Here is a 57671-nt window from a genome sequence, read left to right as displayed (position 1 = left end):
TTAAAGACTACTTGGCTAGTGGTAAAAAAGGTTTTTGCATTCCAATAGCTAGAACTAGATCTGGTTTGGAGTATAGACTTGTTGGTGTTGAGGACAATGGGTATGCTGCTATTGTGGATACAAAACTTCATGAGAAATCGTTTGAGGTTTTGCTAAGCAAAAACATTGTTCCATGGCTTGAAAACTGCGTTTTAACAAGAAGAAATGTTTTTGTGTATAACAGTAGAATTGATTATGAAGCTAGATGCAAAGACAAAAAAGTGTTGATAGAAATTAAAAGTGCTGTTATGAGATTTCAAAATGGTTTTGCAGGTTATCCAGACGCCCCAACCCAGCGTGGAAAAAAGCATTTAGATTCATTGGCTAAGTACGTTAGTAATAACATGGGCCTTGCATACATAGTCTTTGTTGCTGCTATACCCCATGCAAAAGGCTTTAGTCTTTACTGCGATGCGGATAAAAGTATCTGCAAACATGTGCTAAATGCTTTGAGAAGTGGTGTTCAATTCAAATCAATAAACATATACCTTGATGTAGAGAAGAAGGGTATTGTCTACGGAGATCTCGACCTACCAATCGATTTAAGTTGTTGCGAAACAAACATTTAAACATGTTACATAGGCTATATTTTAAAGATTGTGAAGGGCAACATGAAAAGAGCTATAACAACAAATATTATTAGGAGCATAATGAATGCTATTGATATTAGAGCTAATATTGCTGCTATTGGAAGAAGTATAGCAAATAGAATTGCATATAGAATAGCCTTGCCAATACTCTTCTTAACAAAAAGCCCATAGACAAAACCTATTAAAAAACCTATAAATGCTAGTAGCCCAAGCACAACACTCTCCTATTTCAAAATAATAGTCTTTGCTTTAGCAATATATAAAGTTTTTGCTCTAAACCGTTTTGAGCAGTATTGAGTTAAAAAAATGGAAAATAATATGTTTTCATTACTTTCTTTGGGCAAGGACATTGTCAAGAGCTAGAAGAGCTGCTGGAGTGTCTTTAACAAGCTTTACCTTTGCCAATAACTCGCTAGCATTCTTCTCCTCCTCAACTTGCTCATCTATAAACCATTTAAGAAATGACTCAGTTGCTTTATCACCTTTTCTTCTAGCCAATTCAGCCAAGTCCCAAATCCTTTTAGTATTCTCGACTTCAGCTCTATAAAAGCCTTCAACAGCATCAACAATACTACTCCACTCAGCTCTTGGCTTTGGAATATCGAAAAGCTCCACCTTCCCACCTCTATCAGTAATATAGCTATAAATCTTCATTGCATGTTCAAGCTCCTCCCTAGCCTGAACCTTAAAGTAATGCGCAAAGCCTGTGAAGCTCAATGCATCAAAGTAGCTTGCTATTGAGAGGTACAGGTAAGCATTTTGTAGCTCCTGATTCAACTGCTTATTTAGAGCATCCAAAACCTCCTTATCTAGCAACCAACCCACCTACTCACAAGAAAAAGTAGTTGGAAGTAGTTAATAAATATATGGGTGATAACAATGAGCATGTTTCTAGTCTACAGCTACATTATATAGCAAATTATGTTTTCAAAACTCTATGAGCATTTTACATAAACAGGATTTGTAATGGCAAACATATCATCATTGTTCTCTGGAACCAGTTTGTGGGGATTTGCATATCCACCAACCTCGATTCGTATAAACTTGCCACGACTCTTTTCAGAACATATATCAAAGGCTGTTACAGCTTCTCTATGTATAAATATGTTTTCCTCTACAGGTATTGTTCTCAACACAGATTCTGAACTAATTATTCTCAGCATAGACTTTTTCGCATTCTCAATTCTAGCAACAATTTCTATAACCTCGCTTCTCTTATCACCAACACTTATTGCATCTCCAAACATATACACCTGCTCCTCACCACTTTTTCTAAAATCAATACTTATAACAGGCCTGTTTGGTTTGTATGTTATGTAAACCCAGCCTCTTTTAATGCCATCAACAATGCTCTGAGGATCTAGCTTCTTTGCGTAAACCCATGTTGTTGGCTCCCCAAGTTGAGTAACATCCCCTTCAACACCACCATGAAAATCACTTCCACCAACAGCAGTAACCCTGTGACCCTCAACCAAAATGTTGTGCCACCACCGAAGAGCTTCACTGTTTTGAATGTACCAAGGACCATTCCAAATCTCTATAGCATCAAAACCCCTAACATCCTTGTGGATAAATGGGCAGTCTGGACACAAAACCTCCATGTATCTACTAGGGTGATTTACAGAAACCAAGGCGTTGTTTCTATGCGCTTCATCTATTAGTTTTTCAAAATCCTCTTTCGATCTTATTCTAAAATCTGGGCATTTCCCAATGTTGAAAATGTTTATGTGTCCATAGAAAGTTGTTACCTCAGTACCTGGAATAACAATTGGATTTCCATCTTCCTCTACTAAACCAGCTTCATGGTTTTGACTAACAGTGTTGTGATCTGTTAAAGCAATGAAGTCAAGACCTCTGCTTCTTGCAAGTGCCAACAATTCACAAACAGTGTTTCTTCCATCGCTGTGAATAGTATGTGTGTGGAGGTCTCCTCTAAACCAGCCATTAACCTTGGAAACTTTCTGAGTATTTAGAAAATCTCTACATGGATACTTATACACAATCAACGACACAACATCAATATTCTTGGAAATAGTTTCAAGCAAATTCCATGATCTAGCAACATGAGACAAAAACTCTAGAATATCGCTAAAGCTTGTTACATCACTAAGCATTTTAAATCCTTTAATCTCCAAACTGTAGCTGCAGTCACCAGCTGATTTATCAATTCTTAGAAGAACCTTCCAAACACCTTTTACAATAGGGCCTGGAACAAAGCCTGGTGTTGCAGATGTTTTGGCTATGTATACAGAGTATCTTCTATCAGCACCCCACCCTCTAATAACACCAGCTGAATCAACAACACCAAAACCAATTCTACACGATGGTTTAAGCCTAAGAAAAATCATGTCAACATCACTTTCAACATTAAATGAAACTTCAACAAAATCAGTATAAGCCTTAACACCACTTTCTATCAAACCACTCAAAGTATATTCAAAAATCTTTTGCAGCAAACAAAACCACCAACTACATATCATGAAAAGCAAACAATTAAAAACGAGATTTTAAATGCTTGTTAAATATTATGTGATAGAACAAGATTGATTTAGAGTTGAATATAAATGTTTAATAAAAAGAATTAAATGGTTTTTATATGAGCAGATTAATTCTTATTTCTTCTTTTTATCCTCCTGCTTAGCCTCTTTCTTCCTCTTGCAAGCCATTTACACCACAAAAAAGAACCTACTCCATGTTATCTATTTAAGTTGTTTCGCTTGAGACTCATGCCACAGCATAGGTGGGGAGTTCGAAGCTTTATACGCCTTCACAACCTCTCCAACAACTATGATGTGGTCCCCTGCTGGGTATTCTGCAACAAGTTTACATTCAAGTATCAGTGGTGCACTGGGTATTAGTGGTGCAACAACTTTTTCTGCTTTCAAAGGCTTTATACCAGCTTTCTCAAACTTGTCAACTTCTCGCCCACTTAAATTACCAAAAATATTCATGGCAGCATTCTCAAGCTCTTTAGAAACTAGGTTTACTGCAAAAGCCTTGAACTCTTTAATAAGCGAATAGGTGTATCTCTTCGGAGACATTGCAACAGCTATTAGTGGAGGATCCCACGAGACTCTAGACACCCAAGCAGCTGTCATACCACCTCTTCTACCAGGCTTTTCAGGATCACCCGCAGTAACAATAACAAGTGGGTGTGGAACCAGGTCAAGAGCTTCAAAAACATCTATAGACTTCATAGCGCTTCACATTTTGCTAGATGAAAATGGTGTGAGAATAAAAGGTTTTATTAACTACAACTGCTAATCATTGAAAAATACAATTTGTGTAAACCAATGGTTAATTTAAAAATGTTTTTGATTTAGTAGATAATAGTATTTTTGTCTATGACTTACTAACCTTCTTTCCTTTTGAAACCTCATCATATATTGTTAGAATACCTGAGATAAGTAGGTATAAACCTATTAACAATGCAACGAGATAAGGCATTACAATAATTAATATGCCAAATATGACCATCAATATTCCTATAACAATTCTTGGTGCACTAATTCCAAGATACTTCTTCAACATTTTCTCAACAGTTTCCTCAGCCATCACAATTACACCACATATTACATTATATGTTTATGTGGTGTAATAAGTCTTTCTGATCTCCTTCCATTATAGAGGATAAGGGTTTCTAAACCACTTATTGGTTCTTAGCATCTATCCATGTTTATATTTGTTATTTGTTGAATGATTAAGGTAATTAAAGGTTTACCTATTTAAATTTTTCTTTTGGTTACTAATTCCTTGTTGAGTTCTTGGGGTGGCACATCATTAAATGCTATTACCACTTATCATTGCTAAAGAGTATAGGGTACAAATCTTCGCTCTTACTCCTTCACTCTTACTCTAAAAGGCAAAGCTCTTGGTTAGAAAATGGATGTATTGAATGAATATATTGAATAGCGTTTATATACTTGTAAGCTTTTCACTAGTACTGTGACAGTTTTATGGTTTTTAAAGTGGTTTTAGATAAGCTTGTTTTTTCTGGTTTGCTTATTGAGAAAGAGTTTGAGGTTAGAATGGTTCTTGCTTGTATGCTTTCAAAGGGTCATGTTCTTCTCGAAGGTGTTCCAGGTGTTGCAAAAACATCTATGGCTAAAGCAATTGCTAAGCTTCTTGGACTTAAGTTTAGAAGGGTTCAGATGACTCCTGATCTTCTTCCAATGGATATTCTAGGTACGTATATATATGATCAGAAAACTGGTGATTTTATCTTTAGAGAGGGGCCAATATTTACAAATATTCTTCTTGTTGATGAGATTAACAGAGCTTCTCCAAGAACTCAATCAGCTTTGCTTGAGGCTATGCAGGAAAGGCAGGTAACCATTGAGGGAGTTACCAGAAAGCTTGAAGAGCCATTCATTGTTATTGCTACTCAAAACCCTATTGAGATGGAGGGTGTTTTCCCACTTCCAGAAGCGCAAATAGATAGGTTTTTAGCCAAGATAGAAACTGGCTACCCATCGTCAAAAGGTTTTAAGGAGTTGCTTAAAAGAATTGATGAAATTGAGCAAGGCATTGAATCTCTGCAGCCAGTTCTATCAAGAGATGATGTTTTAAATGCTATGGAGCAAGCTAAGAGGGTTTTAGTTGATGACTCCATATACGACTATATAGTTTCCATTGTTGAGGAGACTAGGAGACACCCAGCAGTAAAGCTTGGTGGATCTCCAAGAGCAGGTATAGCAATTCTTAGACTGGCAAAGGCATGGGCATTAATAGATGGTAGAAGCTATGTGATTCCAGATGATGTTAAAGCTGTTGCAGCTCCAGCTTTATCCCATAGAATAATTGTGAAGCCTGAGTACGAGGTTGAGGGTGTTACAGGGACGAAAATTGTTGAAGAGATTCTGAAGAAGGTTGCGGTGCCAAAGCCTTGAAGCATCTATTAGAGGTATTCATATTGCTTATTGCTTTACTTACTATTCAAGCACATAGCATTGTTTATGCATCTCTTGATGTGATTGAGAGACACACACCAGGATTCCCACTAAATATGTCAATTCAAAACATTTTAAAGGTGATTGAATCACTTGGCAAAAACATTGCAAACACATCAACAGGTGCTGAAAAAGAAAGTGTTTGGCAGTATCTTTCATATGTATCTAACCAAATTAGTGATGAAAAGCTTAGAAAAGAGCTTGTGAACATGGGAAGCAAATATCTGGTCAACGGTTCTTTAAGTAGAGATGAGCTTGCAAAGGCAATTCAAATGGCTCTAGCATCAAATGCTAGCTTAAATGATATTGCATTGTTTCTTAGTGCTGTAAATATGTTGGCTCGAGCAAGTGGGTATCAAAACATTGCCAAATTAGGTGAAAGCATTTTAGCTATGCTTCAGAACGTCTCAAAAGAAACACGATTCACAAGCTCTCAAAGCAGCTCTTCTCGATCATCACAAACTGCTTTGCCTAGTCTTCTTCAAGTACTGGAATCTATGCCGAAACCTATATCACCACTCCCAATTTTTTCTGAATCAGGTATGCAACTACCATCAATGTTGATGTCCATTGATTTGAGAACAGTTTTTGCATTGCTTATTATAGCAGCAATAACTTCTATTTTCATAGCCTATAGAAACAGCGTTATTAACGCTGTTAGAGGTTTCATGGTTCGTAAAAGCATTGATTCTGTGGATAAGAACCTGGGGAAGATGATTGGGTGGCAAATCAGAAAAGCTATTCTAAACTATTGGAAAGCTGTTACATACATTGAAAGAGTTTATAGGATTAGGAAAGAGGATTGGATGACTCATCGAGAGTATCTAGATAGTGTTGAGAAGAGAGCTGAGCTTTTGAGCAGCACATTCAAAGAGATAACTAGTTTGTATGAAGCTGCTAGATATGCTCATGAACCTAGTGGCGATGTAGATGAGAAAAGCAGTGAGTATTTGAGTAAACTTGTTGGTGCAAGAAAATGATTAGAGCTGTTCTAGAGGTTTTGCCAAGAATAATAGCAGCCATGCTTTTAATAAATATAGCTGGAGATGTATATGCCTTAGCCACAAAAAACATCTTTTTGATCATGAAGCAAGCACCTGTAGAAACAATTGCGCTAACAATCTCATTTGCTCTGGCCTTGGTTTCACTCATTATTCCAACGCCCATAGCATACGTTTTTGCCCTTGTATCATACTCTATAGCAACTAGATTCAGAGTTTCTTTTCTAACACCAGCAGCACTATTATCCATTGGTGCTTTGGCTGTTGTAGATCATGTTAAAAGCTTTTATCGAAGTGGTCAGGAGAGGTTTGTGAAAATTGGGAAAATGGGATACCTGGGCATTGTGCTTTCACTTGCTGTGACCATGGCCATTATTGTTTCTGCGCCACTATTTGCAACAACATATCTGAAAACACTTATACAGTATCTGCAAACATCTGTTAGCAAATATGGAAACACCTTCTTAGTAGCTATTGCCTCAAATCCCTTCTTTATACTATCAATATCACTAGCAATTGGTGTGGCTCTATACAGAATTGTAACTGTGTTGGCGGAGGTTATAGCATTTTATGTTGGTGGATCCAGAAGCGCTGCTCTAATGGTTCTTAAAAGCAAAAGAGATGTGGATATAGTTATGGAGACTCCACTAACAATGGTTAAAAGCATTGTGTTTTCAGCTCTTTTCACACCACCAATATACTCCATAGTTACTCTCTTTCCAATAGACTTAAACATTTTGAGAGGGGTTGTGGCATCAGCTATATTCATAGTTATTGGCTATTTCATGTATAGGCTGGAGAGAGTTGTTGTTATAGAGCCAAAAACTGTTTTAGTCTTATCCACATCGATGCTTATAGCTATATACATTGGAGGTGTTGCAGTATCTATGGAAATATACAAAAATGTGTTGGATGCTTTGATAAAGCCATCGATATCAACAATAATGAGCAGAGTTGCAAACATGTATACAAGCTTCTACTCAGACATCATACTACTTTTCGATGAGCTTGCAAAGCTTTTTGGTGTTACTCCATGAGTGAAAAAGCTCCATCTCCAAAAATAAGAAAAGCACAGTTCATTGCTTATCTAGCTACAGGTATTTTTCTTGCAGCAATCTCAATTCTATTTATGCTTTGGTCTGTTGGGTACATGGAAAGAGCATATGTTGGAACATCGCTTATATCAGCACTAATAGGCTTCACACTCTTATCAGCATCACTGTATGTTCTAAGACTCTCAGCCTATGTCTATGCTGTTGAGAAGGAGGAGAAACGTGAATAAATTGAAGACAGTAGCAGCTGTAGCAATATCAACGATACTTGCTCTCTTAGCGATAGGCCTTATTGCAGTTGCTGAGAAAGGTCCTTCACAAATACAGATCTTTGTAGGTGCATCCCCATTTAACACAGGTCTTATAGGAACATTCAAATTTGTTGAAATGCTTAGAACAAGATATTCAATGGTTTATGTTATTTCATCTCTTAGCGAACTAAGAAAAATCTTCACCAGTGGAACATGTTTATTCATAGCAGTTTCGCCTGAAGTGGGCTACAGCAAAAGTGATGCAGAAACAGTTGGCGATGCTCTCTCCAAATGCAAATACGCATCAATTTTAGTAGCTGATGAATCAACAACATCTAATGCATTGCTAGAAACCTTAGAAACATCTATTCGAGTCAATGGAAAAATCATTATAGATGCTGTCAACGGCCCATATATTTATGCATATATCTCTATACAGCCAAACGCTTCTACACACAAAGTCTATTACCTGCAACTAGATATAGCATCACAGCTTAAACTAGAGTTCTCCAAGGCAAAACCTGTTGGATATGCTGATACAGGAGATGTTGTTGCTGCTGAGGAGCTTAGCCCACTTGGTGTACACGTTTTTGTTTTAGGCGATGGCTCAATATTTCTAAACCAGGTGCTCGAATCCAACAAAACTGTGTACAAGGATTTTGCCATAGACCTTGTGAACTACTTGTGTAGATATGATGGTGGATGCAAAATTGTTGTTGATGGGAGTCGATATCCAGGATATTCACTGGATAAAGCATTGGAAAACAAGAACATGCTTGTATATGCTGATCCAATAGCATTTGCAGCAGCGTTTGCAACAAGGCTTTTGCATCCATCAACATGGCTTTTGCCAGCAATAGAATTTCTAAACAGTTTCTTCAAAAACATTGCATCTATGTACAACCTCTTCATAGCTATACTAGCTGCATTGTCAGGCTCTATATACATTTTCTTGGAGCATAGAATGGTTATTGTTGATGATCGTAGACTTGATGAGCAGAGAGAGGTAGAGGTTTTTGCAACTGGCGATGTTAGAGAGGCTATTCTTAAAGGGAAAATAAAGTTGGGTAAGCAAGATTTTCTAAATCTCTTCACAATTGTTAACACAGTTACCCAGCTAGTCTACGGTGTTGAGTTGTGTAACCCAAGGCTTTTTGAGCTAATTCCTAGTAGAGAATATGTGAAAAGGTATGTGAATAGAATGTGTAAACTGCGTAAAAAGGCTTCTGAAGGTGGTTTTCTACCAATAGTCTTCTCATGGAGTAGAACAACAGCTAAAATGGTTAGAGAAAGCGAGGAGTTTCTATCTCTTCTTGGTCAAAGCATAGCTGGTGAAAAAGGCTTTGAGTATCTCTTAATGAGGTAGGGGGTTTGTGGTTGTCGAGGTTTCAGCTATAGAGACAACACCTAGAGCAAGAGCATTTCTAATCTTATCAGCTATTCTAATAGCTTTTGGTGTTTTGCAAAACTATGAAATGATCTCAGCTGGTATAGCAATTCTAGTGTTCTTGGCATGTGTAAGAAGCTATATGCTTGTTGTGGCCATGGCCTTGGAGAAGTGCTCTGTGGAAATACCAGCAATAGCTTCTGTTGAAGGTGAGAGGATTTGTGTTGAAATCTTGTTTAAAAACCCAACGCTTATCCCAATAGCATTTGCAGAGGTTTCAATTAGATACTCAAGTTTTTTAAAACTTGTCGAAGGTGTTAGAGCAGCTCTCATAGCTATTCCCCCAAGAAGTTTTGCAGCAATTAGAATGTGCTTCTTAGCAAGAATTGGTATGCATAGAATAGGCCCTGTTGATGTTGTTGCAAGGGATTTGCTTGGTTTGTACAGATTTAGAAAAAGCTTTGGCTTTGAAGGATTTTTAAGAGGTGTTCCAAGAGTTTCCGAGGCTGAGATTAGGAGGTTGCTTCTATTTACAAGATCAACTGGTTTGACAAGGTCTAGGAGAAGTGGCTATGGAACAGAGTTTTTTGGTGTTAGAGAGTACAGGGAAGGAGATGATGTGAGGAGAATAGTTTGGAAATATTTCGCATCGAAGAGAAGACTAGTTGTTAAGGAGCTTGAGCTAGAGACTATGAATAGAATACTTTTCATAGTTGATGGAACAAGCGAAATGATTTCAGGTCCATATGCACAAACACCATTTGAACACAGCATAAGAACTGTTGCTTCCATAGCCAGGTACTTGTCTTACAGAGGAGACTACATGGGCATTATCATAGCAAGCAACAACGAATTGCTATTTATGCCATCACTTGACAGGGGAAGAAAAGGCTATATGAGATTGCTAGAAACAATCTCTAGATACAGATTCGAAGAAGCAAATACAAGCAAAGTTGAGAAGTTTACAAGAAGAAACTCAGTGCTTAAAGCATTTGAGAAAGCTCTTGAGATTTTGCCAAGAGAGAAAAGCATAGTGTTTATATTCACATCCCATGGAGATGAAGAATATCTGGAAACTCTGGTTGGAATAGCAACAAAACTAAGTCTTCTAGGAAACGAGGTGTTTCTAGTAATACCAATAACAACAACATTTGAAGTGAAGGGAGTTCCTCAATGGGGACAGGCAATATATAGACTAAAAGTATTTGAAAGAACGAAAAAAGAGCTGGAATTCGTTAAAAAACTGAGAAGCAGAGGAGCAAAGGTCATAGCTGTTGGAGCAGAGCACATACCACAAATCATAGTTTCTCTAATAGAGTCTATGAGGCCAAGCTAAATCAAATACATCAAATGAAGACGCTTATTATGTGAAACAGGTTTTATTCAATAACTCAAAGCCTGAAACAGTTGAATGTGCATGTTTGAGTTTGTTGTTGAGGCTAAAAATGGTTATGTTGCTGAAGATGACTTTTACTTTAACAGTATCTTTAACAGTATTATTTACACTTCTTAGGAGAGCTAAAATAATATTGTTATTGGTGTTAAGATTGAGTACTAGAATTCCCTTGCCGTATAGTCCAAATGTTTTGGAGGTATTTAGAAATCCAAGAAATTTGAGGCCTCTTGAAGACGCTACTGTTGTTGAAGCTGCTGGAAGCCCTGCTTGTGGTGATATGATAAGGCTTTATCTTAAGATTGTTCGTAAAGAGGATGGGGACTACGTTGAGAAAGCTTCTTTTGAAAGCTATGGATGTGCACCAAGTATTGCTGCTGCAAGTATTTTAACTGATATGATTATTGGTAAGAAACTCGAGGATGCTTGGAAAATAATGTGGAAGCAGATATCTGATGAGCTTGGCGGACTTTCCTCAATAAGATATCACTGTAGTATTCTTGCTGTTGGTGCTTTGAAGAGAGGTATAAGAGCTTGTTACAAGAAGATTAATGAGCATCAACAGTGGTTTCCAAAAGATTTGACTACTGAAGAGAAGCAGGTGTTTGAGGAGGAGATGATGGAGAGATACTACAAGGCTATGAAAAGCTTGGGCGAGTTTAGATGAAGGAAAAAGAAATTGATGTAAGAAATGTGCCAACATCATGCACATCACATCCAGTTATGGTATTGGCTAATGCATTATCTTATTTAGCTAAAGAAGATATTGATGTGGTTAAAATATATTTTAATGTAAGCGATATTCCCGAGAATGTTGTAAAATTCTTTCTATCTAAACACAGATACTCTATTGAAGAGATAAAGGTTTTGGACAACAACTCTAGACTAATCATAGCTAAAAAAGAAAGGTGGTAGGTGATCAGCATGTCCATGGCTAACAAGGTTAAAGAACTGCTCAAATCCCATGGAATCCGCCGAGAGAGGTTTATTTTGTTTAGAAAACAGTGGGTTTGTTTCACAGGAAGTTGTTGATGCTATGCTGCCATACTTTAACAGGATTCGTTGTCGTAACAAGCACTTAAGGGTTAAAGCATCTAATACATTATTAAAATTTTTGTGTGAAATTGTTGAAATGGCATTACGATTTTCAGCTTCAGTATTACACTTTTTTAGAGTGGCTAAGAACTTTAGCTTTAAGATGTGTTATTCAATAGTATATAAATTAATGTCTGTGTTTAAGTGATTAAGTAAAGTTGAGGAATGTATATGAAGAGAATTAAGCTGTTGTTTGCATCAAGCTTTGAGGTTTTGTTTGTTGATAGGGATTTGGCTATTAGAAGAGTTGAGGAGTGGGCTGAGAAAAGCACTTACCCTGTTCAAGTTGTTTTTGGTCCTGAGGGCTGTGGGAAAACAGCGTGGCTTAGGCAAAGTGCTGTGTTTTTGAAGGAGCTTGGATTCGATGTTCTTTACTTTAACCCTGTTGAGAAAGAGTTTTTGTTTGAAATTGGATTTTCTGATTTGAGGAAGGAGTTTCTAAGCATTGTTGAGGAGGCTGCGAAAATCAATGCTTTTGCAGGTGTTGCTTGGAGGCTAATAGACTTTGCCAAGAAGGCTATTGCGCATGGCTCCAAAAAACTGGCTATACTAGTGGATGATGCTTTTCAGGTTATTGGCTTAGACAAAGCAGCTATCTATGTTAAGGGGCTTCTCGGGGTGTTGGAGTATCCGCCAAAAGCCTATGAAAAAATAGTTGTTGTTGCTACAACAAGTGAGGGTCTATCAAGATTTGAGATTGGCAGGCATAGATGGGCGAATCTACTGCCCATGTGGAATCTATCGAAAAATGGTTTCGAGGAACTCTACAACCAGTTGCCAAGTCCAAAACCAGATTTTGAAGAGGTTTGGAGAGCAACTGGTGGAAACCCAAGCGTGTTGGAGAATCTCTATAAAAATAATTTGAGTATTGATAGAGTTGTTAAGGAGATTGTTTCCAGAAAGAGGCTAAGAGACTTTATAGCTAGACTAGGTGCAGAGGAGAGGAAATGGCTAGTGGAGGCAATCGAGGATCCAGACACCCTATACACAAGAAGTAGAATGAGTTTAAAGGATGAGCTAGTTAAACTAAATCTAATAATTGATGATATTCCACCTAGAGAAGAGTTTCTATGGATAGACACCCCACCACCAGAAAAAGATCTAGAGCTTGGCATAGGAAAATACGTTGCATGGCAAACACCACTACACAGAGAAGCTGTGAAAAAAGCTCTAGAAATATTCAATTAGTAACACATTGTCTTTAAGAATAATGTGCAAGGAAGAAACGTTGCTATAGCAACTTGTGCAAAGCCATAAATACTAATCCAACAATTCAACACCTGCTAAACATCATCAAAAATGTGGCAAAACACCTTGATGCTTAGTATTTAGCATAACAGTCTTCACTTAGCTTGTGAAATTTTTGGCATAGGATTTAGCTGTGCATGAATCATCTTGTGAAGCAGGTCATAAGTATAGGTACTGCTCAAACATTAAATAACTGTGTGAATAGTTTTGCTTTAAGTAATTCATTAGCAATTTTGTTGAGGTCTAGCTTATAGAAATAGCTCTTTTTATTATTGATATCTCCTCGTCCATGATTTCTCTCCAGCTTCTTATTTTCGGAGGCTCCACACCATCCACACCCTTCTCAAGAACATTCAAAACTTCAACAGTCAAAGCTTCTACATCACCTTCCTCAACAAGTTTCACACCAGGGTTTCTCCCATAGTAAATTTCTAGAGCTGGTATCCTATACCCAACAACAGGTGTTCCAAGATATAGAGACTCCAGAACAGCATAGGAGAACGAATCAATGTGGCTTGGGTAAAGCATTAACCTAGCCTTTGCAACAACCTCAAACCTCTTCTCCCTAGGTAGAAACCCAGTGAAAACAACATTATTCTCCACACCAAGTCTCCTACAAGCCCTTCTCAGTCTATAAAGCAACACACTACTTACCCTACCTGATACAACAAGCTTCAAACCACTAAACCTTTTTGCAACAAGACTAATCAATATGATTGCCTCAGCCAAACCCTTATCAGCTGTTGGTCTACCACCAAAAACAATATAATTTTCCTTCTCCCTAACCCTGCTCCTCACAGCTTTAATCAAATTAATATCATCCTCATCAAGAGAAACCCCAGAATCCATTGAAACAACTCTATCAACCCACTCACCACCCATCTCATATGGTATAGACTTAGAAATAGCAACAACAACATCATATCGTCTTAGCAAATCCTCAACCCTTCTCTTATTCAGTTCATGCAAAACCCTATACCTAGCAATAGCCTCTACACTATAGAGGCTTTCATATATGGTGGAGGTAGCAACAAGTCTACGCCACATAATCGAAGATCTTAATATATTCTCAAACCTCTTCTTAGAGCCGTAAAATGGTGGAAGCTACAAAAACACTATCTTTGGCACATTTATGGTTTTACCAACAACATACCCAGTATAAACAGCATCAAAAACCTCATGATGAACAACAATAGCATTATAACCAGCAGACATTGCTTCAAATAATCTTACCTTAACAAGCTGAGGAATCATTAAGGGGGCAAGACGTTAAAACAACTTAGTTCTAAACACATTATCTATTTTCCTCAACATTTCTGGTGCTGTGCTACACCCAGCAAGCTTAACACCACATCTAATCAACTCTCTAAGGTGAACAACAAAATTACGATCTACTTGAATACCCCAGGGAACAAGCAAATAAGTCTCAAAAATGCTTTACACACTCCTTTAATGACCTTAAAGCCCTTAAACCACCATCAGTTGATGGGTTAGGATTAATTAGAATTAAATGGATTAGATATACATAACACCTTGTTTATTTTATTCATCAAAATCCCCACTTAACATGTAAATAGCTATGGTGTTGTAAATAAAAATTATTGAGTAAGAATCATCATTATTTGTTCATTAATCACTACTCAAAGTTTTTACATTGTTTTTATTTAAGATACGAATTGCAATAATGATTCCATAGATTCATTAAGATCTTGATCATTGTTTGAATAAGTTCGTTAACTATAAAGGTTTAGAGCCTTTTGCTTATAGCATCTTTAAAGATTTACCATTATTTCTTATTGTCGTTATATTCACATTAAAGTCTCTGAATATCTCGAAGTCTTTTTCTAAATGTTTGGACTTTGAAAACAAATTGCTTTTTTAAACTAGGCATTGTTTCAAATTTTTGAGGTAGAAACATTTGAGTAGCAAACATGTTGTTGTAGCTCATCATTTTTGGGGTAGGCCTGGTGGAGGCCAGATTGTTTGCGCTGCAGCTTCGTATGCATTTAATGTTATTGGCTATGAACCTGTTTTAGCATCTGTTACAAAGGTTGAAGTTGATAAGTATGTTGATTGGTTTGGAATAGATTTGAGTAAATATCCAAAGTTTTCGCTCTATGGTTTTAGGTTGAGGTCTTTTGGTATATATCTTAGGTTGTTTATTTGGAAAGCAATTGAAAAGGCTGTTAATGAGTATGGAGCTCAGATTGTGTTTACTGATGAGTCTACATATGGACCTATAAAGAATTTTGTAGAAAATAGAGGCATAGCACTTGTTGAGTATATACATTTTCCAATAGAGATTTCAATAGATGAAAGGTTTAGGGGCACAGGTCTTTATTATGGCGAAGACCCATACATTCTTGAGAGATACTCGAAATTTCCAATGAACATGTATTGGTGGTTATACACAAAGCTTTTACCAAGGTACTTGAGGAAAAACCCATTTGAAATAGCAAAACTTGTTTTAGCAAACTCTAAGTGGACAGCTGAACTCGCTAAGCAAGTATATGGCGAAAAACCAGAGGTTCTAAACCCCCCAATAGCCCCCAATGTCGAGATTGTTTCCAATCCAAAGAGTTTTGACGAGAGAGAGAATAGCGTTGTTATGCTTGGAAGATTCTCTGAGGAAAAAAGGTATCACTGGGTCATAGAAGAGGTTCTACCAAAAATAAGAAGAGAAGCACCAAATACAAAACTCTATATATTTGGTGGTGCAAGAACAAAAACAAGCATGGAATACTTAAAAAGACTCGAGGATTTGGCATCTAGAAAAGGCTTCAAAACATCTAGAGATGTTAATGTAGATGCTGATGTGTATCTAGTACCAGATGCACCTAGAAACCTAATTAATCATGTCATGGATAAATCCAAAGCATTTCTCCATGCAACAATAAACGAGCACTGGGGCATAGCAGTAGCAGAGGCAATGGCCAGGGGATTACCAGTTGTTGTACACAAGTCAGGTGGTGCATGGAGTGATCTAGTAGAAGAAGGTGCATATGGACTAGGATACACCAATGCTGAGGAAGCAGTTAGTGCAATACTCAATTTGCTAACAAATGAAAATAATAGCTGGAGAATATACTCTAGAAAATCTATTGAAAAATCAAAGAACCTAACACTAGAAAACTTCGTGATTAACCTATCCAGGCTACTAGCAAAAATTCTCTAGAATTCTCTAGCTTTGTGATAAATGAAGTAAAATAGAGTGAACAAGAATGAAAATGGTTATAGCCCATTTTACAGCTGCAGCTCTTAAAGAAGACAATCAACTCAAGTTGCCTAAGCTCTTTAGACACTATAACTATGATCCTAATAAGAGGATATAACATTATGGAACTAAATTAAACAGATTAAGGAATAAGTGTTGTGATTTAAGTATGTTTTCGTTTCATCGCTAACATAAGGATATATAGGGTAAAGTCATAAAATCCCTATTCAATATAACCTCTACACAAGGGTGTTTTCAAATATGAAAATTTCCGTACTGATAACAACGTATTGCAGAGATTGGGCTTTGCAATATTCACTTTCTAGTTTAGTAAATCAGAAGAGATTGCCTGACGAAGTTTTGATAGTTATAAAACCTTGTAGTGATGAAAGCGAGAAAGTTATTTCGAGATTCGAGAACTTGTTACCACTTAAAATAATATATCAGAATTCCAGTGGTAATGTAGTGAACGCATATGAGCTAGGTTATCTTAATGCTTCTGGAGACGTGATATTATTTTTAGATGATGATGCTATAGCTCATGATGAGTGGATACTAAGATATGAAAGGTTATTTAACGAGAATATTGATGCAGCAGGGTTTACGGGACTTACATACAAGGCTTATTTAAATAATGGATCCTTGATTAAAACTAGCGAACCTTTTTACTCAAAGGAGCTAGCTAGAGGAGGGCCTCACCGAAGACCTTTACCTGAACTCAAGAACTACTTTGGATATATCTCTACATCAGGTATTATGGGTGAAAAACCTTGTTATTATGATTTATGCAGATCAGTCTTGTTTTCAGGTGTTAACATGGGTTTTAGAACATCTCTTATTAAGGATCTTAAACTATCTGTCCTCTATAGAAAGAGTAGAAAAGGTTTTTGGTTTGAAAAAATAATGGCTTATTGGTGTGTCAAGAAAGGCTTCAAAACCTATGAGGTAATAAATAAAGAGATTTCGCCAATTGTGTGGCATATTGAACATTCTTCATCATTAACTAGAGGAAAAGGTTTTTGGCACGAATTTTGGTTGCACTATGATAGAGTTGCCATGTTTTGGAGACTAAGAAAGTTAGGAGCAAATGTTTCAACCTCAAGATACATTTTAGCTTTAGTGATTATGTCAAGAAAGAAAATAGTGCCAAGATTTCTTGCTACATTATATGGATTAATAACTAAAATTTAAAAACTTTGAGCTATTAACTATCTACTCTTGTATTTTCTTAGTATTTACCAAATATTATCATAACTCTATAAATCCTCTCTATCTTACTCTAAAATTAAGAATTCAATTTTAATGCCTTCTCCTCACAACAAATTTAATAATGAACCTAATATATCATCTATACACAACAATAAATTCTTGCAGGAATCTAACCAAAAAAGTTTCATTCTCATTACAATTAAATAATGTTTTAAATTTAGAGTAGAGGTTTTTTAATAAGATCTTGAGAAAAACATAAGAAGATTTATGATATTAGTAAATTGATGTCTAGTCTTTGAATAAGAAATCTTTAAAATTTTTAATATAGGTTCTACTACATGAATTATAGAAAGGTGTAATAAGCCTTGGACCTAGAAATAAGTGTTTATGCAACTGTTTATAATAACGCTTATGTTGTTAAGGATTGTGTAGAGTCTTTGTTTAGAGCTTTGCCTGATATTGATGAGCTTGTGGTTGTGGATAACTATTCTAGTGATGGTACATATGAAATTCTTGTTGATTTGAGTCATGTATACCCAGTTAAGGTTTTTAGATATAGATGTTCTCGGGGATTGGGTAGGCAAATAGCGTTTGAGAAAACTAGTGGAAGGTTTGTTCTCTATATAGACATGGATACCGTATTTGATTCTCGCTGGGGACATGTTGTAAAGAGGTTGCTTAACTTGACTGAAGATGGGGTGTTCTGGAATTACTATGGTTTAACAACTAGGAGAACTATGGAGAGAATAGGGGGTTGGAAAAACATGAATCATGGTGAGGATGGGGAGCTAGTTGCTAGAGCCATTAGAAGAGGTGTTAAGGTGCAAACACCTTTGGTGCCCCCATTTTCTCTGAATTTGAAAAAGGGTTTTAGAAGCTATGGTGAGTATAGGTATGTGAAAAGCAAATTCTATATTCCATTTAAACTGTTTAAAAATACAATAGATAATTTCATGAATTGCAAACTAACGCCTGCAGAGATTTTGTATAGACGTAAAGTAGTTGATTTAAGAACTGTAATTGAGATGATCATTTCATCTTCATTTACCATGTCTAGAAGTACAGAATCTTGTACAAAAACTATTTATAACAACGTTAATTACTTTCTTCCTGAAGAGCTTGGTTTATCCAGGGACTGGTTTTTAGCATGGTGGGAATACGCAGATGTTTACTGGAATTACATCAAAAGACATGTCATTGATATAGCAAACAGGGTTAGAAATCCAAAGATTTGCTTCATTGCAAGAGGGTTGCTCATGTACAGAAGCATAGGAATTGCATATGAATTTATTAAAGGCTTGGCACAGAACATAACACCTAGATACTACAAAAAGCTTTGTTCAAAAATAGATCATTTCATTCGATGTTGCACCATATAATTATAAAATAACTAATACATGGAAAAGTTCATGACAGTTAATAAAATAAGTTAAGTGAGGCATAAGCATTAATATTTAATAGCTTCTCTATGCTAATAACACCGTAAAAATTTATGATTTTTAGTTTCAGAAACTTTGGTAAGATATCAGTTTATGTGATGTGAATGCTGCTTGTTGTTACTCATGATGTTGACTGGGGGTCATGGGGGTTCTCCAGATATTCATGTTATTGATAGGCTTTATAGGTTTGATTTGTGGGATAGGGCTAGGTTTTTTGGTTTGAGGTAGAATCTTCATTATGGAATATCTCTGGTTATGGAGTTTGAGCAGAGACAGGGTTTTAGATCAACTTTTTTCTTTAGGCCTTTTTATGATGATGGTATTTCTGTTGAGCTTTATGCTGATGTTGTTTCTGAGCTTAGGAGAGGTGGTTGGGAGGTTGATCTCCATGCCAACAGTATTGTTGCTATGGATACTAGTGCAAAGGGTAGAAACCAGAGTATGTAGTGGGGATACACAAACAGGTTTAGAAGAACAAGAAGCTCTAAAGCAGTTGCTGAAACAATGTAGATGCTCCTTTTCTCTAAATCAATTCTTGCTGATGCTATAAGATGTGTGAGCATGGCTACAGCGCGGAAGCTATTTGGGAATATGGGTACTGGGGTATTGGGGACAAGCCCTTATCCTCTCGACTAATGTGAAACATTATCTGATTTTCGAAAGAGCTATTTACACATTTAAATGATGCTACAGCTTCAACAACTAGAACAGCAAAAGCAAATATGATTATATATGCCAAGATTTTTGAAGCTTTGCCAACATTTCTCGAAGTAGCTATGGCAAGTAGAGTTGTTGGTAGTAGAATAAGTGGAAACACTTTAGTTAAAACACCAAGAGCTAGAAAAACAGAGGATGGATATTCTCTACTCTTATTCAGAAGGTGTATGGCTAGAACTACGAAGAAAGTTGGTATAGAGTCGAAAAGACCATACCAAGCAGATGCCGCAATGGCTAGTGGGTTGAAGCACCAAATAGCTTCAACGAGAAGAGAGTGTTTCTCCCCTACCCCAAGGGATTTCAGCACATGGTATAATAACAAAGCTAGCAGTGTGTCGAAGAGTATTGAAGAGAATTTGTATCCAAGGGGATTCCAACCAAAAACAGCAATGCCAATGAGCTGAATATATGCATATAGAGGTGGGTAGTTGTATTTGGCTAGGCAGTAGGGGGATTCTGAGGAGAGAAGGCTTTTAACACCCTCAACATGAAACAGTATGTCTGTTCCATGAACACCCTCCAAAGCTATTAGCAGTCTGACGACAAAACCTGTAATGGCTATGGCTATTGAGTAAAGCGAAAACCTCTTCAACAAAGACACCATGGCGAACATCCCAAAAAGGTTAAATTTTCTCAAATATATTTGACTAACATGGTTTCTATAAATAAATGTTAAGCAACTCTATATCTCTATGCCAAGGAATTTTCTCAGTGTTGATCCGAGAATGTATAGCAGTAGCGACACCCCTAGAATTAGTGCTGTTGTTAATGCAAATTCCCTTAAGTAGTTAACTTTTTGGAGCACGGAAGCATAGAATGTCATGTAAGCAACTATGGCTATTGCCAATACAAGCATTATTGTAAATGCTGTGTAAAGGTTTTGTATGAGGAAATATGGCAGTGCTAGGAGAATTGATGTGGCTATGTAGGCAATGAATGTGTATAGAGCTGAGTACCCAGGGCTTTTCCCAGCCTCGTGTTTTGCTTGGGAATAGGCTGCGATAGCCATTGATATTGCTGCTGCAACACCTGCTAAAAAACCTGTTAAACCAGCTTTCACACTGTTCTCGAATGCCCCCAAAGCACCTGTGTAAATACCTGTTAACTCCACCAATGCATCTGATATTCCAAGTGTTATGAAGCTTATGTACCTAACCCTGGCTTCACTTATTGATGCTGCAAACTCCTCCTCATGCCTCTCCTCATCATCTATAATTCTTGATAGTTCCTTCTCATAGCCTGGGCCAGGCCATGAAACATCTCCATAAATCTTAATCGACATTGACTCCTTAGACTCTAGAAACTTTAGCAAAACCGTTAAACCAAACAAATAGAACATTGCAACAAATGCAAAAATCTTGAGCATGGAAACACTGGATTTGCACTCACCAACAACACCTCTCCAGAAAAGATAATGCCTATACTCATCTTCAGAAGCCTTCAGCAAAGCCACTCTAATTCTTTCATTGACTAGTGGAAGCCTTGCCAAAACCCTGTATATCTTGTGAGACTCAAACTCATCTCTACACATTTCAAGCAATAAACTACTCTGTGAATTCACTTCAAATCACCACAGCAAAGCACCTTGCTTCTCTACAGCAGCACTTAATAATTACACATTTTTATGGTTTTCAGCTAGCTAAAAACCTTGTAGCATTTGACAAGAAGATACATTAGCTGCTGTAGCTAAAGGCTATGGAGGTTCAACATCATAGATTTTGGAAACCATGTCAACATTTAATTTATAAAGGTAATTCTCATCGACAATACCATCTAAAAGCAGTTTCTTCTGATTATCAACAATATCCCATGGGTATGAAGAAACTCCTGGTCTTTTTGGATCGTCTATGAAGTCGCTTTCAACCATGTACATAGGTTTTAGGGATTTGAATGCCTCTTTCAAAATCTGTATTTTTCCAGGTACTGTAAATATTAGCTGGTGTTGCTGGGCATGCCTAGCTGTTGCTATGTCCAGGTGGTGTAGAATGGTAAGCTTCTTGTCTATGCTAATCGCTTTAACTGTTTCGCTTATGTCGAAAGCTGTTATCTCACCACCTTGCTCGAGATGTAGATGAATCCAGGCCCCAAGGTCTTTGGCAAGTGTTAAGGTGTGTTTTAAAATGATTGTGTTTGCAATGAATGCTTCTGGTAATGATTTGTAGTGTGGTCTCCCCACCTCGCCAAAGCCATCAATCAAACCGTTTTTCACAAGCTTAGCTATGTGGTCTATAACCATCAAGGCTTTTTCCAATATCTTCATGCTTTGCTTTGGGTTTTTCGAAATCTCATCCTCTACAGCAGCTGGGTGAACACCTGCAAAACACCTCATCTTCAAACCAAGTTCCTTACCAGCTCTACACTCTCTAATCAAAACATCAACTGATTTTACATAGCCATCAAAGCTGTTGTCAAAACCAAAGTGGTGAGGAGGTAGGGAGACAAGTGCTATGAACCATCCACCAGCACTGGAAAACCTCTTGGCTATATTTTCAATTCCAAGACCCTTAACAGGATTGCTATGCATATGCCCATCAGCAAAAACCAGTTTTTCCATTGAACACCACTGAGGATAGTTACTAAAGCAACAAAAAGTTTTAAATTATTCAAAACTTTTATTTTGAACCATGTTTAAAATGTTTTGGTGTTTGCTTTGGGTGTCTATGAAACTATATTGTCTAGACGAAGCATTAGAGCATATAAGCGTGAACCAATAAAGAGAGAGGATCTTGAAAAAATTCTTGAAGCTGCTAGATGGGCTCCTAGCGCAGGAAATAGACAGCCATGGCACTTCATTGTTGTGATTGATGACGAGCTTAAGGAGAAGCTTGTTCCAGCATGTAGAAACCAGCAATTCATTGCAGATGCTGGAGCTATTATCGTTGGTCTTGCAAATGTTGAGGCATCGCCAAAGTGGGCAGTTGTTGATACAACAATTGCTTTGGAGCACATAGTTTTAGAGGCTACAGAGCTTGGCTATGGAACATGCTGGATTGGGGCATTTGATGAGGCTGAGGTTAAGAAGATTCTAAACATACCAGATAAGTATAGAGTGGTTGCGCTAATACCTGTTGGTGTACCAGCAGAGTCTCCCCCGCCAAGACCACGCAAACAGTTAAGAGATATCGCATCTCTAAACCTCTTTGGAAACCCGTGGGAAATGCCAGAGATTTAGCACAAAGCAATTAAGCAACAATTTTTCAAAACATTTTTTGTTGCCATCAGCACATTTGAAAAACTTTTATTTTGTTGAGTGATCTCTATATCCAAGTGGATTTGCTCTAGGTGTTTTTATGAAGATTGGAGTTGTTGGAACTGGGATAATGGGTTCAAACCTGGCTAAATGCCTATCATCAAAAGGTATTTCCGTTGGTGTTTACAGCAGAAGATATGAAAATGCTTTGGAAATTGCTTCAGAAGTTGGTGGAAAAGCTTATGAAAATGCTAGAAAGCTTGTTGAGGATAGTGATGCTGTGGTAATTTTTGTTACAGATGATAAAGCTGTTCTAGATGTTATAAACAACATTGTTTCTGGAGGCAAATTAGATAAAGGGCTTGTTTTAAACGCAAGCACAGTTACTCCAACAACAAGCATTGTAGCTATGAACATTTTGAGAAGTGCTGGTCTAAACTATCTTGAGTCTCCTGTTTATGGAAGTGGTGACGAGGCTAGGGAATGCAAACTGTTTTCAATGGTTGGAGGAGACAAGGATATTTTCGAGAAAAACAAGAAGTTTATAGAGGTTTACAGCCAAAAGGTTATGTATGTTGGTGAAGTGCCAAAGGCAATGGCTCTTAAACTAGCTCTAAACCACATCGGACTTGCAATACCAGGTATATTGGCAGAGGTCTTTGCTCTTCTAACAGCTTGGGATGTTGATTTGCAAATCTTTAGAGAAGCATCAAAAAACCTGTGGTTTGGGCAAGTAGTTGAAAGGTATTGGAGAAGAGTATTTGAGGAAACACCACCAAGATTCAAAACATGGATGGCAGGAAAAGATTATTGGTGCATAGCATCAGCACTAAAAGAAAAGAGAATACCATCAACAATTGCAGAAGCCTTATCAACACTATACATGATGGCCAGCACAACAGAGTATAGAGACAAGGACTATCCACAAATAGCAAAATACTTCATAGAACTAGCAAAAAAGGCGAAAACAGAAGGAAAATAATCCCTCTACCCCCAACTCAAGAGCTTTACTGAGCTATTATTCAATTTTATTGTTAGTGTTTTCAATCTTTTTTGAATATTTCCATTCAATTTTTCTCATGAAACTCCGAAGAGAGTAGAAGGTATTTTGCTGGTTTAATGTTTATTCTATGAACTCTAGTTTAAGCTTCTTAGCAATTTTATCTTTCAGCATTTTAAAGTCTCTATCTTTTGCCACCAGTGTTAGGTTATTGTTTAGTGCTTGTGCAGCTATTATCAAGTCTGTGACTGGTAAAGGGTTTCCCATTTTTCTTAACTCTACTTGCCAAGCAATTGCCAATACCTAGTCCTTTCTTGTTGGATACAAAATGTTTTCTGCAAATGTTATTGCAGGTGGGTATTCCACAACTGTTATAATTGACACATGTGGTACTCTTGTCTTTGAACCTCTTTTAACCATGTCAATGATTATGCTTGTATCGTAGATTCTACTCTCCTCCACTCCTTCTCCCTAAGGGATCTATATAAATGTTCCTCAGTTCTCCAGACATCGGCTCTAGATCTGATGGTGAAACACCCATCCTCATTATTTCCTCCATAAGAGCTTCTGCTGGCACAATCTTCTCACCCTCCTCTAACCTCCTAATATATTCCTCGATAGCCTTTCTAACAACTTCACTCCAGTTAACCTCTCTAAACAGCTTCATCTTCTCGTAAAGCTCTCTAGGAATTCTAACACTAAAATTGACAGAGGCTGCAAATCACTTACTAACATGTTAATGCATAAACAATGTTTTTATACTTTTATCTATGCCCTCACCTACTTTGTATGATCAATAGAGTTGAGGATAAAAATAAATTAGAAATGTACTGCAATTCTAAATGCTACATGCATTGTTACAACCCTTAACCTTTTCATTAGCAATTTCTTCTCGTGTTTTGTTTCAAGTTTTCTAGGTCTTGTTAAGCAAAAGCTTTATATTATTTTAGCTGTGTTTCACTGATTTGGTGTTTGGTGGAAGGTAATGCTTGTTGGGATATATGATTTTGGGTCTATAGGTAGGTTAGTGGCTAGAGAAGCTATTGAGAGAGGTCATGAGGTTGTTGGTGTTGTTGATATTGATGAAAGTGTTGTTGGTAGAGATGTTGGTGAGGTGCTTGGTGTTGGTAGTATAGGAGTTGAGGTGTCTAGGGATGTTAGTGTTTTAGTTGATGCTGATGTTGTTATACATGCAACTGGTTCTTACCTAGATAGAGTGTATAATCAGATTGCATCGGTTTTGAGTATGGGTGTAGATGTTGTATCAACTTGTGAAACGCTTGCATATCCCTATTACAGGTATCCTGTACTAGCTATTAGACTAAATGAGCTTGCTAGGGATAGCGGTGCAGTTATTGTTGGTACTGGTATAAACCCTGGGTTTTTGCTAGACACATTAGTAGCTGTTGTAGCCTCATCAGTAACTCGGATAAGGTATGTCAAGGCTGTTAGAAGTGTTGATGCTTTGAAGAGAAGAGAGTCTTTCAAGAGGAAAATCGGTCTTGGTCTAGACACAAAAACATTTGAGGATAAAATGAGGAGAGGTGAGTTAACAGGTCATGTTGGCTATGCGGAATCTGTGTATCTAATTGCCCACGCCGGTGACTTGCAGTTGACAAGAGTTGTTGAGGGGCAGGAGCCTGTTATTGCTGATGAAACTATTGAGGAAAGGGGTACTAGAATAGATAAGGGGCTTTGCAAAGGAGTTAAAGGCTATGGAGCAGGCTATCTAGGAGACAAAGAGGTTGTTAGAGTAGAGCTCCAAGCATATGCAAAAGCACCAGAATATGAGGAAATAATAGTTGTGGGAAAAGACTATGCTGTTACATGGAGAAGCAGTGGAACACCAGGAGATCCAGGAACAGATGCAGTGATTCTAAACGTTGCAGAAAAGATACACAAACTTTCGCCAGGTCTACATCTAATGACAGATTTGCTTCCATTTAAAATAAGATTCTCTGTATAGCACAAAGGTATACAGTTGAATAGTGTGAATACAGCAAAACACTTCAAATAATGTTTTTGCTGAAAACACAGTTATTTCATGTAGCTTCTCTAAAAGCTGTTCAGCTGTTGAAACATTCTTGGATATGAGCATCACTAGAATAGTATTTGATAAGCTAAAGAATTCAATTATGCAAAAACTTTTTCACAAGCACTAAGCTTATATTCTTATTTCCACAGTAAAGTGTTTTTGAGGCTTGTTTATGGAGGAAGATGATTGGAACGATATCAACAGAATTGTGAAAGAGCTTATGAATAAGTTTTTCAGTGAGTTTATCAAAGATTTTGAGGAGTTTTTAGCAAGCATTGAAAATGGTTCAGGTAGTGAAAGGTTCTTTGGATTGAGGATAGAGGTGGGGCCTGATGGTAATCCAAGAATCTATAGAATTGGTGGTGAAGAGTTTGAGAAGGAAAGTCCCAGGGTTGTGGTAGTTGATGAGGGTGGGGAGAGTGGTAAGCAGCTTATAGACATATATGATGATGGTAGTGCTATAGAAGTGGTGGCAGAGGTTCCAGTGGTTAGCGAGAAGAATGTGGGTGTTGTGGCTTTGGATGATAGTCATATTTTAATTGATGTTGTTGATCCTGGGAGTGGGGCTAGGTATAGGAGAGAGGTTGAGTTGCCAGCAAAAATTGATCCAAAAACGATTAAAACGTTGTATAGAAATGGTGTTTTGAAAGTAAAGGCAGTGAAAAAGTCTGTGGTTGAATCTGGTAATGTGAAAGAATAGATTGGATTAAGTGGTATGGGCGAAGATGTTTAAAATTTATAAAGCTTGGGCTCATATCAACTTCCGATAAAAATGTTGGGCAAAAGAACATATTTACTAGTTGCGGTATTGGCAATAGCTGTTGTAGTAGTAGCTTTAACATTTCTTGTATTTAAACCATTGACAGGACCTGCAACTACGAAGAGAGTTGTTACCTATGCTTATAGAGATGCTATAACTGGTGTTGATCCAAGTGTTGAGGATGACACAGGTATAATGATTCTTCACCTTGTTTATGAAACTCTTCTTAGATATGATCCAAAAACTGGGGGGTATAGTTATGTTCTTGCAAAAAGCGTTGAGAAGGTGAATGATACTGTTTGGAGAATTGTGTTAAGAGATGATGCAAGATTTCATGATGGCTCACCTGTAACAGCATATGATGTGAATTTCAGTATTTGGAGAACGAAGCTAGTTTATGAAGAGCTTGGAAGAGGGCTGGGCTACATATGGGAGTGTGTTAACAGCACAAAGGTTTTGGATGATAAAACCATTGAAATAGTAACCTCCTATCCATGCGACATCAGACCCACTTTAGCAGCTGCCTATGGAGCTTTCATATACAGCAAAAATGTGTTGAAGCTTAGCGGAATCAGTGATATTGTTTCTGAAGAGCTTATAACATGGTTTAACAAAGGCAATGAGCTTGGTTCAGGCCCATACAAAATTGTGAAGTATGAACCTGAGAATGAGGTTGTTCTTGAGAAGTTTAGTGATTGGTGGGGTTGGAAGGAGATAAACAATCCAAATGCTCCAGACACAATCATTATTAAAATTGTTGAGGATCCTGGTGAACAGGAAAGACTGCTTAGATCTGGTGGCATAGATATTGCTTCTAGTGTTCCAAGATCATCAATTAAAGTACTTAAGGATAGTGGATTTGGTGTAGTAGTTGCTGATACATTTCACAATTTCATACTAATGTTCAACACAAGGAGATGTCCAACAAACATCACAGATGTTAGAAAGGCTATAGCATATGCAATTCCATGGGATTCAATCGTTGAGCAGAGCCTCATGGGCTATGGGAAAAAGGGAAGTGGCTTAATACCATATGGGTTCCCAGGCTATAGCAGTAAATGGGCTTTGAAACAAGATTTGGATAAAGCTAGGCAACTGCTAAGCAAAGCCAATGCTCCTTGCGAGCTCAGATTAGAGATGGTTATTACCCAGGGCTATGAAGAGGAAGAGGCATTTGCAAAACTACTTAAAGCAGAGCTTCAGAAGATAGGTGTGGATTTGGAGATAAAGGCTTTGCCATGGGAACAGATGAAAAGTTTGGGCCAAAGTGTTTGGGAAAAACCTGAGGAGGCTCCACATCTAATAATAAATGATTGGTGGCCCACATATCTAATACCATATGATTACTTCAGCTTGTTGGAGTGTTTAGAGCCTGAGAAGGGGGTTATAAACTATTGGAATTGGGCTGGCTACTGCAACAAGGAATTTGACGAGGTTTTGTCAAAAGCATATGAGAAGTCTTTGGAGAGTCTCGAAGAGTCTTTGCCTCTTTATGAAGAGGTTCAGAAAATAGTGTTTGATGATATGCCTGCTGTGAATCTTTGGGATATGCAACACATTTATGTGTATAACCAGCAGAGGATAAGGTTTAGAGATGGAGCATTCAATTCTCTATACACATACACAGTATTCTTCCAATATGTTGAGGTACTGAAATAGGAATAGGAAATGCTAACACTAAACTACATAGCTAAAAGAATTGTTATCTCAACACTTCTAATTTTTGGAATAGTGATATTGACATTTCTAATGATTCAGCTTACACCAGGAGACCCAGCTATTATTTGGGCTGGAAAGCCAAGAGGTCCTGGAGCAACTGCCGCCATAGCTAGAGCAAGAGAGTATCTGGGTCTTAACCTGCCGCTTTATCAAAGACTAGCTCTCTACATGTACAAGTTTCTCATGGGTGATTGGGGTTTGTCTGTAGAGTTTAAGCAACCTGTCTTTCATCTTGTTGTAAGAAACTTTATGGCATCTCTTGAAATAGTTGTCTATGCTTTTGCTGTAGCAGTTCCTCTTTCTCTTTGGCTTGGAACAAGGGCAGCGCTTTCAAGAGGTGGTTTAGGCGATAAGACAATATACTTTCTATCCGTTGTTTTGGCTGGGATGCCAAGATTTTTAGTAGCAGTTCTAATTTTTTTGATGCTGTATCTTTTTGGCTATGGATATCTAGGTTTGAGAGTATCCCCAAAATACACAACATTCTCGGGTTTAACAGGTATGATAACTGTAGATAGCTTGATTGCTGGAAGACTAGACATATTTCTTGATGCTTTTCTCAGGTTGATTCCAGCATCAATTGCATTAGCAACTTACCCAATGGGTGTTATAACAAGAGTTGTTAGAGTATCGCTTTCAGAAACATTTGAAGAGGAGTATGTTAGACAAGCTATATCGATTGGGCTGCCAAGAAAAGTAATTGTTAGAAGATATGCATATCCAAACATAGTTTCTGTTGTTGCTCAGCTAACAGGACTTCTATTCTCCTACATGCTTCTAGAGACAATGGTTATTGAAAATGTTTTTTCTAGAGAGGGTTTGGGAACACTCACATCTAGAGCAATTGTAGCTTCTGACTATCCAGTGGTTATAGGGGCAACTGTTTTCACATCAATTGTTTTGATAGTGGCGAATACCATAGCTGACATAGTTCAAGCAGTTACAAATCCAAGGGTTCAGCTATGATATCCTATGTGAGTAGTGTTCTTCAAGAAGCTTTTTCCATGGCTAGAAAAACGTGGAGAAGAAGATACTTGTTTAGAGTTGCAACATTGTTGATATTTGCATTGGCTTTTCTAGCTATTCTAGGTCCCTACATAGCTCCTTATCCAAGGCAGGGAATGGGAATTGAAATAGATAGGGCTAGGGCATTTAAGCCTCCATCGCTTGAGCATTTTCTTGGAACTGATAGTCTTGGTAGAGATGTTTTGAGCAGAATCTTGTTTGCGTTGAACAGAGCCCTGGCTTCATGTGTTTTTGTAGTTGTTTTGAGTTTGGTTATAGGCTTGTTTCTAGGATCTTTTGCTGCTATAAGCTCTAAACCAGTTGAGGCAATAGTGTCTTACCTCACAGAGCTTCTCTTAGCTCTTCCATCGGTTTTGCTATCAGCTCTTCTAGCAATACTTTTTGGTGGTACATATGAAGCAGTTTTAATTGCTTTAATTGTTACCTGGTTTCCATGGTATGCCAGAATAGCTTATGTTCAAGCAAGGGGGTTGAGAGAACTTGACTTTGTTAAAATACCAATGTACTATGGCTTGTCCAAGTGGTACATAGTTACTAAGCACATAGCTCCAAACATAGTTGCTCCAATGATTATAGAGGCTCTAAGCGATATTGGCAGCGTGGCTTTGGAGATTTCAGCAATAACATTTCTCTTTGGAATAGGTATTAAATCTATTGAGGAACCTGATCTAGGCGTGATGATAGCTTATAGCCTTAGAGATGTAACTACTGCCCCATGGACGTTTCTAGCACCAGCATCGATACTAGCACTCATAGCAATATCCTTCACATTATTTGGTGAAGTAATTTATGAGGAGTATCACCCAGTTTTGAGGAAGAGGTGGTGGCTATGGTTCTAGCAATAGAAAGCAATAATCTCTACATAGGCTATGAATCTGAAGAGAATCTGATTCTGTGGGTTGTAGAGGATTTGAGTCTTGAGATAGAACATGGCACAACATTTTGCCTAATAGGGGAGTCAGGCTGTGGAAAATCAACAATTGGAAATGCTGTAGCAGGTCTTTTACCACCATATGCAAGAACCAAGGGAAAACTCTCAATCTTTGGCCACACAGTTATAGATGGTGATTCAAGAAGATTTAATGGTGTTAGAGGTAGAGTTGTTGTTAAGATCCCCCAGGATCCAGCATCTTCTCTAAATCCGTTTATGACCATTGGCGAACAGTTATCACTAGCAATAAAACATTACTATCCAAAGCTAGGAAATGGAGATGTTAAAAACAAGGTTTTTGAGCTTCTAGAGGATGTTAAGCTTGAGAAAAATGTTTTTGATCTCTACCCCCACCAACTTAGTGGTGGAATGAAGCAAAGAGCTGCAATCGCATTAGCACTTGCTTCTGAGCCTAGAATACTTGTTGCTGACGAGCCTACATCAGCTCTTGACGCATATCTCCGTATCTCAATAGCCAATCTGCTTAAAAAGCTTCAGAAAGAGTGGGAGTTGACACTGGTTTTCATAACACATGATGTTTCAATTGCTCGCCATGTTTGTGATTCAATTGCTGTTATCTATGCTGGTAGAGTTGTTGAGTTGGGGGAAGCTAGCAAGGTTTTGAACAAGCCAATGCATCCATATACAGAGTTGCTGCTTATGGCAATACCTAGAAGATTGTCGAGGGAAAGACTTGTTGATATACCTGGCATGCCTCCACCACCAGGAAAATACCCATCTGGATGCAAGTTTCATCCAAGATGCCCATATGTTTTTGACAAATGCAGATTGCTTGAGCCTTTACTGAAAAAGCTGGATAGCGAAGCTGTTAGGTGTTGGAAATACTATGAGTAGCATTCTAAGAATAGAGAATCTGTATGTTAGCTACAAAATTCCCTTGGGCCATTTGAGATATGGCTATAGAAAGATATGGGCTGTTAAGGGAGTTGATATGGATGTTCCACATGGTATTGCGCTTGGCATTGTTGGTGGTAGTGGTAGTGGAAAGTCAACAATACTAAAAGCTATTCTAGGTTTTGTGAAACCCGAGAGAGGCAGGATATTGTTTAGGGGTTTTGATATTGCAAAGCTAAAAGGTAGAGAGAGACGTGTTATTTCAAGAGAGATAAGCTATGTTCCTCAAGAGCCGAGCCAGTCAATAAATCCGAAGATGAGAGTATATGATGTGGTTGCAGAGCCTCTGAAACCACTTAAGCTTTCCGTGGATGAGGTTGAGCACAGAGTTTACAGTGTTCTTGAAGTACTTGATCTTGATCCAAGTATTAGAAACATGTTTGCTAAGGAGCTTAGTGGTGGAATGCTTCAGAGAATAGCAATTGCAAGAGCAATTATAACAAGACCATCTCTTGTTCTACTCGATGAGCCAACAAGCAATTTAGACATATCGATTCAAGCACAAATACTCAACATGTTGATAGATCTTAAGCAAAAGCTGAATCTAACCTATATATTTGTTTCACATGACATAGATGTTGTAAGCTATGTAGCAAATAGAATAGCTGTCATGGCCTCTGGAAGAATACTTGAAGAAGGAAATGTTGACAAGGTTCTCACAGAACCTCTACACCCATACACATCAATGCTTCTAGAACCTAGCAAAGCACCAGAGGAAATGAAGCTTCTAGATGATGAACTATGCCCAATTCGCAGTTGGTGCCCATGGAGACAAGAGATATGCTCAAAGCTATATCCACCAAAAACAATGATAGGTGATAGGTATGTGTATTGCTGGAGATACTCAAAACATTAGAAGAGTTCAACACATATAGATTAATCCTAGACAAAGCTTATTAACTATGTAGCAATATAGTTACTGTGAATTTAATGAATTGGGTTAATGTATAGAAAAGTAGATGGGTATCTGAAGTGGCCTCACCTACTCTATCTCCAGAGGAGAAGGAGAGGATTTTAAAAACTCTTGAAGTTGATAAAGAGTTTCGCTATGCCTTAATGGGTTTGCTTGGCTTTAGCGAAATTCTTGATAGAGTTACAAAACTTGAGGAGAGATTCGCTAAACTTGAGGAGAGATTTGCTGATTTAGAGGAGAGGTTTACTAAATTAGAGGAGAGAGTATCGAAGTTGGAGGAGAGAATGTTGAAATTAGAGGAGAGGTTTGCTGATTTAGAGAAAAGGTTTTTAGAACTTGAAAACAGGTTTGCCAGGATCGAGGAGGAACTGAGAGAAACCAGAAGGGTTGTTGTTATCATTGCTCATAGATTTGGTGTTATAAGTGAAGAGTCTTTTAGACAAGCCATGAAGTATGTTGTTGAAGATGTTCTTGGGGTTGCAAAAGTTGAGAAGTGGGTTTATAGAGATGATGATGGTTTTGTCTATGGATATCCATCAATTGTTGAAGTTGATGTGGCCATCAAAGACAGGGAGCATATTTTAATAGAGGTAAAGTCTAGAGCATCAAAAGCAGATGTTTCAGAGCTTCACAAAATAGGCTTGTTATATGAGAGGAGAGAAGGGGTTAAGCCAAAACTAGTAATAATAGCTGGGTTTATAGATCCAGACACACACTCACTTGCAAAAAGATTGGGAGTAGAGGTCATACCAATCATTACACCTGCTTAGAGATAACTCAAACAGCAAATTTCATTTACAAAATCCACTATTTTTAAACTCAAAAATGTTTGTTGCTACAAGTAATTGAGATTTAATCACTGGAATTTACGACATGATTTGTTGAATCTAGTTCCAATATCGTACACGTGGCTAGAACAGCCATATAATCAGAAAGGTTTTATCTTTCTGCTCTAGTTTTAATTTTTGGTGATGTATCTATGTCCATGTCGGAAGAGCTTGTTAAGGCTATTGTTGAACTTGATGAGGGAAAAGCTGTTGAGTTGGCTAGGAAGAGGCTTGAGGTTGAGGATCCTCTAAACATTCTGAATGATCTTACAAAAGCTGCTAATATTATTGGTGAAAAGTATGAGAAGGGCGAGTTCTTCATAGCAGATCTTGTCATGGCTGGTGAGATTCTGAAGGCAGTATCTGATATGGCTAGGGAGAAGCTCAAGGCATTGGGAAAGAGAAGAGAGGTTATAGGAAGGTTTGTTATTGGAACTGTTGAGGGAGATATTCATGATATTGGCAAAAACATTGTTATTACAATGGCTGAGGCAGCTGGTTTTGAGGTTATTGATCTTGGTGTTGATGTACCTCCACAAAAATTTGTTGATGCAATAAAGCAGTACAACCCAGACATAGTTGGAATGTCAGGGCTTTTAACACTAGCAATAGATTCGATGAAGAAAACAGTTGATGCTATTAAAGAAGCTGGGCTAAGAGATAAAGTGAAGATAATTATTGGTGGTGGTAGAGTAGACAAATATGCGTGTGAGTATGTTGGGGCAGATGCGTGGACAAATAGCGCAGCTGAGGGAGTAAAAATAATGCTTAAGTGGATAGAGGATAAAAAGATGAGGTGAGCATGAAATGGCTATGGAGCCAATAGATGAGTGGATTAAAAGGCATGAGAAAGAGCCTGAGGAAGTAGCTAAAGAGAAGCTTAACAGGTTTCTAAAAGCTGTAGAGCTTAAGGTTCCTGACAGAGTTCCTATTGCTGGTGCAGCAGGAGATTTTCTCTGCTCCTACACAGGCATTACCTGGTATGAGTTATCCTATAGCCTAACGGACAAGGTCGAAAATGCTGTACTTAAATTTGTACATGATTTTCCAAGTGATTGGCCAATACTGCTTGTGCCAATGATGCTAGAAGGTTTTGCACTTGCTCTAGCATTTGCTGAGTTCCCAGACTTTTCAAACATCATCAGATTTCTAACAGGGCCTTTGCATGATGTTTTGAAGGACAAATGGAGTAAGTGGCCTGGTAGAGAACTAAGAGATAATATGCATCCACAATTTCTTGGAGGAGAGTTTATGAAGCCTGAGGAATATAAGCAGCTAATAGACAATCCAGTTGAGTTTATGAACCAAGTTATTTTGCCAAGAGTATGTGAAGGTCTTGGAAAACCAGGTTCATCAAAATGGAATGGTGCTTGGATTAGAGCTGGTATTGCTATGCAAAAGGTGATTGCATTTCAAATAAATCTTTTCACAGCTATTGCTAAAGCTGGTTATCCAATAATTCCATTGGGAACAAATGCATATGCACCTGCCGATGTTATAGGAGACTTTCTGAGACATCCAACAGGAGCTATGCTAGATATAAGAAGGTATCCAGACAATTTCAAAGCTGCTTGCGAGGCTCTTGTTGATCCAATACTCAAAGTTGCAACAGCTGTACCTCCAACACCACCAGTACCACTATTCTTCATACCTTTGCATCTTAATGAGATGCTTCCTCCAAAGCTTTATAACGAGTTTTACTGGCCATATTTAAAGAGAATAATTGAAACACTTGTTAGCAAAGGATACAAAGGCTTTGTAATTTTCGAAGGTGATCATTCACCACATGTTGATACATTACTTGAGCTTCCAAAGGGTTGGGGAATAGGCTGGTTTGAAAGACCAAAAGATTTTATAAAGATTTGGGAAAAGCTTAAGGGGCATACAATAGTAATGGGTGGAGTTCCAACAACACTACTAGCTAGTGGAACACCACAACAAATAGATGAATATGTAAAAAACTTACTAAACAAAATAAAACCCGAAGGAGGATTTATAATATCACCATCGATAGGCGAACTACCTGCTGGAACACCTCCAGAAAATGTACGTGCATATATCAACGCAGCTCTTAAATATGGTACATATTAAAACTATGTGTTCATATTTTTATGTTGTGGATGTTACATTTACATTAACTAACAAATTTATTGTAAATCGAAAATAAAATATTTTTCTTTTTACTACATCATTATTATTCATTTGGTGCTACAAAAATGAGTTTGACAATAATTCCTGTGCTAGATGTTATGAATGGTGTTGTTGTTCATGCTGTAGCTGGTAAGAGAAACGAGTATAAGCCTCTTTCTAAAAGTGTTGTGGCAAATTCTCCGAATCCAGTAGATGTTTTGAATGGTTTTTCGAGACTTGGATGTAGAAATGTTTACATAGCTGATCTAGATGCTATAATGGGTAGAGGTGGAAATAGACATGTTATAGAAACTGCCTTGTCTCTTGGATTCAAGGTTTTTGCTGATGTTGGTAGAGAAGGCATTTCTATAAGGGATAACGAGAGAATTGCCTATGTTATTGGTACGGAGTATCTTGTTTACCCCAGTGAACTTGGTTTGTTGAGAAATAGAGTTGTTAGCTTGGATACAAAGAATCGTATGACGCAATTCAAAAATGTTGAGATTGGGGTTGTGCAAGCTGCTAAAGAGGTTTGTGGAAGTGGTGTTAAGATGGTTGTTGTTTTGTTTCTTGATAGAGTTGGAACATCTATGGGAATAGATGTTGAGATTTTGAAAAGTGTTGTTGATGTTTGCAAGGGTGTTGACATTGGTGTTGGTGGTGGTTTGAGGGAGTTGAATGAGATAAGCATTTTGAAAAGTCTTGGAGTTAAATATGCATTTGTTGCAACAGCTATTCACAGAGGCTTAGTAGACAAGTGCGAGTTTTGATAATTTTGTGGTGTTTCCATGGAGATAGGAATCATAACTAGAAATCCGAGGAGTTGGAGCTCATCACATTTGATAGAAGCTTTTCAAAGTTTTGGATGCTCCGTTCACACATTCAGATTTAGCGATGTTGTTGCGCATATAGATGTTGATAAGCCAAAGTTTTATGTAAACAACATAAATATTGTTGATAGGCTTTCAGCAGTTGTTGTTAGACCATTTGGACGTGTTAGTTTGGATCAAGCAATTTTCAGAATAGATATTCTCTATGCTCTTCAAGAACTTGGGCTACCTGTATTCAACAAGCCATCAGCTATAGAGAAATGCGTTGACAAGTTTAGATCTCTTTACACTTTGAAAATGCATGGAGTTCCAGTACCAAGAACAATAGCAACGGAGAGAAGTTCACTAGCTATGAGAAGCGTTGAAATGCTTAAAAGCAAAGACGTTGTCTTTAAACCAATGTTTGGCTCTAGAGGCCATGGAAGTACAAGAATAAGAATTAGGGATAGGGATGTTCTCTGGGATGTTGTAAGATCAGTAACATTTGTTAGACATGTTGCATATCTCCAGGAGTTTTTGCCTCATGGAGGAGAGGATATAAGGGTTTTTGTGCTGGGGGAAAGGGTGTTGGCTGCAATGTATAGACGTGCACCACCTACTGAATGGAAAACAAATATTGCTAGAGGTGGAAAAGCTGTGAAGATAGAAAAACTAGATTCTGATGTAGAGAACATTGCTATAAAAGCTGCGAAAATACTTGAATGTGAAATAGCTGGTGTTGACATAGTTCGTTTACCTGATTCTCTCTATGTTTTGGAGGTTAATAGCCAGCCTGGGTGGAGAGGTCTTCAGGAAGCACATCCAGAAATCGATATAGCTAAGGAAATTGCTAAGTACGTTATTGAAAAAGCTAGAAGGTAGCTTTTTCATTGTCGAGATATAGGATAGTGCTAAGGGTTTTGAAAAAACCTTTTAGCTATTGGTATCCAGGAACAGACTTTGTGAATGATATAATCAAAAGATTTGAAGCTCATATAGATAATGGTGATGTTCTTGCAATTTCAGAGAAAGCAATATCCATAGCACTTGGAAATGTATATGACGAGAAAATGGTGAAAGCAGACAGATTTTCAATTGCAATGACAAGACTATGCAATTTTATTTGGCTTAAAGCATTTAGAAACATGTTTCAATCCCAACAAACCATAAATCTACTCACAAACACACCGTTGGAGGTTGCTGCAGCACACAAAAAGCTTGCACTTCGCTTTGGAGGTGTAAAGCACTTTTTCAAGCCATTGTCTGAAGCTGGTATAGACACTTCGAATCTTCCATACACCTATGTTTCTCTACCACTAAAAAATGCAAATAGAATTGCTGAAGAAATTTCCACAAAAATCTATAGGAAATTGGGCAAATCCATTGTTGTGCTAGTAGTTGATACAGATAAGTGTTACAAGCCAAAGGGGCTAGGGGGAATAGCATTCTCAACCAGATATTCAAAAATTAGAGGTGTTTTCGACTTTGGTGCAATAAGCTATTTCATTGGCAGAAAATTTGCCGACTTGTTCAAAGAGTATCCAACACCAGTGGCCTGTAGCCACAACATTGGTTTACCTCTTGTTTTGCTTATATCGAGGGTTGTGGAAAGGTATAGAGGCTTTGGTCTTGGGAGAAACGCTTTTGAAATGCTTGAGAACTTGGGTAAGAAAAGCTTTTGTGATGTGAAATGGGCTGATATGAACACTTCAAAGCACTATCCAGCGATTTTAGTAAAAATCATGTTGTGTAGAGAAAGTGGTGAATGCATTAAAATAGATCCTCGTCAACTCTATAAATAATGTTCCTAGTCTCTTCCCCAATTATATCAAAAACCTCTTTCAAACTACTCGCCTTGCCAACTACCAATTTGCAAATCTCTTCACTAATTTCGGAACATGTAAACAAGCATTCTCTAAGTATTTTTGATGCTTTAACCACATATGCATAGCCATTCACAACATCACCTAGGAAAATACCATTGCTTTTGGTTTTCAAAAGAACATGCCCAAAGTCTTTATAGATATTTGCAATGCCTATAGCGGATGTTGTAATTCTTGGATTAACCTCAACAACATACATTCCACTATCATTCCAAACAACATCAACACCTATATACCCCCCAAGACCATTTAAACAACTAGACATTGATTCAAGAATGTTTCTAGCCCATTGCACATATCTTTGGTTTCTAATTGGAAGAACATTACCTCTGTAAACAAATCTGTTTCCATCCAAAGACACTAGCTGAAGATTCAAACTATAAAACACAAGTTTTTCACCATTGAAAACAGATGATATGCTTCCATGAACACCCTCAACATATTCCTGCAGAACCACATGTCCAAGGGGGTCACAGCCAAAAGCCTTCTCAACATATTTAATTGCCTCATCAACATTATTAACAATGTAATTACATTCAGAACCAGCTGACATAGCAGGTTTTATAACAATAGGCATTTCAAAATCCTTTAAGGCATTTTTTACATTGTCTTCTCTACTCAAAAGCTTTGTGTAAGGAGTTTTAACACTGCATTTGCTTAGTGTTGAGGTGGTTTCATATTTATTTGAAAATATTTTTACAAGCTTGTATGAGGGCCCTAAAAACTTTTTTCCTATTCTCCCAACTATTTCAACAAGTTCTAGTGGAGGAGCAATAGCAATTACATAATCAACATGCTTACTCATTTCCTCAACAAAATCCATATAGCTATTCTCAACAACAATCCTATTCATATTCTCAAAACAGTTTGCAACATATTTCGAAACAGTAACAAAAACATTTGCACCTGCTCTAGCCAATGCTTCTGTAACTGCTAAAACCATTCCATATGCTTCGCTAAGCAAGGATCTGTAGCATTTTTCCTGTGAACAGGTGCTAACAACATATTCAGTTACAAGAATGGAAACCATATAGTTTCACAACAACTAAAGCTTGTGCATAAGCTAATAAAGCTCTTTGCAATGTAACAAGAAAAGGGGTGAACAAGTTTTATGTGCGAGTCAAAGGTTTATGTGAAAGAGGGTTCAGAAACCAGATTGGTTATTGAGGAAGCTGTTTCAATGATTCCAAAAAGCAATGGATACATATTTGTTGATATAGCTGGAAGAAAGTATGAAATAGATGATGTTGTTATTGAAAGCATTGATTTCATAGGGCACAAGGTCATACTTAGAAAGATTCAAAAAGACTAGGCATAGCCAAAAGCGGGTTTTCCATGAAAATTGTTGTTGTTGGAAAAGGTGGTGTGGGAAAAACAACAATAGCAGCAGCTCTTGCCAGGTTTTTGGGTAGAGATGGTTTTAGTGTAGTAGCTGTTGATGCTGATCCAAGTCTTAATCTGGCTTCAGCTATTGGGATTCCTCGTGATGTTGCTGATAAAGCCCCCATTCTATTCGATGAAGAGGAGTTTATAAAGTCTAGAACACTGCTACCAAATGGCTTTCTAGTTTTGAATCCAAAAGTTGATGACATTGTTGATAGGTTTGGTGTTAAAGGACCTGACAACGTAACTGTTTTGAAGCTTGGCGAAGTGAGAAAAGGAGGTACGAGGTGTCTCTGTCCAGAATATGCATTTCTAAGAGCATTGCTATCTCATCTTGTTCTTGGAAGAAGAGATGTTGTTGTGATTGACATGGTTGCTGGTTTAGAGCCCATGAGTAGAGGTGCTGTTAGGGGTGTGGATCTTGTTCTATGCGTTGTAGAGCCATCGATAAAAGCACTGGATGTTGCACTTAAAATGGAGAAGCTCTCTAGAGATATTGGTGTGAAGAACTTTAGATATGTTGTTAACAAGGTTAGAAGCTCTGGGGATGTTGAGTTTGTTGAGAAGAACATAAATAGTGAGGTGTTTCATTGGATTCCATTTGATGAAGCTGTTTTCGAGGCTGACTATAATGGTGTTTCGCTATTGGATTACAAGCCTCTTTCCCCAGCTGTGAAAGCATTGAGTGAGTTGAAAAACAAGATAGTTGCACAGTTTCTACATAGGAAATAAAGTCATAAAATTTATTTTTTAGAAAATTAAATTATTATTTATTTTAGTGGTGCATGTGTTTTGAGTATACCTTTTAGAAACGTTAGATTCAGAATTGATGAGCTTAAAACATCTTTGGGCGAGGCTAAGGGTGTTGATATAAGTATTGGTTATGTTGTTGAGGAGTGGGAAGAGCCTCCAGGGCCAACACCATTCCCATCAATAGCAACATTGCGTCACTGGGACCACACACTTTTGAAGAGGTATAAACCTCTTTATCTTCCATATTGTGACTTGTGCTGTTTGTGTACTTATGGAAGATGTGACTTGTCTAGGGGTAAAAGGGGGGCGTGTGGATTAAACTTATCTGAGCAGCAATCCAGGTTGGTAACACTTGTTTGTGCTATTGGTGCAGCAACTCATGCTAGTCATGCTAGAGAGCTTCTTGAGAAGCTAAAGAGAGAATATGGTGAGGATACCCCGATAGATCTTGGTGGAGAAGTATATGTTGAAATGCCTATAACAAGACTTGTTACAGGTGTTAAGCCAAGAACAATTAAGGATTTGGAAATTGTTTTGGATTATGTTGAGAAGCAAATTGTTCAAACACTTGCAAGTGTTCAAATTGGTCAAGAAGGCAATTGGATGGATTATGAATCTAAGGTTCTTCATCTTGGAATGCTTGATCACATAGCGCTTGAGGTTGCAGATGTTGTTCAAATAGTTTCTTTGGGTATGCCAAAAGCAGATCCAAATGCTCCTCTAGTTGATCTCGGAATAGGGACTATAGATGCTTCTAAACCAGTAATACTTGTTATAGGACATAACGTATTGCCATCAACAGCAATAATTGATTATCTAGAGGCTTCAGGCATTAGAGACAAGGTTGAGGTTTGTGGTCTTTGCTGCACAGCACATGACCTTACAAGATATGAAAAGAAGAAAGCTAAGATTGTTGGGCCTATATCCTGGCAGCTAAGATTTATTAGAACTGGTGTTCCAGATGTTATTGTAATTGATGAGCAATGCATATACACAAACATTGTTGAGGAGGCTAGAAATGTTGGAGCTGTTGTAATAGCAACATCTGATAAGGCTATGAGGGGGTTGCCAGATAGAACATATGCAGATCCAGATGCTGTTGTTGAAGAGCTTGTAAGCGGCAAAATACCAGGGGCTCTCATACTAGATGAGGATAAAGCTGCTCAGGTAGCTGTCAAAACAGCTTTGAAGCTTGCACCAATGCGAATGAAATACAAGCTTAGTTTTCTCAATGAGCAAAACATTATTGACTACGCCAAGAAGTGTAGCTTGTGTAGAGAGTGTGAGAGAAACTGTCCGCAGAATCTACCGATATCAGTTGCCATGGCTGCTGCTGCCAAAGGTGATTTATCTAAGCTTGCATTTCTCTACCAAAGATGTTTTGCATGTAGAAGATGCGAATATGATTGCCCAAGGAACATACCTGTGCTTACACTGATTCTCTCATCAGCTAAGAGCATTGTGCTAAGCGAGAGGTATAGATGTAGAGTTGGGAGAGGACCAATACAAGATACAGAGATAAGAGCAGTTGGAAGAGACATTGTCTTGGGGACTATACCAGGTGTTGTAGCATTTGTTGGCTGTGCTAACTGGCCTGATGGTGCTCAGGACGTGGCTTTAATGGCTAAAGAGTTCGCATCTAGAAGATACATTGTTGTTGCCTCTGGCTGTTCTGCAATGGCTATTGCTATGCACAAAAATGAAGAGGGTAAAACACCATATGAAGAGTTCTCAGGTATTTTCGAAGCGGGTGGAATAGTTAATGTTGGTTCATGCGTTGCAAATTCACATATTGCAGGTGCTGTAATAAAGATTGCAAACATTTTTGCAAAACTTCCTCTAAGAGCAAACTATGCCGAGATTGCTGACTATATATTGAATAGAGTTGGTGCAGTAGGTGTTGCATGGGGTGCTATGAGCCAAAAAGCAGCTGCTATAGCATCTGGTTTCTGGAGACTGGGAGTACCTGTTATAGTTGGTCCCCATGGCTTGAAGTACAGAAGAATGCTTTTAGGTGATGAAACAGATGAGGAGAGCTGGATTGGCTATGATGCAATGAGTGGTGAGAAAGTGAAGCTAGATCCAGCACCTCAGCATCTATTCTACGCAGCTGAAAGTCTTGAGGAAGCAATGGTGATGATACCAAAACTTTGCATTAGACCTGCCGATACTCCACAGGGTAGAGCAATAAAGTTAACAAACTACATATCGCTTTACAAGCAGTTCTATGGCAATGACAAATTGCCTCCAGACATACACTTGTATATAAGAACAGAAGGCGATATACCGATAACATATCGAGATGAGGTTATTAGCTACTTGAAGGAGGTTGGGTGGAGAGAAAAATCTGTAACACCAAATCCAACACTGTTGAGAGATGTTGTGGAGAAGTACAAGCTGAGGAGGGAAGGAGTAGCAATATAGGTGGTTAGCATGGCTCTTGAATACTGGCTCAAGGGAGATATTCCGCCAGGACCAGTAAAGGCTACTGTGGTTACTGATGTAAATAGGGTGGTTGAAATTATTAGGAAGTATCTTGGTCAAGAAGCAATTCTTGTAGGTGCAAACATTAAGGAGATTGAAGCTGCTGGAAACATTAATGTTATAGATCATATAATTGAAATGGCAAAAGCCTTAAACGCACCAGTAATTGTGTCAAGTTCTGATGTTGTTAAGAGAATTGATGAGAAGGGATTCAAAGGCTACAAAATCCTTTTCCCACTTGAGGCAATTCAAAAAATATCCAAAGGGCTTGTTCCATGCAAACTAGCAATCTTCATCGGGTTTAGATATGCCTATGAATGGCTTTTACTCAATTACCTGAAGCACTACAGACCCGATGTGCAATCGCTATCCCTAGACCCATATGCACAGCCAAATGCTACATGGACTTTGCCATCGCTACCCCTAGTTGTGTGGTACAAGAACTTCACCCATATTGTTGAATCTCTTAAAACTTTTAATCAAAAATAGATAGAAATGTGTGTGAGAATCTATGTCAGCTGTGCTAAAAATTATTGAAAAATTTGAGGTTCCTGCAAATGTATCTGTGAAAGTGTTTAAGGTTCCTCCACCACCGCCAAAGGGAGTGTTTTCTGATATACCTGTTGATGTTGGGCCTCAGTACGAAGGTCAAAGGGTTAGAGCACCAGAAATGTTTGTTGAACTTGGAGGACCAAAAGTTAAATATAAGTTTGAGTTGTTCTTGGTTAAGCCTCTTGATGAGGTTGTTGATGGGGAAATTGTTGTTGTGGGACCTGATTTGAATGAGTTGAGCGAGGGTAAGAGCTATGAGTATGCAGTTATTTTGGAGGGAGCTGGCAAGGGCCTTGAGTCACAGGCTGAGGGTGTTCTTGAGAGACGAATACATGAGTTTAGTAACTATGTTCAAGGGTATATGCATTTAAATCAAAGGTATGAGATATGGCTTAGAGTTAGCAAAAGATCTTATCAAAAAGGTCTAAACTCGTTCAAATACATTGGAATAGCATTATATAGATTATTTAAATCAGCATTCCCAATACTGGAAAAGCTGAGAATATATTTCATAACAGATGCAAAAGTTGTTGAAGCTCTTTATCCACAAGCTATTAAGGTTTATGAGGAAAGGGATAGAAGGGCTCTGGGGCTTAGGGACGAGGATGCAGACATGTTCTATGCCTGCAAATTGTGTCAATCATTTGCACCAACACATGTATGCATAATAACACCAGAAAGACCATCTGCATGTGGAGCAATATCATGGCTTGATGCAAGAGTAGCTGCGCAAATAGATCCAAAGGGGCCTATACAGCCTGTGCCAAAAGGTAATTGCCTGGATCCAATTGGGGGAGAGTATGATGGTGTTAACGAAGCTGTTAAAAAGTTCTCCAACGGAGCTATACAAAAAGTTAAGCTCTACTCCTTGTTTGAGTATCCACCAACAATATGTGGATGCTTCGAAATAGCTACATTCTACATACCAGAGCTTGATGCTGTTGGCCTTGTTCACAGAGGATTTGCAGGTGTAACACCAATTGGTTTGAGGTTTAGTCAAATAGCTGATGCTGTTGGTGGTGGTAAGCAGGTTCCAGGGTTCCAGGGAATAGGATTGCTGTATCTAAGAAGCAAAAAACTGTTTCAAGCAGATGGTGGATGGACAAGAATTGTGTGGATGCCTTCAGAGCTTAAGGAGCGTGTGTTAGATGCTATACCATCTGAGCTTAGAGATAAGATAGCTACAGAGAAGGAGGTTAAATCAGTTGAGGAGCTCAAAAAATTTGTTATTGAAAAGGGTCATCCAATAGCAAAGAAGATTCTTGAGAAGGAGAAGCCTGTTGAGAAAAAAGCTGTTGAAGAAAGAAAGGCAGCTGAGGAGCAACTACAAAAACCACCAACAGCACCACCACAGCAGGTGTTGCAGCAACCAACTCCAGCTCCAGCAGTAGCTGCGCCGCAACAAGTGGTTGTGACACCAACACCTGTTGCTGCTGGTGTACAAGCTGTGACAATACCAATGCCAGGTGGTATAACAGTTTCCGTAACTATACCAACAGCTCTTACCCAACCAAAAGGACCCTCTGTAAGCATTGTTTTGAAGGGTGTTAGAGTAAAAATTGAGAAGATGGTTATAAGAAGAGGAGAGGTTGAGAAAAAGTGAGTGAGTCGAGGCAGCAGAAAAAGCGTTTAGATGATGAAAAAAGTGCGAAAAGCTATGCTGAAGTTGCTGGTCTTTTAGCAAAAATTGTTGAAGCTCTTGAAAAAGGTTTTGTGGAGCTTTACAATATTGAGTTGGAGCTTGATGAAGTTGAGCTGAAAATGCCTCTACCAGTTGCAGAGGCTTTGCCTATACCAATTGCCGTGGCACCTCCTCCACAAAAAGTTGTTGAAGCAAAACCAGAAATTCAAGCTGGTGTTGCAGTTGCAAAAGCTGTTGAGGTTATAGCTAAGAAAGTTGTTGAATTAATGAAAATGTCTTTTGAAGAGCCAAAGGCAAAGTTTGGTGGAAAGGTTGTTGAGGTTAGAATGGGTGCTACTAAAAGTGATGGTGGTACGAGAGATACTGTAATAGTTTTGGGTGGTCACGAGCTTCCACCATACTATTATCTAGCTGGCTATAAACCCCCACATCCACCAGCTTTTGGAGGAGACACTTTCGATATGAGAATTGGTTTGCCTAGAGCAGTGAGGCAAGCTTTTGGCGATGCTCTTGACAATCCCGAGGAGTGGGCAAGGGTATGGGTTAAGAAATTTGGTGCAGAGGCCATAGATATTCACCTCGTTAGTACAGATCCAACAATAAAGAATGCCTCTCCAGAAGAGGCAGTAAAAACTGTTGATAAGATTTTGCAAGTGGTTAAGGTGCCTATTGTTGTTGGTGGTAGTGGCAATCCGGAGAAAGACGTTGCGGTATTTAATGCTGTGGCCAATGCATTTCCAAGTGAGGGACTTGTAATAAATAGCCTGAATTTGGATATGGATTTGGAGAAGGTTTGTCCAAATATAGCAAAAACAAATGCTGTTGTAATAGACTTCTCTCCTATGAGTGTTGAAAAAGCTGAGGAGATAAACAGGAAGGTATATACATGGATACCGAGAAACAGAATAATACTGGATTTGAACATAGGTGGAATAGGCTATGGCACAGAATATGGCTTTACAACAATGGAGCGTGCAAGACTAGGTGCTTTAATGGGTAACGATCTTCTTCAACACCCATTCAATGTTGGAGCTGCAAACGCTTGGGGTGCTAGAGAAGCTTGGATGACAATGGATCAGTACTGGGGGCCTAAAGAAATCAGAGGGCCTTTGTGGGAAACACTAACATGTGTTATATGTCTACTTGCAGGTGCAGATTATTTCATGGTTCTTCACCCACTTACAATGAAGGTTCTCAAAAGTCTTAGAGAATACCTGTTTTCAGAACCAAAGCCAAGGGAACCTGAAAAGGCGTTGTCCTGGCTTTCGGCAAAACTTCCAGTGGTGTGATTCAATGCCCTGGAAACCTCCAACACCAATAGAAGTTTATCAGCTTTTGCCAAAAACAAATTGTGGAAAGTGTGGAGAGCCAAACTGCATGGCTTTTGCTGTTAAGCTTGTGAATTTTGATGCTACAGTTGAGCAGTGTCCTCCTCTAGTTGAGGATAAAAGCTATGCAGAAAGTCTTCAAAAACTAAGAGCACTTCTATCTCCCCCAGTTAGAGAAGTTGTTGTGAAGAGCTCTAAGAGGGTTGTGAAAATTGGTGGAGAATATGTTATGTATAGACATGAGCTAAGGTACATGAATCCAGCTGCGATAGCTATAGATGTTGATGATTCCATGGATAAGGACACTATTCTTAAACGTGTTGAGACCATAGAAAAGTTTGAATATGAATATGTTGGTCGAAAACTTAAGCTAGATTTGATAGCAGTTAGATCAGTAACAAATGATCCTAAGCAATTTGCTAAAACAGTTCAGATTGTGGCTGAAAACTCGTCGCTTCCCCTAATACTTTGTTCAACAAATCCAACAGTTATTGAAGCTGGCTTCAATGTGTTGCCACAAGAGCACAGGCCATTGATATATGCAGCCACAAAAGATAATTGGAGAGATATGGCTGAGCTTTCGAAAAGATTTGATGCACCACTAGCCATAGCCTCTCCAGGAGATTTAGACACTTTGGTATCGCTTGTTGCAACACTTAGCGAGGGTCTTGGATTAAATGATCTTGTTCTAGATCCCGGAACATTTGTAGGTTTAAACGGGCTTGCATATACTGTAAAAGCCTTTACGTGGCTTAGACACAAAGCTGCTAACGATCTTTGGAAATATGCTGGGTATCCACTCATCGGAACACCAATATCCGTGTGGACACAGCTCGAGGGGGATGTTATGGATAAGATGTGGTGGGAAGCAATAATGGCTACACTGCTCATGACCAGATATGCTGATGTTCTCATTATGCACTCACTCGATGGCTGGGTGCTGCTTCCACAGGTAATGTGGAGATTTCAGCTGTATACAGATCCTAGAAAACCAGTTGCTGTTCCAGCTGGTGTTAGAGAAATTGGAAAGCCAGATGAGAAATCACCCGTTTTGGTAACAACAAACTATGCATTGACGTACAGCATTGTTTTAAGTGATGTTGAAAAGGCCAAGGTTAATGCATGGCTTGTTGTTGTTGATACAGAAGGGCTTGCAGTTGATGTTGCTGTAGCTGGCAGAAAGTTTACTGGGGAGAAGGTTGCAGAGGTTATAAAGGCTGCGGAACTTGATAAGAAAGTTAAGTACAAGGTTCTCATAATACCTGGCAAAGCTGCTAGAGTTTCTGGAGATGTAGAAGATGCTACTGGCTGGAAAGTAGTTGTTGGACCAATGGATTCTAGCGAAATCGGTAAGTTCATTGAGAAGATGTGGACTGAGGACAAATTAAAAGAGTTGATCGGTCAATGAGAGTTTCGTTAATTTTTTATGTTTTTGGTGATAAACAATAGAGTATGAAGCCACAGTCAATGTTTTCTTTCCACAATTCAATATTGCTGTAAAAGCTTCTAAAGGCTCAACAATTTTGGATGTGGCTCGCAAGGCAAACATAGGAATTAGAAGTGTTTGCGGTGGTAAAGGGTTATGTGGCAAGTGCAAAGTGCTTGTAAAGGGAGGGGTTGAACATAGACTAGCCGATAAGTCAATTATTTCAGATGAGGAAATTGGCAAAGGCTATGTACTAGCATGCTTAGCTAAAGTGGTTGGTGATGTGGAGGTTTTTATTCCTTCCGAAAGCCAGTTTGGAAAAGCCAAGCTTCTGTCATATGTAAACTTACCAAAAATTGAAGTAGAGCCTATTCTAAATAGAATAACAATTTCAGATTACTTTGACATAGTTAAGCTAAGTTCTTTCTACAGAGTTGATGATGATTTAATAAGAAAAGCTGAGGATTTTGTTGAGAGACGTGGCAAGGCAATAGCTTTTGTAGATCCTTTTCACAATGCAGTTGTTGATGTTAAGGAGAGTGGGGTTTACTATGGTGTTGCAGTAGATGTTGGAACAACAAAAATTGTTGTTGCATTGCTGAATACACAATCTGGTGAGGTAATAGATGTTGAGTCAGAGTTTAACAAGCAGATGATGTATGGAGAAGACATTGTTTCGAGAATATCCTATGCAACAAATGATGAAAAGCTTAAGGAGCTTCAAAAAGCTGTTGTGGATGTGGTAAATGCTCTAGTAAATGATTTGTGTAGAAAACATGGTGTTGACAAGAAGAGCATATACCATGTTTCAGTAGCTGGAAATACTGCAATGACTTATCTATTTGTTGGTGCAAATCCCCATGTTCTTATACAATCATTTAAGCAACCTGTTAAAATAAGTCCAAAACCATACATATTAAGAGCTTCTGATATAGGATTGGATGTGAATAGAAATGCTCTTGTCTATGTATTGCCATGTTCTGGAAGATTTCTTGGTGGAGATGTTGTAGGGGATATAATAACAGCTGGTCTTCACCTTATGGATGAGCCAGCACTATTAATAGACATAGGAACGAATGCTGAGGTTGTTATTGGGTGTAGAAACTGGTTCCTGGGAACAACAGCACCTGCTGGACCAGCATTCGAGGGTTGGGGGCTTAGATGTGGTGTTAGAGCTGTTCAGGGAGCTATAGAAAGTGTTGAAATAGATTCAAACACATTGAAAGCAAGGTACAGGGTTATTGGAAATGTTAAGCCTATAGGGATATGCGGCTCTGGCTACATAGATCTTGTTGCACAGCTTTTTATAAATGGTGTTATAGATGCTCAGGGAAAGTTCTATAGAGATATTGAGTCTCCATACATTAGAAGAGGTCCTGATGGCTATGAATATGTTGTTGCATCTGCTGAGGAGTCTGGAACTGGAAGAGATATTGTTATTACTGAAAAGGACATATATAATGTTATAGACTCTAAATCATCTGTTTGTGCAGCTATATCAATTCTTATGAAGAGAATGCATTTAGATGTTCATAAAATAAAACATGTCTTTATATGTGGAGCATTTGGAAGATATCTCAACATTGATAGTGCAATAGCCATTGGCATGATACCAGAGTTTCCAAATGCAGAAATAAGTTTTATAGGAAATGGATCTCTTGGAGGAGCAATACTAACAACACTATCTAAAAGCTATGTACAAGCAGCAGAAAATGTTGCAAAAAACACTGCAAGTATAGAGCTAATGCTGGATCCAAATTTCATGGAGGAATACGAAGCAGGTTTTATACTTCCAGGAAAGCAAGAGCTTTTCCCAATATGGTGGAGAAAAAGCAAGGAGATTAAGCCTTGGAGCCATATGAGAAAATAAGTGTTTAGGTGAAGAGCTTTGAAAAGACCCTACATAGCATCTATTTCTGGCAAGGGCGGTGTTGGAAAAACAACTTTGACAGCACTACTACTGAAAGTTCTGATAGAGAGCAGTATTAGTGACACAATACTTGTAGTTGATGCGGATCCTGCAACAAATCTTCCAGATGTTCTTGGGATAAAGATAGCTAAAACAGTTGGTGATGTTGTTGAGGAATTTAGGAAGAGAATTGATGAATTCACGCTATCTGGATTCGACAAAATATCGCTGCTAAACTACTGGATTATGAGAGACTGTTTGTTTGAGTCTCAGTTTTTTGATTTTATCGCAATGGGTAGAGGTGAGGGCGAGGGATGCTATTGCTATGTAAACTCTGTTTTAACCACTATCTTAACTGGTTTGGTGAAGAACTATAGCGTTGTTTTAATGGATATGGAAGCTGGTCTTGAGCATTTGAATAGAAGAGTTGATAGACATGTAAACACAATGATAGTTGTTTTAGATCCATCAGTAATGAGCATTAAAACAGCTGAAAGAATTATTAACATTGCCAAAGAGGTGAAGATAAATCCAGACAAATTCTATGCTGTTGGAAATAGACTACCACAAAATCTTGTTTCAGAAGTTGAAAGCTATGTGAAGAAACTAGGCTATGAATATGCTGGCACAATTCCAGATGATGATCTGATACTGAAATACAGTATGGAGGGAAAGCCACTGCTAGACCTACCTAAACACAGCAAAGCTGTTGAATCAGCTAGAATAATAGCAAGAAACATAGAATTAATTGACTAAAAGCAAAACATGTTTGCATCACCTATTAAATACATCTGTTCCATTCCTCTCTAAGAATCGAAAACATGGAGAAACTCCTTTAGATAGGCTGTTGCCGGTTTAGCGATAAATTTAAATATCTCTTATCACTATAATTGCTTGGTTGGGGCAGAGGGCTGCTCCAGTGATTCGCACTGCGTTGAGGGGCAGCAGAAAACAACCAAGTGAGAGCAGATGGGAGCCCCGTGGCGTTGGGCTCGACAGGACCCCATGCGGCTTGGGCGAAGCTGGTGACTCCAAGCCTAGGGCCAACCCCGCTAACGGAACTAAAGATATTTACAAGTATTTATTAGAAGTACCGTTAGCGGGGAAACGCTCTGCACCCATTGGGTAGCTAAATGTAGCTAAACAATGAATTTTATGAAGATACAAAAGTTTATATAATAGTAGGCTTGTTTCTCTTAATTGTGGTGCTACATATATGAAAATACTTCACGAGTTTGTTCCAACTAGAAAATTCCTTCAAATGGCTGAAGAAACTAAGGATCTTGTTGATGGATGGAACATTACTGATAGTGCTGCTGGTGTACCAGCTCCAAGTGGTACTGCTGTTGGATGTGTTTTAAAGGTTAAGTATCCAGATAAAATTGTTATGCCAATATTTATACTGAATTACAAGGGGCCTGTAGAGGTTGGGGCACTTGCACTTGCAGCTGATGCTGTTGGATTAGATGGTCTTGTTTTAACATTTGGTGATGAGCCTAAGTATGGAGAGCCTTTGGCACCTAAATACTGGAAGAAGTCAGAGGATGCAAGAGACTTTCTAAGAAATGAGATTAAGCTAAGACGTGTAAAGCTTGGTTGTCTTCTATCACCACGTCCATGGAGAGAGAGGTATGGGGTGAAGCAGTTTGGTGTTGAAGACATGGTCAACAGGGTTAAAACTGGGTGGGACTTCGCATTCTTCATGAGATTAACAAATGAGACACTACCAGTTTTAGAGCAGTTGTCAACAGAAATGAGGAAGCTCAATATTCCACTATACACATATTTCTTGATTAAAACACCGAGGAATGCGGAAATACTTGCTAGAATTGGCTGGGCTCCAACAACAGATTTAGATAATTCAGCTGCATATGCAGAGAAGCTTGAAGGGCTTGTGGATGGAATTATAGCAACATGTGCTGGTGATTATCAAGGGGATTTAGAGCTTTTGAGAAGATTGAGCAAGTTGAAAAAGAAGTGAATATTTAAAAATTGAATTGTTTACTCCAAAAGTTTTTTCATATTCAGATTTTCGCTTATTGTTCTAATTAGCTCACTTTCCTTAGCTTTAAGAGAATCTGATGTAGTAATTGATTGCACTTCTCTAAGCTTCTCGACAGTTGTGTATGTATCGTATGGCACAAGTAGTATGGGAACACCAACTTCCCTAGCCTTTGTCAATACCGAGATATCTGGATAGAGATTACCTGTTAAAATGATTACACTTGGCTTTGTTTCGAGAGCAGCCATAATCAAATCAGTTCTATCACCACCAGTTACTATAGCCGCGTTAACAGCTCTTCTAAACCATCTAAGAGCTGCTGAAGGCGCCATGGCACCAACAACAATATCCTCTACTATGTTTGTTAACCTATCCCTATTCTCAATAACCTCGGCATTGAGAGCCTCGACAATGTCACGCACAGTTGGTGCTGTGAGACTTGGCTTCTCAGGTATAATCCCATATATGTTCAACCCCTTTTCTTCAAGAACCGGCACAATAACATCGTTAACTCTCTCAATATAGTACATGGGAACATTATTCAATATTACACCACTTAATGAATAGCCTTGATGTTCAAAGAAGCACTTATATAGTTGAATTCTATCAGCAAGTTCATCAACAACATCTCTCTCCTTCACATTCACAAGAAAAACTGCTTTAGCATTTAGCATCTTAGCCAATTCAGCAGAAGACAAACCAATACTTGATAGAGCCTCTGGATTTGGATAACCCTCAATAACAATAACATCTCTTCCCTCGCAAATCTTGCTGTAACTCTCCATAATCATCTTTTTAACATTGTCTAAATCCCTCCTCAACTCAATAATGTTACGTGTTATGGTAACTGGATTCAAATATTCTATTGGTTCTTGAAGCCCCAAAGCATCTTTAACTGCAATAACATCTGGATCAACATATTTTAGCGAGGGTAGTCTATATCTAGCCTTGGCAATAGGCTTAAAGTAACAGCCTTTATATCCATCCAGAATCAGCTTTTTGAGAATTCCATAGGCAATTATAGTCTTTCCCTTTTCACCAAATAGAAATATGGATTTGACCATGTTCATCACCTACTCAATCACTATTTTCACATCTATTGCCAAGCTTCCAGCCCCTTCATCATATACGAATAGCGGGTTAATATCCATTTCTACTATCTGCGGAACATCGATAACAAGTTTGCTTACTCGAAGCAAGGTATTAACTATAGACTCTATATCTGCTGGCTTCTCTCCTCTAAAGCCTTTGAGTAGTGTATAAGCCTTTGTTTCAGCAATCATCTCCCTAGCTTCATATGTAGATAGCGGAGCTAGCCTAAATGACACATCTCTAAATAGCTCAGTGTATATCCCACCCAGGCCAAACATTATTAGATGGCCAAATTCAGGATCCTTAGTTGTACCAATTATTACTTCTCTTCCCTTTGGAACCATTTTCTGAACAACAACACCATGTATAGCTGCTTGTGGTGCATATCTTCTAACATTTGCAATAATTGTTCTAAAAGCATCTTCAACTTCAGAATCAGATTTAACATTCATAATAACTCCGCCAACATCCGTTTTATGGGTTATGTCTGGTGATGCAATCTTTAAGACTACTGGATATCCAAGCTCATTTGCAATTCTCACAGCCTCTTCCTCAGTTCTTGCAAGTTTTGTTGGAGCAACTGCTACTCCATAGCATTTAACAAGATCCTTAGCTTCTGATTCTAGAAGAACCCTTCTACCATCACTCCTCACTCTATCTATTATTGCTTCTACACACCTCTTATCAACATTTGCCAAGCTAGATAATTCATTTAATGCCTCTGCCATTTTCATCACCCTCTCCCTCATCACTCTATACCTATTCATTATAGCCAAGGCAGCTACAACCCTATCATTTGATTCATACACAGGTATTCCAGCTGATTTCAGTATCTCAATTGCTTTCTCAACTCTTGGACCACCTATGAAAGCTGCAAGAATTGGTTTCTGTGGATACTTTTTCTGCATCTCTATTATTACCTCAGCTGTTTTCTCAGGTTCTGAAATAACCTGGGGTGTGAATATCACTATTGCAGCATCTACATTAGGATCGTTTAAAACAGCATCAAGAGCAACTTCATACCTATCAGCTTTAGCATCGCCAATAACATCAATTGGGTTGTTGAGAGCAGCCATTGGTGGTAACTTTGATCTTAGATAGCTAATTGTTTGAGGTGTTAGCTGAGCTAGTCGCAAACCCGCTAAAGCCACTAAATCTGCTGTCATAACACCTGGGCCTCCAGCATTAGTCACTATAGCAATTCTATCCCCAGGTAAGCTACTTGTTAATGAGAATGCTATTGCCGAGTCAAAGAATTCTGTAGGCTCTGAAACAAGCACTATACCAGCTTTCTTCATAGCTGCTTGAACAATCTGTGGACCACCAGCCAAAGATCCTGTGTGACTTAGTGCAGCCCTGGCCCCAGCCTCAGTCATACCACCCTTAATAAGAATCACAGGCTTCTTCCTAACAGCTTCCGAGGCAACTTCTATAAACTTTCTCGGATTTGCTATAGACTCTAAATATAGTAGTATGACCTTTGTTTCAGAATCATTTGCTAAATACTCAATAAAGTCAACCTCATTAAGATCAGCCTTATTCCCCAAGCTAACAATTTTTGAAAAACCTATTCCAGTTTTAACCGACCAATCAATTATAGCTGATAAATAGGCACCACTTTGAGAAACAAATGCTATGCCTCCTCGTGGTGGCATATAAGCAAAAGATGCGTTGATTGGTGTATGAGTATCTATTAAACCAAGGATATTTGGCCCTAGAACTCTTACACCATACTTTTTCGCTATTTCAACTACTCTCTTCTCTCTCTCAACACCCTCACCACCAACCTCCTTAAAACCAGCAGAAATTATTACAGCATATTTAACACCCTTCCTACCACACTCCTCCAAAACCTCTGGAACAATGGGAGCAGGAATAACAAAAACAGCAACATCAACATCATCTGGAATATCCAAAACAGATTTATATGCCTTCAAACCCATTATGTTATCTGCTTGTGGATTTACTGGATAAACCCTTCCCCTGTACCCACTATCAACAATATTTTTTAGTACTGCATAACCCAATTTACTAGGATCTCTTGAAGCACCTATTACAGCTACTGATTTTGGTTTAAATAGTGATTCTAGATCATTCTTCATGTGTTTTAACCAGGTTTAAACATATAGCTAAGAGTTTATAAACATGCAAATATATATGCATTTATCAAACTATACTACAGAGAGTATACAAAACATATATTTGCAGAACATTGCTACAACTTCTCTACGGGACTGCAACATGAAACTAGTTTTCATAGGACCTCCTGGAATAGGGAAGGGAACATATGCTAAGATGCTAAATCAAAAATATGGCATTCCACACATATCAACAGGTGATATATTCAGAGAGGAAATTTCCAAGGGCACAGAGCTTGGCATGAAGATAAAGCAGTATGTGGAAAAAGGGCTTTTGGTACCTGACGAAATTGTTGTAGAAGTTGTTAAAAGTGTTCTTCAAAGACCTGAGTGTAGAAAGGGGTTTATACTTGATGGATTTCCAAGAACAATTAAACAAGCTGAGGCACTAGATCAAATAACAACAATTGATGCTGTATTCTTGTTTGAAGCTCCTGTAGAGGTTATTATAGAGAGAGTATCTGGCAGGCTCATATGCCCCAACTGTGGTGCTATATACAATATTAAGTGGAAACCTCCAAAGGTTCCTGGAATATGTGATGTTTGTGGCCACAAGCTTATTAGAAGAAAAGATGATGAGCCAGAGGTTGTTAGAACAAGGTATCAAGTGTATAAGCAAACATTTCAACCTGTTATAGAGTATTACAGAAGGAAGGGGATTCTGATAGAGATTGACTCATCTAGAGATGCAACAATTGTTGTTGCAGATATTGAACGTATACTAAGGGAGAAGGGAATATTGAAGGGGTAGCTCTACTTCAATTCTATGTAGCGACACCAACTCCAACCAATTTTTTCAAGCAACTGAGCAACAATTTCAACAGCTTTTTTAACAAGATTTGTTTCAACGTTTGGAACACCAGCACCAACAATAAGAACTTCTCTTGTTGTGTTTCTTATCATAGTCTCTACACTATCCCTATGAGGATATATATGCATAACCAAATTCTTTGAATCTACAAATATTGGTATACCTTTTCCAAGTCTCTCCTCACCTCCACCAATAGGTTTAAACACCTCACCACCTCTACTAATAGTTATTCTAAATGGTGGAGAAGCATATGCCAAGTCATACATACCTATTGGCACCATTGTATAAGCAGATGCTATGTTGCCAGCATCAACAACAGGACTTATTCTTGGAAAAGATCCTCTCAAACCCCTTCTAACAAGAGCTTCACTAGCTGGTCTAACCTTTGTAGGGTCAATTCCTATTCTCCAGAAAAAGTCTCTATATGCTCTAACAACAGCATCATTTTTCAGGCTATCCAATGTATATCTGTTTTTCAGATAATCCAAAAGATTTTTAACATCATCTTCAAATGGGTACGACGCAAAAGGCTTTTCCTCAACAAGCCATGAAATGGTATATGAAACAAATATTCCAAGCTTTTTAGCATCATCATCAACATGGAGAATTCTTCCCAGTTCGCTACAAAGATTCGAAGCCATTTTTCATCACTACAAAGCACTTATAGCACAGCTTAAAAATGGTTTTAGGTTATGAGGTAAGCACAAAAGTTTTTCGGTGCTTCAATATATGGAGGCTAGAAAAAGAGTTGTAATGGCTTTTGTCATTCTAATAGTAATTGCTATTGCGATTAAGGTTTTCGAAGCTTCTATAACCTATTTACCAAAGGAATTTGCAAACTTCTATCAAAACTATAAAGGAGCTTTGAATTCTATAGTTATTGTTGTAGCAGGTATCATAATAATTCAGCTTTTTGCATCAGCTTCAATGATATGGCTAAAAGGGTTTAAAGAAGCTTACTTCATTAGAAATGTGATATTGGTTGTTGGCTATATTCTACTTGCTATAGCAATTGTTTCTAGTCTTGGCATTGGGGGAGAAGGTCTTTTAGCAAGTGCAACATTCTCTGGTCTTGTTTTTGGTCTTGCTTTACAGCCAGTTCTATCAAACTTCTTCTCCGGTCTTCTCATACTCTTGTCTGGCTATTTGAAGCCTGGGCAAATGGTTAGAATAGCTGGTGCAATACCATTATCACTTTTAGCATTTCCAGCATATAAATTCTTTAGCAGAGATTATATAATTCCAAGTTTAAAGGGTCAGGTAATAGAAATAGGCTTTATGTACACAAAAATTCTTGATGTTGATGGGCAAATAGTTAAAATACCAAACACCATGCTTTTTAGTAGTAGCATAGTTATTGAGAAATCTAGTGAAAGCAAAGTTATACAGGTAAGATATGAGTTTCCAGTGATGTGCAATCCCGACGATGTTTTGATGAGACTTCACAAAAAAGTTTCAGCAATTCTAAAAGATTATAGGCTATACATAGAAGAGCAGACAGATAAACAATACTACATAGTTTTATTGATAGCAGAAGCACCTCCCAAGGTAAAAACAAGAGAATTTAGATCAGCAATTCTGAAAGAGTTTATCAAAACCCATAGAGAGCTTATCAACGAAAGAATTTGTCAAAGTATGTAAAAAGCTAATTTTTGTACTGTATTCTCAAAGGTTTTGCTATGAAAAGAAGCACTCATAACATTTTTAGTTTCGCCATTGGATTGTGGCTTGCAGAAGCTCTTCCCATAACAAGCTATTTAATAGTTAACACAATTACTGTAGTTGCTCTATCAACATTTGTGAACTGGTTCATAGATTCGATAGGAGGTCACAACAGATATAGGAGAACACCATATACACATTCACTACTTGGTGTACTTCTAGTTTCCACCATCGTTGCTATCCTGATAAACCTATTGATTCTTTCCACAAAAATTGCTATTTCACATCAAATTATTCAAAAAATTTTTGTTATATCTCTTGTCATTGGGTTATCCCATTTGCTACTAGATTCTCTAACAGCTGATGGAATAGTGCTTATGTGGCCATTTATAAAAAAGAGATTTGCTTTTACAAAAATGAGATTCGATAACAAGTTGTTAAATGGATTAACAACACTAATTTCGATTATGCTTTTAGCACTTTACATAAACTATAAAATCGCATAAGCATACTAAGTTGAGTTCATAACTAGAAGATGTCAGCTCATTAGCAAGGATTCTAAAAACTTTTATACCTCTACAAATAGGTTTTTACCTCTTGGTGAAACTATGCGCCAATGGAATTAAATTACATAGTTTGTCTCCTAAAAACAGAAGCATATCAATCAATTAAAACAAATTGCAAACAAAAGTCGTGGATCATAATCTAAAAGGCTTCTTCTAATGGGGTGTTAAAATGCCAGATAGCTGGATATATAACCCTGCTAT

60 protein-coding genes (1 of these 60 running past the window's edge) are annotated in these 57671 nt (G+C 38.1%); 42 read left to right on the top strand and 18 right to left on the bottom strand.

Features of this window, described 5'->3' with window-relative positions; genetic code table 11:
- Window positions 1–608, top strand: the 3' portion of a protein-coding gene (gene sfsA, locus QPL79_RS05545; RefSeq protein ID WP_285273808.1) for a DNA/RNA nuclease SfsA. The gene continues 124 nt to the left of window position 1, outside the view; 608 of the gene's 732 nt are visible here — the last part of the coding sequence; the start codon falls outside the window, past its left edge; its stop codon occupies window positions 606–608.
- 14 nt (window positions 609–622) lie between these two features.
- Here sfsA and QPL79_RS05540 read toward each other — a convergent pair whose 3' ends face one another.
- From QPL79_RS05540 to QPL79_RS05520, 5 genes are all read right to left on the bottom strand, one after another.
- Window positions 623–844, bottom strand: a complete 222-nt coding sequence (locus QPL79_RS05540) for a hypothetical protein (protein WP_285273807.1) — start codon at window positions 842–844, stop codon at window positions 623–625.
- Window positions 845–956: 112 nt separating this feature from the next.
- Window positions 957–1454: a ferritin gene (locus QPL79_RS05535; RefSeq protein WP_285273806.1), complete on the bottom strand. Its 498-nt coding sequence runs from the start codon at window positions 1452–1454 to the stop codon at window positions 957–959.
- Window positions 1455–1564: 110 nt separating this feature from the next.
- Window positions 1565–3085: a CehA/McbA family metallohydrolase gene (locus QPL79_RS05530; protein WP_285273805.1), complete on the bottom strand. Its 1521-nt coding sequence runs from the start codon at window positions 3083–3085 to the stop codon at window positions 1565–1567.
- 243 nt (window positions 3086–3328) lie between these two features.
- On the bottom strand, window positions 3329–3826 hold the full coding sequence (locus QPL79_RS05525) for a flavin reductase family protein (protein WP_285273804.1): 498 nt from the start codon (window positions 3824–3826) through the stop codon (window positions 3329–3331).
- Window positions 3827–3971: 145 nt separating this feature from the next.
- Window positions 3972–4184, bottom strand: a complete 213-nt coding sequence (locus QPL79_RS05520; protein WP_285273803.1) for a DUF3096 domain-containing protein — start codon at window positions 4182–4184, stop codon at window positions 3972–3974.
- A 401-nt stretch (window positions 4185–4585) separates the two neighbouring features.
- Here QPL79_RS05520 and QPL79_RS05515 point away from each other — a divergent pair, with 401 nt between their 5' ends.
- The 9 genes from QPL79_RS05515 to QPL79_RS05475 all read left to right on the top strand — a co-directional run bounded on the left by QPL79_RS05515 (window position 4586) and on the right by QPL79_RS05475 (window position 12945).
- Window positions 4586–5518 (top strand): AAA family ATPase, encoded by a 933-nt coding sequence (locus QPL79_RS05515; protein WP_285273802.1) that lies wholly within the window; start codon window positions 4586–4588, stop codon window positions 5516–5518.
- Window positions 5515–6558: a DUF4129 domain-containing protein gene (locus QPL79_RS05510; protein ID WP_285273801.1), complete on the top strand. Its 1044-nt coding sequence runs from the start codon at window positions 5515–5517 to the stop codon at window positions 6556–6558. Before QPL79_RS05515 ends, QPL79_RS05510 begins: the two co-directional genes overlap by 4 nt.
- Entirely contained in the window at window positions 6555–7616 is a 1062-nt protein-coding gene (locus QPL79_RS05505) for a hypothetical protein (protein ID WP_285273800.1), read from the top strand. The genes QPL79_RS05510 and QPL79_RS05505 overlap by 4 nt, the downstream gene beginning before the upstream one ends.
- Window positions 7613–7861, top strand: coding sequence for a hypothetical protein (locus QPL79_RS05500; protein ID WP_285273799.1), 249 nt, complete (start codon window positions 7613–7615; stop codon window positions 7859–7861). Before QPL79_RS05505 ends, QPL79_RS05500 begins: the two co-directional genes overlap by 4 nt.
- Window positions 7854–9248: a hypothetical protein gene (locus QPL79_RS05495; RefSeq protein ID WP_285273798.1), complete on the top strand. Its 1395-nt coding sequence runs from the start codon at window positions 7854–7856 to the stop codon at window positions 9246–9248. The genes QPL79_RS05500 and QPL79_RS05495 overlap by 8 nt, the downstream gene beginning before the upstream one ends.
- Before the next feature lie 7 nt (window positions 9249–9255).
- The gene (locus tag QPL79_RS05490) at window positions 9256–10605 is read left to right on the top strand and encodes a DUF58 domain-containing protein (protein ID WP_285273797.1); all 1350 of its coding nucleotides are present in this window, start codon (window positions 9256–9258) and stop codon (window positions 10603–10605) included.
- A gap of 211 nt (window positions 10606–10816) precedes the next feature.
- Window positions 10817–11329, top strand: coding sequence for an iron-sulfur cluster assembly scaffold protein (locus QPL79_RS05485; RefSeq protein ID WP_285273796.1), 513 nt, complete (start codon window positions 10817–10819; stop codon window positions 11327–11329).
- Window positions 11326–11577: a hypothetical protein gene (locus tag QPL79_RS05480; RefSeq protein ID WP_285273795.1), complete on the top strand. Its 252-nt coding sequence runs from the start codon at window positions 11326–11328 to the stop codon at window positions 11575–11577. The genes QPL79_RS05485 and QPL79_RS05480 overlap by 4 nt, the downstream gene beginning before the upstream one ends.
- Window positions 11578–11928: 351 nt before the next feature.
- On the top strand, window positions 11929–12945 hold the full coding sequence (locus tag QPL79_RS05475; protein WP_285273794.1) for an ATP-binding protein: 1017 nt from the start codon (window positions 11929–11931) through the stop codon (window positions 12943–12945).
- Between the two features lie 303 nt (window positions 12946–13248).
- Here QPL79_RS05475 and QPL79_RS05470 read toward each other — a convergent pair whose 3' ends face one another.
- Genes QPL79_RS05470 through QPL79_RS05460 form a run of 3 tightly spaced genes read right to left on the bottom strand, consistent with a single transcriptional unit; the run spans window position 13249 to window position 14424 of the window.
- Window positions 13249–14052: a glycosyltransferase family 4 protein gene (locus tag QPL79_RS05470; RefSeq protein WP_285273793.1), complete on the bottom strand. Its 804-nt coding sequence runs from the start codon at window positions 14050–14052 to the stop codon at window positions 13249–13251.
- A 57-nt stretch (window positions 14053–14109) separates the two neighbouring features.
- Complete coding sequence (locus QPL79_RS05465) at window positions 14110–14259, bottom strand: hypothetical protein (protein ID WP_285273792.1); 150 nt, start codon at window positions 14257–14259, stop codon at window positions 14110–14112.
- A 15-nt stretch (window positions 14260–14274) separates the two neighbouring features.
- Window positions 14275–14424: a hypothetical protein gene (locus tag QPL79_RS05460; RefSeq protein ID WP_285273791.1), complete on the bottom strand. Its 150-nt coding sequence runs from the start codon at window positions 14422–14424 to the stop codon at window positions 14275–14277.
- Window positions 14425–14923: 499 nt separating this feature from the next.
- On the opposite strand from QPL79_RS05460, the gene QPL79_RS05455 reads away from it, so the two are divergent.
- The 4 genes from QPL79_RS05455 to QPL79_RS05440 all read left to right on the top strand — a co-directional run bounded on the left by QPL79_RS05455 (window position 14924) and on the right by QPL79_RS05440 (window position 19314).
- A complete protein-coding gene (locus tag QPL79_RS05455; RefSeq protein ID WP_285273790.1) occupies window positions 14924–16180 on the top strand; it encodes a glycosyltransferase in 1257 nt (418 codons plus the stop codon).
- A gap of 300 nt (window positions 16181–16480) precedes the next feature.
- Window positions 16481–17410, top strand: coding sequence for a glycosyltransferase family 2 protein (locus QPL79_RS05450; RefSeq protein ID WP_285273789.1), 930 nt, complete (start codon window positions 16481–16483; stop codon window positions 17408–17410).
- A gap of 383 nt (window positions 17411–17793) precedes the next feature.
- A complete protein-coding gene (locus QPL79_RS05445) occupies window positions 17794–18807 on the top strand; it encodes a glycosyltransferase family 2 protein (protein ID WP_285273788.1) in 1014 nt (337 codons plus the stop codon).
- Window positions 18808–19122: 315 nt separating this feature from the next.
- On the top strand, window positions 19123–19314 hold the full coding sequence (locus QPL79_RS05440) for a polysaccharide deacetylase family protein (protein WP_285273787.1): 192 nt from the start codon (window positions 19123–19125) through the stop codon (window positions 19312–19314).
- 118 nt (window positions 19315–19432) lie between these two features.
- Here the strand turns inward: QPL79_RS05440 and QPL79_RS05435 are convergent, their stop codons facing one another.
- The 3 genes from QPL79_RS05435 to QPL79_RS05425 form a co-directional block, all read right to left on the bottom strand.
- Complete coding sequence (locus tag QPL79_RS05435) at window positions 19433–20188, bottom strand: glycosyltransferase 87 family protein (protein WP_285273786.1); 756 nt, start codon at window positions 20186–20188, stop codon at window positions 19433–19435.
- A 78-nt stretch (window positions 20189–20266) separates the two neighbouring features.
- Entirely contained in the window at window positions 20267–21145 is an 879-nt protein-coding gene (locus QPL79_RS05430; protein WP_285273785.1) for a VIT1/CCC1 transporter family protein, read from the bottom strand.
- 132 nt (window positions 21146–21277) lie between these two features.
- A complete protein-coding gene (locus QPL79_RS05425; RefSeq protein ID WP_285273784.1) occupies window positions 21278–22138 on the bottom strand; it encodes a TatD family hydrolase in 861 nt (286 codons plus the stop codon).
- 96 nt (window positions 22139–22234) lie between these two features.
- On the opposite strand from QPL79_RS05425, the gene QPL79_RS05420 reads away from it, so the two are divergent.
- Window positions 22235–22756 carry a nitroreductase family protein gene (locus tag QPL79_RS05420; RefSeq protein ID WP_285273783.1) on the top strand — a complete coding sequence of 174 codons (522 nt, stop codon included), beginning with the start codon at window positions 22235–22237 and terminating at the stop codon, window positions 22754–22756.
- A gap of 118 nt (window positions 22757–22874) precedes the next feature.
- Window positions 22875–23756 carry an NAD(P)-dependent oxidoreductase gene (locus QPL79_RS05415; RefSeq protein ID WP_285273782.1) on the top strand — a complete coding sequence of 294 codons (882 nt, stop codon included), beginning with the start codon at window positions 22875–22877 and terminating at the stop codon, window positions 23754–23756.
- Window positions 23757–23897: 141 nt separating this feature from the next.
- Here QPL79_RS05415 and QPL79_RS05410 read toward each other — a convergent pair whose 3' ends face one another.
- Genes QPL79_RS05410 through QPL79_RS05400 form a run of 3 tightly spaced genes read right to left on the bottom strand, consistent with a single transcriptional unit; the run spans window position 23898 to window position 24465 of the window.
- Window positions 23898–24074 carry a type II toxin-antitoxin system VapC family toxin gene (locus QPL79_RS05410; RefSeq protein WP_285273781.1) on the bottom strand — a complete coding sequence of 59 codons (177 nt, stop codon included), beginning with the start codon at window positions 24072–24074 and terminating at the stop codon, window positions 23898–23900.
- 3 nt (window positions 24075–24077) lie between these two features.
- A complete protein-coding gene (locus QPL79_RS05405) occupies window positions 24078–24236 on the bottom strand; it encodes a hypothetical protein (RefSeq protein WP_285273780.1) in 159 nt (52 codons plus the stop codon).
- On the bottom strand, window positions 24223–24465 hold the full coding sequence (locus QPL79_RS05400) for an AF_0619 family ribbon-helix-helix protein (RefSeq protein WP_498371505.1): 243 nt from the start codon (window positions 24463–24465) through the stop codon (window positions 24223–24225). The genes QPL79_RS05405 and QPL79_RS05400 overlap by 14 nt, the downstream gene beginning before the upstream one ends.
- A gap of 294 nt (window positions 24466–24759) precedes the next feature.
- Here QPL79_RS05400 and QPL79_RS05395 point away from each other — a divergent pair, with 294 nt between their 5' ends.
- The 13 genes from QPL79_RS05395 (at window position 24760) to QPL79_RS05335 (ending at window position 37641) form a co-directional block, all read left to right on the top strand.
- Window positions 24760–25740, top strand: coding sequence for a dihydrodipicolinate reductase (locus QPL79_RS05395; RefSeq protein WP_285273778.1), 981 nt, complete (start codon window positions 24760–24762; stop codon window positions 25738–25740).
- Window positions 25741–25981: 241 nt separating this feature from the next.
- Complete coding sequence (locus QPL79_RS05390) at window positions 25982–26509, top strand: Hsp20/alpha crystallin family protein (protein ID WP_285273777.1); 528 nt, start codon at window positions 25982–25984, stop codon at window positions 26507–26509.
- Between the two features lie 72 nt (window positions 26510–26581).
- Window positions 26582–28228, top strand: a complete 1647-nt coding sequence (locus tag QPL79_RS05385) for an ABC transporter substrate-binding protein (protein ID WP_285273776.1) — start codon at window positions 26582–26584, stop codon at window positions 28226–28228.
- Between the two features lie 9 nt (window positions 28229–28237).
- A complete protein-coding gene (locus QPL79_RS05380; protein ID WP_285273775.1) occupies window positions 28238–29254 on the top strand; it encodes an ABC transporter permease in 1017 nt (338 codons plus the stop codon).
- Entirely contained in the window at window positions 29251–30153 is a 903-nt protein-coding gene (locus tag QPL79_RS05375; protein WP_285273774.1) for an ABC transporter permease, read from the top strand. Before QPL79_RS05380 ends, QPL79_RS05375 begins: the two co-directional genes overlap by 4 nt.
- Window positions 30144–31100, top strand: coding sequence for an ABC transporter ATP-binding protein (locus tag QPL79_RS05370; RefSeq protein ID WP_285273773.1), 957 nt, complete (start codon window positions 30144–30146; stop codon window positions 31098–31100). Before QPL79_RS05375 ends, QPL79_RS05370 begins: the two co-directional genes overlap by 10 nt.
- Window positions 31093–32016 (top strand): ABC transporter ATP-binding protein, encoded by a 924-nt coding sequence (locus QPL79_RS05365; RefSeq protein ID WP_285273772.1) that lies wholly within the window; start codon window positions 31093–31095, stop codon window positions 32014–32016. The genes QPL79_RS05370 and QPL79_RS05365 overlap by 8 nt, the downstream gene beginning before the upstream one ends.
- Window positions 32017–32132: 116 nt before the next feature.
- A complete protein-coding gene (locus QPL79_RS05360) occupies window positions 32133–32843 on the top strand; it encodes a PD-(D/E)XK nuclease family protein (RefSeq protein WP_285273771.1) in 711 nt (236 codons plus the stop codon).
- Between the two features lie 209 nt (window positions 32844–33052).
- Window positions 33053–33700 carry a cobalamin B12-binding domain-containing protein gene (locus QPL79_RS05355; protein ID WP_285273770.1) on the top strand — a complete coding sequence of 216 codons (648 nt, stop codon included), beginning with the start codon at window positions 33053–33055 and terminating at the stop codon, window positions 33698–33700.
- A gap of 7 nt (window positions 33701–33707) precedes the next feature.
- Window positions 33708–34991, top strand: a complete 1284-nt coding sequence (locus QPL79_RS05350) for a uroporphyrinogen decarboxylase family protein (RefSeq protein WP_285273769.1) — start codon at window positions 33708–33710, stop codon at window positions 34989–34991.
- A gap of 125 nt (window positions 34992–35116) precedes the next feature.
- Window positions 35117–35800 carry a HisA/HisF-related TIM barrel protein gene (locus tag QPL79_RS05345; RefSeq protein WP_285273768.1) on the top strand — a complete coding sequence of 228 codons (684 nt, stop codon included), beginning with the start codon at window positions 35117–35119 and terminating at the stop codon, window positions 35798–35800.
- An 18-nt stretch (window positions 35801–35818) separates the two neighbouring features.
- Window positions 35819–36721, top strand: coding sequence for a RimK family alpha-L-glutamate ligase (locus tag QPL79_RS05340; RefSeq protein ID WP_285273767.1), 903 nt, complete (start codon window positions 35819–35821; stop codon window positions 36719–36721).
- An 8-nt stretch (window positions 36722–36729) separates the two neighbouring features.
- A complete protein-coding gene (locus QPL79_RS05335; RefSeq protein WP_285273766.1) occupies window positions 36730–37641 on the top strand; it encodes a coenzyme F420-0:L-glutamate ligase in 912 nt (303 codons plus the stop codon).
- Here the strand turns inward: QPL79_RS05335 and QPL79_RS05330 are convergent.
- Complete coding sequence (locus QPL79_RS05330; protein WP_285273765.1) at window positions 37610–38752, bottom strand: ATP-grasp domain-containing protein; 1143 nt, start codon at window positions 38750–38752, stop codon at window positions 37610–37612. The genes QPL79_RS05335 and QPL79_RS05330 overlap by 32 nt on opposite strands.
- A gap of 81 nt (window positions 38753–38833) precedes the next feature.
- Between QPL79_RS05330 and QPL79_RS05325 the strand changes: the two genes are divergently transcribed.
- From QPL79_RS05325 to QPL79_RS05280, 10 genes are all read left to right on the top strand, one after another.
- A complete protein-coding gene (locus QPL79_RS05325) occupies window positions 38834–39034 on the top strand; it encodes a CooT family nickel-binding protein (RefSeq protein WP_285273764.1) in 201 nt (66 codons plus the stop codon).
- Window positions 39035–39057: 23 nt separating this feature from the next.
- A complete protein-coding gene (locus QPL79_RS05320; RefSeq protein ID WP_285273763.1) occupies window positions 39058–39837 on the top strand; it encodes an ATP-binding protein in 780 nt (259 codons plus the stop codon).
- 60 nt (window positions 39838–39897) lie between these two features.
- Complete coding sequence (gene cdhA / locus QPL79_RS05315; protein ID WP_285273762.1) at window positions 39898–42282, top strand: CO dehydrogenase/acetyl-CoA synthase complex subunit alpha; 2385 nt, start codon at window positions 39898–39900, stop codon at window positions 42280–42282.
- A gap of 9 nt (window positions 42283–42291) precedes the next feature.
- Complete coding sequence (locus QPL79_RS05310; protein ID WP_285273761.1) at window positions 42292–42831, top strand: carbon monoxide dehydrogenase beta subunit family protein; 540 nt, start codon at window positions 42292–42294, stop codon at window positions 42829–42831.
- 22 nt (window positions 42832–42853) lie between these two features.
- Window positions 42854–44497 carry a CO dehydrogenase/CO-methylating acetyl-CoA synthase complex subunit beta gene (gene cdhC / locus QPL79_RS05305; protein WP_285273760.1) on the top strand — a complete coding sequence of 548 codons (1644 nt, stop codon included), beginning with the start codon at window positions 42854–42856 and terminating at the stop codon, window positions 44495–44497.
- Window positions 44494–45825 (top strand): CO dehydrogenase/acetyl-CoA synthase subunit delta, encoded by a 1332-nt coding sequence (gene cdhD, locus QPL79_RS05300; RefSeq protein WP_285273759.1) that lies wholly within the window; start codon window positions 44494–44496, stop codon window positions 45823–45825. Before cdhC ends, cdhD begins: the two co-directional genes overlap by 4 nt.
- 4 nt (window positions 45826–45829) lie before the next feature.
- On the top strand, window positions 45830–47272 hold the full coding sequence (gene acsC, locus QPL79_RS05295) for an acetyl-CoA decarbonylase/synthase complex subunit gamma (protein ID WP_285273758.1): 1443 nt from the start codon (window positions 45830–45832) through the stop codon (window positions 47270–47272).
- Window positions 47273–47309: 37 nt separating this feature from the next.
- The gene (locus QPL79_RS05290) at window positions 47310–49160 is read left to right on the top strand and encodes an ASKHA domain-containing protein (RefSeq protein WP_350309089.1); all 1851 of its coding nucleotides are present in this window, start codon (window positions 47310–47312) and stop codon (window positions 49158–49160) included.
- An 18-nt stretch (window positions 49161–49178) separates the two neighbouring features.
- Entirely contained in the window at window positions 49179–49955 is a 777-nt protein-coding gene (locus tag QPL79_RS05285; RefSeq protein WP_285273757.1) for an ATP-binding protein, read from the top strand.
- 460 nt (window positions 49956–50415) lie between these two features.
- The gene (locus QPL79_RS05280) at window positions 50416–51180 is read left to right on the top strand and encodes a hypothetical protein (protein WP_285273756.1); all 765 of its coding nucleotides are present in this window, start codon (window positions 50416–50418) and stop codon (window positions 51178–51180) included.
- A 20-nt stretch (window positions 51181–51200) separates the two neighbouring features.
- On the opposite strand, the gene QPL79_RS05275 is transcribed toward QPL79_RS05280, so the two are convergent.
- Together QPL79_RS05275 and acs are read right to left on the bottom strand one after the other, a co-directional pair.
- Window positions 51201–52265 (bottom strand): phosphotransacetylase family protein, encoded by a 1065-nt coding sequence (locus QPL79_RS05275; RefSeq protein WP_285273755.1) that lies wholly within the window; start codon window positions 52263–52265, stop codon window positions 51201–51203.
- A gap of 9 nt (window positions 52266–52274) precedes the next feature.
- The gene (gene acs / locus QPL79_RS05270; RefSeq protein WP_285273754.1) at window positions 52275–54395 is read right to left on the bottom strand and encodes an acetate--CoA ligase alpha subunit; all 2121 of its coding nucleotides are present in this window, start codon (window positions 54393–54395) and stop codon (window positions 52275–52277) included.
- 139 nt (window positions 54396–54534) lie between these two features.
- On the opposite strand from acs, the gene QPL79_RS05265 reads away from it, so the two are divergent.
- Window positions 54535–55182, top strand: a complete 648-nt coding sequence (locus QPL79_RS05265) for an adenylate kinase (protein WP_285273753.1) — start codon at window positions 54535–54537, stop codon at window positions 55180–55182.
- Window positions 55183–55184: 2 nt separating this feature from the next.
- On the opposite strand, the gene QPL79_RS05260 is transcribed toward QPL79_RS05265, so the two are convergent.
- On the bottom strand, window positions 55185–55883 hold the full coding sequence (locus QPL79_RS05260) for a B3/B4 domain-containing protein (RefSeq protein ID WP_285273752.1): 699 nt from the start codon (window positions 55881–55883) through the stop codon (window positions 55185–55187).
- Window positions 55884–55971: 88 nt separating this feature from the next.
- Here QPL79_RS05260 and QPL79_RS05255 point away from each other — a divergent pair, with 88 nt between their 5' ends.
- A complete protein-coding gene (locus QPL79_RS05255) occupies window positions 55972–56883 on the top strand; it encodes a mechanosensitive ion channel family protein (RefSeq protein WP_285273751.1) in 912 nt (303 codons plus the stop codon).
- Between the two features lie 38 nt (window positions 56884–56921).
- A complete protein-coding gene (locus tag QPL79_RS05250) occupies window positions 56922–57410 on the top strand; it encodes a metal-dependent hydrolase (protein WP_285273750.1) in 489 nt (162 codons plus the stop codon).
- Window positions 57411–57671 lie beyond the last annotated feature (261 nt).

It is taken from the genome of Ignisphaera cupida, from assembly GCF_030186535.1.
Classification (GTDB): Archaea; Thermoproteota; Thermoprotei_A; order Sulfolobales; family Ignisphaeraceae; genus Ignisphaera; species Ignisphaera cupida.
This window is presented reverse-complemented; position numbering and strand designations above follow the sequence as displayed.

What these genes read in the sequence shown, in the direction of transcription:
- QPL79_RS05330 (WP_285273765.1), bottom strand. Translation starts at nt 38,752, where the DNA reads ATGGTTTCCATTCTTGTAACTGAATATGTTGTTAGCACCTGTTCACAG.
- QPL79_RS05480 (WP_285273795.1), top strand. Translation starts at nt 11,326, where the DNA reads ATGAAGGAAAAAGAAATTGATGTAAGAAATGTGCCAACATCATGCACA.
- QPL79_RS05275 (WP_285273755.1), bottom strand. Translation starts at nt 52,265, where the DNA reads ATGGTCAAATCCATATTTCTATTTGGTGAAAAGGGAAAGACTATAATT.
- QPL79_RS05310 (WP_285273761.1), top strand. Translation starts at nt 42,292, where the DNA reads ATGGCTCTTGAATACTGGCTCAAGGGAGATATTCCGCCAGGACCAGTA.
- QPL79_RS05345 (WP_285273768.1), top strand. Translation starts at nt 35,117, where the DNA reads ATGAGTTTGACAATAATTCCTGTGCTAGATGTTATGAATGGTGTTGTT.
- QPL79_RS05435 (WP_285273786.1), bottom strand. Translation starts at nt 20,188, where the DNA reads ATGGTGTCTTTGTTGAAGAGGTTTTCGCTTTACTCAATAGCCATAGCC.
- QPL79_RS05380 (WP_285273775.1), top strand. Translation starts at nt 28,238, where the DNA reads ATGCTAACACTAAACTACATAGCTAAAAGAATTGTTATCTCAACACTT.
- QPL79_RS05265 (WP_285273753.1), top strand. Translation starts at nt 54,535, where the DNA reads ATGAAACTAGTTTTCATAGGACCTCCTGGAATAGGGAAGGGAACATAT.
- acs (WP_285273754.1), bottom strand. Translation starts at nt 54,395, where the DNA reads ATGAAGAATGATCTAGAATCACTATTTAAACCAAAATCAGTAGCTGTA.
- QPL79_RS05500 (WP_285273799.1), top strand. Translation starts at nt 7,613, where the DNA reads ATGAGTGAAAAAGCTCCATCTCCAAAAATAAGAAAAGCACAGTTCATT.
- QPL79_RS05470 (WP_285273793.1), bottom strand. Translation starts at nt 14,052, where the DNA reads ATGTGGCGTAGACTTGTTGCTACCTCCACCATATATGAAAGCCTCTAT.
- QPL79_RS05390 (WP_285273777.1), top strand. Translation starts at nt 25,982, where the DNA reads ATGGAGGAAGATGATTGGAACGATATCAACAGAATTGTGAAAGAGCTT.
- QPL79_RS05325 (WP_285273764.1), top strand. Translation starts at nt 38,834, where the DNA reads ATGTGCGAGTCAAAGGTTTATGTGAAAGAGGGTTCAGAAACCAGATTG.
- QPL79_RS05475 (WP_285273794.1), top strand. Translation starts at nt 11,929, where the DNA reads ATGAAGAGAATTAAGCTGTTGTTTGCATCAAGCTTTGAGGTTTTGTTT.
- QPL79_RS05280 (WP_285273756.1), top strand. Translation starts at nt 50,416, where the DNA reads ATGAAAATACTTCACGAGTTTGTTCCAACTAGAAAATTCCTTCAAATG.
- QPL79_RS05450 (WP_285273789.1), top strand. Translation starts at nt 16,481, where the DNA reads ATGAAAATTTCCGTACTGATAACAACGTATTGCAGAGATTGGGCTTTG.
- QPL79_RS05255 (WP_285273751.1), top strand. Translation starts at nt 55,972, where the DNA reads ATGGAGGCTAGAAAAAGAGTTGTAATGGCTTTTGTCATTCTAATAGTA.
- QPL79_RS05340 (WP_285273767.1), top strand. Translation starts at nt 35,819, where the DNA reads ATGGAGATAGGAATCATAACTAGAAATCCGAGGAGTTGGAGCTCATCA.
- QPL79_RS05320 (WP_285273763.1), top strand. Translation starts at nt 39,058, where the DNA reads ATGAAAATTGTTGTTGTTGGAAAAGGTGGTGTGGGAAAAACAACAATA.
- QPL79_RS05385 (WP_285273776.1), top strand. Translation starts at nt 26,582, where the DNA reads ATGTTGGGCAAAAGAACATATTTACTAGTTGCGGTATTGGCAATAGCT.
- QPL79_RS05425 (WP_285273784.1), bottom strand. Translation starts at nt 22,138, where the DNA reads ATGGAAAAACTGGTTTTTGCTGATGGGCATATGCATAGCAATCCTGTT.
- QPL79_RS05365 (WP_285273772.1), top strand. Translation starts at nt 31,093, where the DNA reads ATGAGTAGCATTCTAAGAATAGAGAATCTGTATGTTAGCTACAAAATT.
- QPL79_RS05520 (WP_285273803.1), bottom strand. Translation starts at nt 4,184, where the DNA reads ATGGCTGAGGAAACTGTTGAGAAAATGTTGAAGAAGTATCTTGGAATT.
- QPL79_RS05415 (WP_285273782.1), top strand. Translation starts at nt 22,875, where the DNA reads ATGAAGATTGGAGTTGTTGGAACTGGGATAATGGGTTCAAACCTGGCT.
- QPL79_RS05525 (WP_285273804.1), bottom strand. Translation starts at nt 3,826, where the DNA reads ATGAAGTCTATAGATGTTTTTGAAGCTCTTGACCTGGTTCCACACCCA.
- QPL79_RS05355 (WP_285273770.1), top strand. Translation starts at nt 33,053, where the DNA reads ATGTCCATGTCGGAAGAGCTTGTTAAGGCTATTGTTGAACTTGATGAG.
- QPL79_RS05250 (WP_285273750.1), top strand. Translation starts at nt 56,922, where the DNA reads ATGAAAAGAAGCACTCATAACATTTTTAGTTTCGCCATTGGATTGTGG.
- acsC (WP_285273758.1), top strand. Translation starts at nt 45,830, where the DNA reads ATGCCCTGGAAACCTCCAACACCAATAGAAGTTTATCAGCTTTTGCCA.
- QPL79_RS05370 (WP_285273773.1), top strand. Translation starts at nt 30,144, where the DNA reads ATGGTTCTAGCAATAGAAAGCAATAATCTCTACATAGGCTATGAATCT.
- QPL79_RS05375 (WP_285273774.1), top strand. Translation starts at nt 29,251, where the DNA reads ATGATATCCTATGTGAGTAGTGTTCTTCAAGAAGCTTTTTCCATGGCT.
- QPL79_RS05515 (WP_285273802.1), top strand. Translation starts at nt 4,586, where the DNA reads ATGGTTTTTAAAGTGGTTTTAGATAAGCTTGTTTTTTCTGGTTTGCTT.
- QPL79_RS05395 (WP_285273778.1), top strand. Translation starts at nt 24,760, where the DNA reads ATGCTTGTTGGGATATATGATTTTGGGTCTATAGGTAGGTTAGTGGCT.
- cdhC (WP_285273760.1), top strand. Translation starts at nt 42,854, where the DNA reads ATGTCAGCTGTGCTAAAAATTATTGAAAAATTTGAGGTTCCTGCAAAT.
- QPL79_RS05505 (WP_285273800.1), top strand. Translation starts at nt 6,555, where the DNA reads ATGATTAGAGCTGTTCTAGAGGTTTTGCCAAGAATAATAGCAGCCATG.
- QPL79_RS05260 (WP_285273752.1), bottom strand. Translation starts at nt 55,883, where the DNA reads ATGGCTTCGAATCTTTGTAGCGAACTGGGAAGAATTCTCCATGTTGAT.
- QPL79_RS05465 (WP_285273792.1), bottom strand. Translation starts at nt 14,259, where the DNA reads ATGATTCCTCAGCTTGTTAAGGTAAGATTATTTGAAGCAATGTCTGCT.
- QPL79_RS05440 (WP_285273787.1), top strand. Translation starts at nt 19,123, where the DNA reads ATGGAGTTTGAGCAGAGACAGGGTTTTAGATCAACTTTTTTCTTTAGG.
- QPL79_RS05350 (WP_285273769.1), top strand. Translation starts at nt 33,708, where the DNA reads ATGGCTATGGAGCCAATAGATGAGTGGATTAAAAGGCATGAGAAAGAG.